A 56,925-nucleotide genomic window follows, 5' to 3' on the forward strand; every position below is an offset into this window, starting at 1 on the left:
TCCGCGGGCGGTCCTCCGCGGGCGGTCCTCCGCGGGCGGTCCTCCGCGGGCGGTCCTCCGCGGGCGGTCCTCCGCGGGCGGTCCTCCGCTGCCCACGCTCCGCCGGCGGCTCAGCTTCGCCGGGCCTGGCGCCTTTCCGGTCGCGGGCCCGACTTCGCCTCGGATCGGCCTCGGCTCCGCCTGGCCCCACGCAGGCGATGAACTGGCCTTGGGTCTCGCTCGGGCCGGCCCGACGTCTCGGATCATGCGATCTCCGTTGGGCTTCGCGCCACGGCCCCATCCCGACCCGGCCGCTCCATCGCCGTCACCCCGCGGTGCCAGAGCCACCAACGGCTTCGTCGCGAAGCTGCCGGGCAGCACTTCCGGCACTCCCCCGCAGCCTGAGCTTCGTCGCCCACACCCGCAGCGCCTCGGCCACCCCGCCGACATCGACCCCCAACCGGCGCTGTCAGGTGGTGGGCCACGCCACCTCCGCCAAGGCGTCCTAGGAGGCTGGTGTGGATGGTGGGTGGCCGTCACCCCAGCACCGGGTGAAGATCCGGCGCATGGCAGGCTGCGCGCATGGTTCTCGAGGTTGCTCTCATCGACGTCGTCCCTGGCCAGGAGGACGAGTTCGCCGCGGCGTACGCCAAGGGTCACGACATTCTGGCCGGCACGCCCGGCTGCCGCTCGGTGCTGATGACGCGCGGGATCGAGACGCCGAACCGCTTCGTGCTGCTGGTCGAGTGGGATTCCGTCGAGGCGCACGAGCAGAACTTCCGCCAGTCGGACCGCTTCACCACCTGGCGCGGCCTGATCGGCCCGTTCTTCGCGGGCCCGCCGCGCGTCGAGCACTTCGTCGACGTCCCCGTCTGAGCCGCCGGCCTCACGCCACCCGGTAGGTGCCGCGCCGCCCGAGCGGGTCGAAGCCGAGCCGCCGGTACAGGCGCACCGCCGGGTTGCCGACCGCCACGTCGAGCAGCACCGCATCGGCGTCGTGGCGGCGCAGGGCCGCGCACACCAGCGCCGCCCCCAGCCCGCGTCCCCGCCACCCGGGCCGCACGCCGACCTGGACGATCCACCCGGCGGCGCTGGTGACGAACCCGGCGTCGGTGCCGTCGGCGCCGGTGGCCAGCAGTGACGCCTGCGGGCGGAAGTCGTCGTCGACGAGCCAGCGGGTCCATTGGGTGACGTCCCAGCCGGGGAAGCCGGGCCGGTCGCGGAACGCCGCCGCGTAGACGGCGTGGAACCGCGGCGCCAGCCCGGTGGACCACTCCCGCAGGGTGATGCCGGCGGGCAGCGCGGCGGCGGAGATCCCGTGGCGGCGGTCGAAGCGCAGGACGTCCTCGGCGCGGTCCGGCACCAGCGCCCGCCGGGCGAACAGCCGCTCGGCGGCGACGGTGAGGAACTCGGTCTCCACCCGCACCGCGCCGGCGGCCAGCGCGGCGTCCAGCACGGCAGCGCCCGCGTGGTCGACCGCCTCGGGCAGGGCGAGCCACGCCGCCACCGGGCCGCCGCCGCCGTCGTCGTCGCGGAGGCCGGCTGCGGCGATCAGCCGGCCGGCGGGATCCCGCGCGGTCACCGCCCGCGCCGCGAACCGCCGTTGCAGGAACGAGGGCTCGGCGGCGAGCGGCAGTCCCCCGTGGACGGCCAGGCACCGCGCCGCCAAGGCGGCCACCTCGCTCAACCCGGCGCCCGTCAGCACACGCCACTCGTGGTCGATCACGGGGTAAGGGTCAGCCGCGCATGCCCGCCGCGTCCATGCCGCGCAGTTCCTTCTTCAGCTCCTGCATCTCGTCGCGGATGCGGGCGGCCAGCTCGAACTGCAGTTCGCGGGCGGCCGCCAGCATCTGGTCGTTCAGGTTCTGGATGAGCTCGGCCAGCTCGGCCCGGGCCATGCCCTCGGTGGTCTTGCGGCCGTCGGCGGTGCGCTTCGAGCGGGTCTCGGGCACCGGCGCCTTGCCGCGCGACATCTGCCGGCCGGAGCCGCCGACCACCGCGCCGGCCAGGGCGTCGGTGTCCTCCGCCTCGCGGTAGATGTCGTCGAGGATGTCGTGGATCTTCTTGCGCAGCGGCTCGGGCGTGATGCCGTGCGCCTCGTTGTACGCGACCTGCTTGGCGCGCCGCCGGTCGGTCTCCTCGATGGCGTTGGCCATGGACGGGGTCATCTTGTCGGCGTACATGTGGACCTCGCCCGAGACGTTGCGGGCCGCGCGGCCGATCGTCTGGATGAGCGAGCGGCCGCTGCGCAGGAAGCCCTCCTTGTCGGCGTCGAGGATGGCGACCAGCGACACCTCCGGCAGGTCGAGGCCCTCGCGCAGCAGGTTGATGCCGACCAGCACGTCGTAGTCGCCCTTGCGCAGCTCGCGCAGCAGCTCGACGCGGCGCAGCGTGTCCACCTCGGAGTGCAGGTAGCGCACGCGGATGCCGTTCTCCAGCAGATAGTCGGTGAGGTCCTCGGCCATCTTCTTGGTCAGCGTGGTGACCAGGACGCGCTCGTCGCGGTCGGTGCGCTCCCGGATCTCGTGCATCAGGTCGTCGATCTGGCCCTTGGTGGGCTTCACGACGACCTTCGGGTCGACCAGGCCGGTCGGGCGGATGACCTGCTCCACGTACTCGCCCTGCGCCTGCTGCATCTCCCAGTCGCCCGGGGTGGCGGACAGGTAGACCATCTGGCCCACGCGCTCGAGGAACTCGTCGAAGCGCAGCGGGCGGTTGTCGGCGGCGCTGGGCAGCCGGAAGCCGTGCTCGATGAGGATGCGCTTGCGGGACGCGTCACCCTCGTACATGCCGCCGATCTGCGGGATGGTCACGTGGGACTCGTCGATGACCGTGAGGTAGTCGTCGGGGAAGAAGTCGAGCAGGGTGTGCGCCGGGGTGCCGTAGGTGCGGCCGTCCATGTGCATCGAGTAGTTCTCGATGCCGTTGCAGAAGCCGACCTGGCGCATCATCTCGATGTCGTAGGTGGTGCGCATGCGCAGCCGCTGCGCCTCCAGCAGCTTGCCCTGCCGGTCGAGCTCGGCGAGGCGCTCCTCCAGCTCGGCCTCGATGTCGCGGATGGCGCGTTCCATGCGCTCGGCGCCGGCCGCGTAGTGGGTGGCCGGGAAGATCACGAGCTTGTCGACCTCGCGCACGACCTCGCCGGTCAGCGGGTGCAGGTAGTAGAGCCGCTCGACCTCGTCGCCGAAGAACTCGATGCGCAGCGCCAGTTCCTCGTACGCCGGGATGATCTCCAGGGTGTCGCCGCGGACCCGGAACGTGCCGCGGGCGAACGCCATGTCGTTGCGGGTGTAGCGCACGTCGACGAGGCGGCGCAGCAGCTGGTCGCGGTCGAACTCCTGGCCGATGGTGAGCCGGATGGCCTGGTTGAGGTATTCCTCCGGGGTGCCCAGGCCGTAGATGGCGCTGACCGTGGCGACGACGATGACGTCGCGGCGCGACAGCAGCGAGCGGGTGGCGGAGTGGCGCAGCCGCTCGACCTCCTCGTTGACCGACGAGTCCTTCTCGATGTAGGTGTCGGTCTGCGCGATGTACGCCTCGGGCTGGTAGTAGTCGTAGTAGCTGACGAAGTACTCGACGGCGTTGTTGGGCAGCAGCTCGCGGAACTCCTTGGCGAGCTGCGCGCACAGGGTCTTGTTCGGCGCCATCACCAGGGTGGGGCGCTGCAGCCGCTCGACGAGCCAGGCGGTGGTGGCGCTCTTGCCCGTGCCGGTGGCGCCGAGCAGCACGACGTTACGGTCGCCGCGGCGCACGCGACGCTCCAGCTCGTCGATGGCCGCGGGCTGGTCGCCGGCCGGCCGGTAGTCGCTGATGACCTCAAAACGGCCGTCGAGTCGGGGGATGTCGAGCGCCATGGCAACCACCGTACGTCGGGGGTCCGACAACTTCCCCGCCGTTGTCCAGACCCCCGGCGGGTGGGTGCTGACGGAAGGTGCGAATTCCGCCCTGAGCTGGTCCGTTGTCCCCGTGGCGGCGTGGGCTTACCGTCGTGGGGTAGGCCGCTCGCGGCGGCCGCCCCGGCGACTGCACCACCACACCGTCAGTCGCCGGTCCCGGGTCAGCAGCCCCGGCCTTTTGCCGGCGTGCGCACCCACGGGAGGTCGCGCACAGCGCGGACCCGGCCGCCGCGGGCGCCCTTCTTCCTGTACCGGCGTACCCGGACCGCGCTGGGCCACGGCGCGGCGCGCGACAATTCCTCCATGGCCGACCTGCGCGTGCGTCCGATGACCGGTGACGAGTTCGACGCCTGGCGCGAGGAGACGCTGCGCGCCTACGCCGACGAGCAGGTCGCCGCCGGTGTCTGGGACGCCGCCGACGCCCTGGAGACCGCCCGCCGGCAGCAGGCCGCGCTGCTGCCCGACGGCCGCGGCACCGCCGGCATGCGGTTCCTGACGGCCACCCTCGGCGACGGCACCCCGGTCGGAGTGCTGTGGCTGGGCCTGACGCACCCGCGCGGCACCCGCGACTGCGCGTTCCTCTACGACATCGAGGTGCGCCCCGAGCACCGCGGCACAGGCCTGGGCCGCGCCCTGCTGGCGGCGGCCGAGGAGGTGGCGCGGGCCGGGGGCGCGGGCGCGCTGGAGCTGAACGTGTTCGGCGGCAACGCCCGCGCCGTGCGCCTCTACAGCAGCGCCGGGTACACGGTGGTCACCCAGCAGATGCGCAAGCCGCTGCGCTAGGCCGCCAGCCGGTGCGCGCGGCCCACTGCTCGGCGGCCGCCGCCTCGGTGTCGAACCAGGGTTCCTTGGTGTCCGCGTACGCGTCGATGTCGGCCGCGCCGGCCGCGATGCGGCGCTTCAGCGCGCCGTAGGCGTCGCGGACCGCGCCGTCGGCCCGCAGGTGGTCGCGGACCAGCAGCGCGAGCCGCCAGCCGGGCGACCCGGTGACGCGCACGTGCAGGTTGACCGCCCGGTCCGGGTCGGCGCTGCCGTGCAGCCGCTTCGGCCAGCGGTCCTCGCCGGTGCCCACCGAGCCGCGCGGGATGTCGGCCCACTCCCCCGGCCGCCGCGGCAGCCCGGCCGCGCCGAGGGCGGCGGCCACGTCGTCGGCCACGGCGAGCGAGGGTACGCCGACCTGCAGGTCGATGACGTCCTTGGCGGGCAGCCCGGGCACCGCGGTGGAGCCGATGTGCGCCAGGTCCACGCCGGGGACGTCGCGCAGCGCGTGGCCGACGCGGCCCAGCAGGCGGGCGGCCTGGGCGGGCCACGCCGGGTCGGGGTCGGCGATCACGGCGGCGCCGTCACTCGCGCTGACGATGCCGGAGCGCACCCCCGCCTCGTACGGCACGAGCCGGTCCCGGTACAGCCGGTCGACGGCGGCGAGCAGGGCGCCGAGGGTGCCGTCGTTGCGCAGCAGCACGTCGGCGGCGGCGGCGCGCTGGGCGTCGGACGCCTGGGCGGCGATGCGGGCGCGCGCCGCGTCGGGGGTCATGCCGCGGTCGCGCACGAGCCGGTCGAGCCGGGTCGGCTCGTCGGCCTCCACGACGACGACCAGCTGGAACGTGGGCGCCAGCCCCACCTCGACGAGCAGCGGGACGTCGTTGACGACGACCGCGTCGGCCGGGGCGGCGGCGGCCAGCTCGTGGGTGCGGGCGCGCACCAGCGGGTGCACGATGCCCTCGAGGGTGCGCCGGCCGGCCTCGTCGCCGAACACCCGCGCGCCCAGCGCCGGCCGGTCGAGCGAACCGTCGGCGGCCAGCACCTGCGGCCCGAAGGCGGCGGCGACGCGGGCGAGCCCCTCGGTGCCGGGGGCCACCACCTCGCGGGCGAGCCGGTCGGCGTCGATGAGCACGGCGCCCAGCTCGGCGAGCCGCGTCGCCACGACGCTCTTGCCGGCGCCGATCCCACCGGTCAGTCCCACGAGCAGCATGGGCCACATTATGGCGACAGGCCCGCCCCCGAAGGGACGGGCCTGCCGATCAGGCGGTGACTTACTTGCCGCCGGCGAGCTTCTCGCGCAGAGCCGCGAGGGCCTCGTCGGTGGCCAGCGTGCCGGCCGGCTCCTCAGCCTGGCGCGCCGGGGTCGACGAGCTGGAGCTGGAGGAGGTGGCGGGGCTGCTGGTGCTGCTGGTGCTGCTGGTCGCCGGGGCGGCGGCGGCCTCGGCGTCGGCCTCGCGGGAGGTCTGCACCTGCTTGGTGTGGGCCTCCCAGCGCTCGCGGGCGTCGGCGTACTGCTTCTCCCACGTCTCGCGCTGCTTGTCGAAGCCTTCCATCCACTCGCCGGTCTCCGGGTCGAAGCCCTCCGGGTAGATGTAGTTGCCCTCGTTGTCGTACGTGGCGGCCATGCCGTAGAGGGTCGGGTCGAAGTGCTCCTCGCCCTCGACGAAGCCCTCGTTCGCCTGCTTGAGCGACAGCGAGATGCGGCGACGCTCGAGGTCGATGTCGATGACCTTGACCATGACGTCCGAGCCGACCTGCACGACCTGCTCCGGCAGCTCCACGTGGCGCTCGGCCAGCTCGGAGATGTGCACCAGGCCCTCGATGCCGTCGTCGACGCGGACGAACGCGCCGAACGGCACCAGCTTGGTGACCTTGCCGGGGACGATCTGCGAGATCGCGTGCGTGCGGGCGAACTGGCGCCACGGGTCTTCCTGGGTCGCCTTCAGCGACAGCGAGACGCGCTCGCGGTCCAGGTCGACGTCCAGAACCTCGACCTCGACCTCCTGGCCGACCTCGACGACCTCGGACGGGTGGTCGATGTGCTTCCAGGACAGCTCCGAGACGTGCACGAGGCCGTCGACGCCACCCAGGTCCACGAAGGCACCGAAGTTGACGATCGAGGACACGACGCCCTTGCGGACCTGGCCCTTCTGCAGCTTGTTGAGGAACTCGGTGCGGACCTCGGACTGGGTCTGCTCGAGCCAGGCGCGGCGGGACAGGACCACGTTGTTGCGGTTCTTGTCCAGCTCGATGATCTTCGCCTCGAGCTCGCGGCCGACGTACGGCTGCAGGTCGCGCACACGGCGCATCTCGACCAGCGACGCCGGGAGGAAGCCCCGGAGCCCGATGTCGAGGATGAGGCCACCCTTGACCACCTCGATGACGGAGCCGCGCACGACGCCGTCCTCGTCCTTGATCTTCTCGATCGTGCCCCAGGCGCGCTCGTACTGGGCGCGCTTCTTGGAGAGGATCAGACGACCCTCCTTGTCCTCCTTGGTGAGGACGAGGGCTTCGATGTGGTCACCGACCGACACCACTTCCGCGGGGTCCACGTCATGCTTGATCGACAACTCGCGCGAGGGGATGACGCCCTCGGTCTTGTAGCCGATGTCGAGCAGGACCTCGTCCCGATCGACCTTGACGACTGTGCCTTCGACAATGTCGCCGTCATTGAAGTACTTGATGGTCTCGTCGATGGCGGCGAGGAAGGCTTCCTCAGACCCGAGGTCGTCGACGGTGACCTTGTTGGCGCTCGAGGTGGCCTCGATGCTGCTCGTCATGTGGACAGTTGCTCCGAACGGAATGGTGTCGTGTGACCTGCTCGCGCCTGCGGATCCGCCGGCGGGCACGGCACGAAATTCCGGTGGGAGATCATGGCGTGTCCGACGAACGCGGAGCCTGCTCCCTGCCGAGGCACACGATCCGCGAGCGCATCGAACAGCTTACCGTGCGCATTACCACAGGTTGCAACCCCTCCGGACGAGCCGGGCACGATGTTCCGTGATCCGGCCCTGACGGCCCGAACGGGGACACACCGTACCCTCGGGCCCGTGACATCGCTCGAACCGCACCCGGACCGGCCGGCCGTCCTGCGCCGCCCCGTCTCCGACGCCGAGAGCCGGGTCGCCAGCCGCGGCTGGTGGGACGCCGACGCCGACGACTACCAGGCAGAACACGGCCGCTTCCTCGGCGACGTGGACTTCGTCTGGTGCCCGGAGGGCCTGCGCGAGGCCGACGCCCGGCTGCTCGGCGACGTGGCCGGCGCGCGGGTGCTGGAGCTGGGCTGCGGGGCCGCGTCGGCCGCCCGCTGGCTCGCGGGCGAGGGCGCCCGGGTGGTCGCCATGGACCTGTCCGCCGGCATGTTGCGCCACGCGGCCCGCGCGGCCACCACCACGGGGGTACGCGTCCCGCTCGTCCAGGCCGACGCCCTCGCCCTGCCGTTCGCCGCGGGCGCGTTCGACGTGGTGTGCACGGCGTTCGGCGCGGTGCCGTTCGTGGCCGACTCGGGCGCGGTCATGCGCGAAGTGTTCCGGGTGCTGCGCCCCGGCGGCCGCTGGGTCTTCTCGATCACCCACCCGATGCGCTGGATCTTCCTCGACGACCCGGCCGAGGCCGGCCTCATGGCGGTGAACTCGTACTTCGACCGCCGCCCGTACGTCGAGGAGGACGCCGACGGCGTGCCCCGCTACGTCGAGCAGCACCGCACGCTCGGCGACCGCGTCCGCGAGCTGGTGGCCGCCGGCTTCGTCCTCGACGACCTCGTCGAGCCCGAGTGGCCGGAGTGGCTGGAGGCCGAATGGGGCCAGTGGAGCCCCCTGCGCGGCCGCCTGTTCCCCGGCACCGCCATCTTCGTCGCGCACCGCCCCTGACCGCTGCGTCGATTCGTTTTCGCTGGTCGAGGACGGGTAGGACGCAGGCATGGCGAAGGATGAGAAGTCCCTGAGCAAGGGCGACAAGGTGACCTGGAGCAGCCACGGCCAGCAGGTGCACGGCACGGTCGAGGGCAAGATCACGAAGGAGACGGAGGCCGCCGGGCGCACGGTGAAGGCCTCGAAGGAGGAGCCGCAGTACAAGGTCAAGAGCGACAAGACCGGCAAGGAGGCCGTGCACAAGCCGGGGGCGCTGAAGAAATGACCGACACGGACACGTACCAGGAGTTCAAGGACGCCGTGAACATGTCCGCGTCCGAGCTCGAGAAATGGCTGAAGACCGACGAGTCACGCGGCGTCGGGCAGAAGTCGGACGGCGGCGAGTCCGTCGGCCACGACTCCGGCCGCAAGATCGTCAAGCTGCTGCACACCAGGAAGGCGGACCTGACGGACGCCGACGAGGCGCACATGCGCAAGGTCGTCGGCTACGTCCACCGCCACCTGGCGCAGCGCCCGAACGGCGACGTGACGGACACGAAGTGGCGCTACTCGCTGATGAACTGGGGCCACGACCCGCTGAAGTGACCCACCGGCGCCCCGGCCGGCCGCCGCGCCCCGGCGGACCGGCCACGCGCGGCTGCTGGGTCAGCGCCCGACGCCGGCCAGGGCGTGCGCGCCGTCGAGCAGCCGGGCGAGGGACGCGAACAGCTCCGGCCGCGGCCGGTAGTACACCCACGTGCCGCGCCGGTCGGCGTCGACGAGGCCGGCCTCGCGCAGCACCTTCAGGTGGTGCGAGATGGTGGGGCCGGTCAGGTCGAACGCCCCGGTCAGGTCGCACACGCAGATCTCGCCGTCGGGCGCGGCCGCGATCATCGACAGCAGCCGCAGCCGCACCGGGTCGCCGAGCGCCTTGAACTGCGGCGCCAGCACACCCGCGTGCCCAGCGTCGAGCGGCGCGACGCCCAGCGGCGCCCAACCCGGCGCGGTGTCGTTCGTCATCGCACCAGCCTCGCAGACGGCGGCAACCGCCCCCGGCACGCCTCGCCACCCCGACCAGGTGACGCGGGAGCACGTGCGCGGCACCGCCCAGCAGCCCTGCGACGGGTCCCTTCCGGCGCGGTGGGGCCGTTCCGGCGGCGCCTCGGCCGGGGCCGGGCGCGGGCGGGGCGAGCCCATTCCCGCCGGTGTTCCTGCCGGTTCGGCCTGCCGCGCTCGCCGGCGACCCGGGGCCGGAACCCGTCCGCGAACCACTCGATCAGGTGACTCCGGCGGGGCCGGCGATCAGTGGTCGGCGCCGTTCCAGTCCGTGCCCGCGCCCACCGAGACCTCCAGCGGCACCGACAGCGGGTAGGCCCCGCCCATCTCGCGCCGCACCAGCTCCTCCAGCGCCGCCCGCTCCCCCGGCGCCACGTCGAACACCAGCTCGTCGTGGACCTGGAGCAGCATGGTGGAGCGCAGCCCGGACGACCGCAGCGCCGCGTCGACGCGCAGCATCGCCACCTTGATGATGTCGGCGGCGGAACCCTGGATCGGGGCGTTCAGCGCCATCCGCTCGGCCATCTCGCGGCGCTGGCGGTTGTCGCTGAGCAGGTCGGGCAGGTAGCGGCGGCGGCCCAGGATGGTGGCGGTGTAGCCGTCCTGGACGGCGCGCTTGACGACCGACTGGAGGTAGTCGCGCACGCCGCCGAAGCGGGTGAAGTACTCCTCCATGAGGCCGCGCGCCTCCTCGGTGGTGATGCCGAGCTGGTTGGACAGGCCGTAGGCGCTGAGCCCGTACGCCAGGCCGTAGTTCATGGCCTTGATCTTGCGGCGCTGGTCGGCGTGGACCTCGTCGAGCGGCACGTGGAAGACCGACGACGCGGTGGCGGCGTGGAAGTCGGCGCCGGAGTTGAAGGCGGCGATGAGCGCCTCGTCGCCGGACAGGTGCGCCATGATGCGCATCTCGATCTGGCTGTAGTCGGCGGTCATCAGCTGCTCGAAGCCCTCGCCCACGATGAACGCCCGGCGGATGCGCCGGCCCTCCTCGGTGCGGATGGGGATGTTCTGCAGGTTCGGGTCGGTCGACGACAGGCGGCCGGTGGCGGCGACGGTCTGGAAGAACGTGGTGTGGATGCGGCCGTCGTCGCTGATGCTCTTGAGCAGGCCGTCGACGGTGGTCTTGAGCTTGGCGACGTCGCGGTGGCGCAGCAGGTGCTCGAGCAGCGGGTCGCCGGTCTGGGCGAACAGGCCCTGCAGCGCGTCGGCGTCGGTGGTGTAGCCGGTCTTGATGCGCTTGGTCTTGGGCAGGTTGCGCTCGACGAACAGGATCTCCTGCAGCTGCTTGGGCGAGCCGAGGTTGAACTCGCGGCCAACCTCGGCGTACGCGGCCTGCGCCGCCGCCTTGACCTCCGCGGCGAAGTGGGCCTCCAGCTCGGTCAGGTACGCGGTGTCGGCGGTGATGCCGAGGCGCTCCATGGCGGCGAGCACGAACAGCAGCGGCTGCTCGACGTCGGCGAGCAGCTCGATGGAGGTGTCGCCGTCGCGGGACAGCTCGTCGCGCAGCACCTGGGCCAGGTCGAGGGTGGCGCGGGCGCGCAGCATCAGGTTCTGCTCGGCGACGCCCTCGTCGCCGCCGCCGAGGCCGTCGAGGGTGAGCTGGCCGTCGTCGGGGGTGTCGTTGCGCAGCTCGCGCTTGAGGTAGCGCAGGGCCAGGTCGACCAGGTCGTAGGAGCGCTGGTCGGGCTTCGCCAGGTACGCCGCGAGCGCGGTGTCGGTCTCGACGCCGGCGAGGGTCCAGCCGTGCGCGGCGAACGCCAGCAGCGCCGGCTTGGCGTCGTGGACGACCTTGGGGCGGGTGGGCTCGGCGAGCCAGGCGGCGACGGCGCGCTCGTCGTTCTCGTCGAGGGCCGCCGGGTCGAACCAGGCGGCGGCGCCGTCGGCGACGGCCACGGCGATGCCGGTGAGGGAGCCGGTGCCGCGGCCGAACGTGCCGGCCACGGCGACGCCGACGGCCGCTGTGCCGGCGTGCTCGCGCAGCCAGCCGGCCACCTGGCCGGTGCCGAGCCGTACCCCGGCCAGGTCGAAGCCGGCCTCGGCCTCGGGCTCGACCGCGTCGAGGTACTGGTAGAGCCGCTCGCGCAGGACCCGGAACTCCAGCGAGTCGAAGACCTGGTGGACGGCCTCGCGGTCCCAGCCCTGCCAGCGGGCGTCCTCGGGGCGCAGCGGCAGGTCGAGGTCGCAGACGAGCTTGTTGATCTCGTAGTTGCGCAGCACGTCGGCGAGGTGGGCGCGCAGGTTCTCGCCGGCCTTGCCCTTGATCTTGTCGGCGTTGGCGACGATGCCGTCGAGGCCGCCGTACTCGTTGATCCACTTGGCGGCGGTCTTGTCGCCGACGCCCGGCACGCCGGGCAGGTTGTCGCTGGTCTCGCCGACGAGGGCGGCCTTGTCGCGGTAGCGCTCCGGCGGCACGAAGTACTTCGCCTCGATCGCGGCCGGGGTCATGCGCCACACCTCGGACACCCCGCGCACCGGGTAGAGGATCGTGACGTGCTCGCCCGCGAGTTGGAACGCGTCGCGGTCGCCGGTGGAGATGACCACCTCGAAGCCGGCGTCGCGGGCCTGGCAGGCGAGGGTGCCGATGACGTCGTCGGCCTCGTAGCCGGGCTTCTCGACGACCGGGATGCGCAGCGCCTCCAGGACCTCCTTGACCAGGCTGACCTGGCCCTGGAACGGCTGCGGGGTCTCCGACCGGCCGGCCTTGTACTCCGCGTACTTCTCCGTGCGGAACGACACCCGGGACACGTCGAACGCCACGATGATGTGCGTGGGGCGCTCGTCGCGCAGCATGTTGATCAGCATCGACGTGAAGCCGAACACCGCGTTGGTGGGCTGCCCGGTCTGCGTGGAGAAGTTCTCCACCGGCAGGGCGAAGAACGCCCGGTACGCCAGGGAGTGACCGTCGAGCAGCAGCAGGCGGGGGGCATCATCGCTCACGTCAGACGACTCTAGACCCGGGGTCCGACATCCCCGCGCAGGCCCGCGAGGCGTGCCCCGGCACCGGATCACCCTCCGTGAACATCACGACTGCGCAACTACTCCGCATCAGCCGGGACAAACGCTGGTATCACGTCACACCTGGTCATTAGGTTTCCTGCATCAGCGTCATTCCAAGCGCGCCTGCGCTCGACAAGCGCTGGACCCGAAGGAGACATGGATGATCCGCCCGAACATCGCATGGCGCACCACCGCCGTGCTGGGCGCCGCGTGCCTCGCGCTCAGCGCGTGTGCAGACGACAGCAGCGACACGCCGGGAACCGGCGCGACCTCGCAGGCTCCCGCGGCAGTTCCGGCTGACGGCGTACTGAAGATCGGCACCCTTCTGCCGCAGACCGGTTCGCTGGCCTTCCTCGGCCCGCCGGAGTTCGCGGGCGTCGACCTCGCCGTCAAGGAGATCAACGACGCGGGCGGCGCGCTCGGCAAGCCGGTCGTCGTCAGCGACACCGACTCCGGCGACACGTCCACCGACATCGCCTCCCAGTCGGTCAACAAGCTCCTGACGGAGAAGGTCGACGTCATCGTCGGCGCCGCCTCGTCCTCGGTCTCGCTGTCGGTCATCGACAAGATCACCGGTGCGGGCGTCGTGCAGATCTCGCCGGCGAACACGTCCGACGCGTTCACCACGTACAACGACAAGGGCCTCTACTTCCGGACCGCCCCGCCGGACGTCCTCCAGGGCCGCGTCCTCGGCGACCTCGTCGTCCAGGACGGCAACGCCAAGGTCGGCATGCTGGTCCTGCAGGACTCGTACGGCACGGGTCTGGCCAAGAACGCCCGCGCCGCGATCGAGGCCCAGGGTGGCCAGGTCGTCGCCGAGGAGGTCTACGACCCGAAGGCGGCCGACTACTCGGCCGAGGTCGGCAAGATCAAGTCGGCGAACCCGGACGCGATCCTGCTCATCGGCTTCGACGAGACCAAGAAGATCGTCCCGAAGCTGGTCGAGGCCGGTCTCACCGCCCAGGCCAAGAAGTGGTACCTGGTCGACGGCAACCTGTCGAACTACGGCAAGGAGTTCCCGGCCAACACGTTCGGCGGCGCCAAGGGCACCCAGCCGGGCGCGCAGGTCAGCGAGGACTTCCGCAAGAAGATGCTCGCCATCGACCCGGCGCTGAAGGACTTCAACTACGGCCCCGAGTCGTACGACGCCACCATCCTGGCGGCCCTCGCCGCCGAGCAGGCCAAGTCGGACGCCCCGGCCGACATCGCGAAGAACCTCGCGACCGTCAGCGCCGGCGGCACCAAGTGCAAGGCCTTCAAGGAGTGCGTCGACCTGGTGAAGGCCGGCACCGACATCGACTACGACGGTGTCAGCGGCCCGATCGAGTTCAACGAGGCCGGTGACCCGCAGCAGGCCACCATCGGCATCTACCAGTACGGCGCGGACAACACCTACAAGAACGTCACGTTCCTGTCGGGCAACATCGCCGGCTGACGCACCACCGCAGCACGCACCACTGAGCACAGTTCGAGGGCCCGGCCGGTCGGCCGGGCCCTCGTTCGCGTTCCGGCCGGCGGCCTGACCATCCGGCGGCATCGCGCGGGTTGTCTTCGCCCGCCGGCGCGGGCGGCTGCTGGACCGCTCGGAGGTCCGAGCCCGGCGGGAGAGCGTTGACCGCTCCGACAGGGCCGCCACTGCCTTGCGCGCGGGGCCATCCCTGCCCGGGCCGCCACTTCCTTGAAGGGCAGCACCCTCCCGCGAGGGCCGTCGTCAATCTGTCCGGCGGCGGGTTCCGCCGCCGCCGCGGGGCCAACTGCTCCCGGCGCTGGGAACCGCGGGCCGTCAGCCGCCGACGCAGTCGCCGCTGCCGCTGAGGCACGGCCGGTGGTAGCCCCCGCCGTCGTCCGCAGGGCTCGGCGACGGGTCCACACCGTCGTGGTACCGCAGCGCCAGCGACACCACCGCCACGAGCCGGTACCGGCCGTACGCGGCCGCGACGGGTGGTGGGCACGTCGACCGGTTCGGCCGCCCGGTACACCGTCGTGTCGCTGTCCGCCGGCCGCTGTCCGGTGTGGACCAGCCCGTGTGCCGGGGGCACGTGCGGCCGTTCGAACCACTCGATCCGCAACCCGGCGCCGAGGTCGTCGGCATAGCCGGCCAGGACCGGCGGGGACGGCAGCAGCGGCTCCCCCGACCAGCCGCCCGCACGCAACGCCCGGTCTCAGCGCCGGGCGTGCCCGACCCCGTGGTCGGCACCGTCCGCGGCGAGGTACCGGGTCAGGGTGCGGGTGCAGGCGACCGGGCCGTATTGCTGCCGAAGAAGCCGCTGGCCTCGGCGGTGCACGGCGGTGGCCGGGGTGTGCAGACCGGGCGCCGCCGCCGTCACGGCGGCCAGGCGGGTGTCCAGGGCGGTCGTGGCCGCGGCGGCCCTCGCCGACACTGTCGGCGAGCGGGACTCCGGTGGCTCGGTCGACCGGTGCCACTGGTACAGCAGCGCGCCGATGCCGCACAGGACCAACGCCACGACCAGCAGGATCACGCCCAACAGCAGGCGCAGGCAGCCGGAGCCGCGGTCGTGCGAGGCCCCTATGCACGGCACCGTACCGGCGGCGGCCACCGTGGACGGACACGCCGAGGGCCGCGGCGTGGCGCCGCGGCCCTCGGGTGGATGACCGGTGTTACGCGGTGGCCAGCGTGCCCAGGTACAGCTCGATGACCTTCGGGTCGTGCATGAGGTCGCGGCCCGACGCCGTGTACGCGTTGCGGCCCTGGTCGAGAACGTAGCCGCGGTCGCAGATCTGCAGGCAGCGGCGGGCGTTCTGCTCGACCATGATGACGGTGACGCCGGTGCCGTTGATCTTCTTCGTCTGGAAGAAGACCTCGTCCTGCATCGCCGGCGACAGGCCCGCGGAGGGCTCGTCGAGCAGCAGCACGCTGGGCTCCATCATCAGCGCCCGGCCCATCGCCACCATCTGCCGTTCGCCGCCCGACAGGCTGCCGGCGCGCTGCTTGCGGCGCTGGCCCAGGGCGGGGAACAGCCCGGCGACGAAGTCGAAGCGCTCCTTGAACAGCTTCGGCTTGAGGAAGATCCCCATCTCGAGGTTCTCCTCGATCGTCAGCGTGCCGAAGACGTTGTTCGTCTGCGGCACGAAGCCGATGCCCTTGGCGACCAGCTGGTGCGCCTTGAGGTTGGTGATGTCCGCGCCGCGCAGGGTGACCGTGCCGGAGCGGACGTTCACCAGGCCGAACAGGGCCTTGAGCAGCGTCGACTTGCCGGCGCCGTTGGGGCCGATGATGCCGACCAGCTCGCCCTCGTGGGCGTACAGGTCGGTGCCGTTGAGGATGTTGACGCCCGGCAGGTAGCCCGCGAGCAGGTTGTCGGCGCGCACCAGGGCGCCCTCGGCGGCCCGCAGGTGCTCGGAGCGGTCGACGACCTCGACGCCCGCGGTGTCGTCGGCCAGCTCGACCGGGGTCTCGGCCGGGGTCTCCGCCGCGGTGTCGTCGGCGTTGCGGTTCGGCTCGGTCACTGTCCGTCCTCCTTCGCGGGCTTCGGCGCGGTCGCCCCCGCCGTCGGGCCGGCGGGCTCCCCCGCCGCCGGAGCCGCCGGAGCCGCGGGCCCGGCGGTGTCCGCCGCCGGGTCGGCGTCCGGGTCGGCGGCGCCGTCGTGGTGGGCGCCCAGGTAGGCGTCGATCACCCGCTGGTCCGCCATCACCTCGTCCGGGGTGCCCTCGGCGATCACCTCGCCCTGGCCCATCACGATGACCCAGTCGCTGATGTCGCGCACCATGTCCATGTCGTGCTCGACGAACAGCACGGTCATGCCCAGCTCGCGCAGGCCCTTCACGTGGCCCAGCAGCGACTGCGTCAGGGCCGGGTTCACGCCCGCCATCGGCTCGTCGAGCATGACCATCTCGGGGTTCACCATCAGCGCGCGGGCCATCTCGAGCAGCTTGCGCTGGCCGCCCGACAGGCTGCCGGCGAAGTCCTCGCGCTTGGCGTCCAGCTTGAAGCGGGCCAGCAGCTCGTCGGCGCGTTCGGTGACGTCCTGCTCCTGCTTCTTCCACAGGCCCGGGATGAGCGCGCGCCAGAAGTTCTCGCCGCGCTGGCCCGTCGCGCCCAGCCGCATGTTGTCGATGACCGACAGGCGGTTCAGCGACTTGGTGAGCTGGAACGTGCGGACCATGCCGCGGCGGGCCACCTTGTGCGCGGCCACGCCCTGCAGGGGCTGGCCGTTGAACGCCCAGTTGCCCTCGTCCGGCTTGTCGAAGCCGGTCAGCAGGTTGAAGAAGGTGGTCTTGCCGGCGCCGTTCGGGCCGATCAGGGCCGTGATGGCGCCGCGCTGGATCTCCACGTGGCCGACGTTGACGGCGGTGAGGCCGCCGAAGCGCCGCACCACCTTGTCGACGACGAGGATCGGGTCGGGCTTCTTGGCGCCCGGCTCGCGGGGCACGTCGGCCAGTGCGGCGACCGCGCGGGCCTTGGCGGGGGCGTCGGTCTGCTGGTCAGCGGGCATCGAGCATGACCTCCTTCTTGTCGCCGAAGATCCCCTGCGGCCGGAAGATCAGCAGCAGCATCAGGCCGATGCCCACCAGGATGTAGCCGACCGCGCCGGCCTGGTTGGTGGTCATGATCGACGACGGGATCGCGCCGACCGAGATCAGCGACGGCAGCAGCGCGTTGATGAACGTCAGCAGGAACCAGAAGATCATCGAGCCGACGACCGGGCCGAACACGCGGGCCGCGCCGCCCAGGATGACGATCGTGTACATGTAGAACGTGAACTCGGTGCCGTAGGTGTCTGGCTGGATCGCCGCCAGGCCGAGGGCGAACACGAAGCCGCCCAGCGAGCCCAGCACACCGCCGAGGATCAGCGCCTGGATCTTGTACGAGAACACGTTCTTGCCGAGGCTGCGCACCGCGTCCTCGTCCTCGCGGATGGCCTTGATGACCCGGCCCCACGGGCTGCGCATCAGCAGCCAGACGATGAGCAGCGCGATCGCCACGAGCACCCAGCCGACCGTCAGCACCCACAGCTCGCGGGTGCTGAAGCTGATCAGCGTCGTCTCGATCGGCGACGAGTACGGGTTCATGTCGTAGAACGACTGCGAGAACTGCTGCAGGCCGTCCGAGCCGCCCGTCCACTCGCTGAGGGTCACCGAGCGGAACAGCAGGCGGACGATCTCCGCCGCGGCGATCGTCACGATCGCCAGGTAGTCGGCGCGCAGCCGCAGCGTCGGGATGCCCAGCAGCAGCGCCAGCACCACCACGCCGCCCAGGCCGACGAGGATGCCCAGCCAGAACGGCTGGCCGAAGGTCGTGACGGTGATCGCCATGCCGTACGCGGCGACACCCAGGAAGGCCGACTGGCCGAAGTTGAGCAGGCCCGTGTAGCCGAAGTGCACGTTCAGGCCGATCGCGGCCAGCGCGTACACGATGGTCGACAGACCGATCAGCGACTCGAGGGAAACGCTGAAGATGACGTCCCAGTTCACGGCAGCTCTCCCCTCAGCCGATCCGCTCGCGCCGGCCCAGGATGCCCTGGGGCCGGACGAGGATGACGATGATCAGCACGGCGAGCGCGCCGACGTTCTTCAGCTCCGTGGGGATCCACAGCGTCGACAGCTGCGTCGCCAGGCCGATCACGAGGCTGCCGAGCAGGGCGCCGAACGCCGTGCCCAGGCCGCCCAGGGTGACCGCCGCGAACACCAGCAGCAGAATCTGGAAGCCCATCTGGTAGTTGATGCCCTGGAAGACACCCAGCATGACACCGGCCAGCGCCGCGAGCCCACCGCCGATGGTCCAGACGAGCCGGATGATGGCGTCCACGTTGATGCCGGACGCGGCCGCGAGCGCGGGGTTCGTCGACACCGCCCGGGTCGCCTTGCCGAGGCGCGTCTTGACCAGCGCCACCGACACCGCGACCAGCACGACGATCGCGATCAGGTCCATGATGAGGTTCTTCGGGGCGATGGCGATCGGGCCGATGTCGATGCCCGGCTGCGCCACGTAGTCGCTGTACTGGCGCGTCTCGCCGCGGAACCAGTAGAGGCTGATGTAGCGCATCGTCAGCGCCAGGCCGATCGAGATGATCATCATGCCGATCAGGCCCGTGCGCCGCTTGCGCAGCCAGCCCCAGAAGAAGCGGTCCTGGAACCAGCCGAACCCGGCTCCCAGCGCCACCGCGATCACGCCCGCCACGATCACCGGCAGGCCCACGAACACGTTGAAGATGAACGCCATCAGCGCGCCGAACGTCACCAGCTCGCCGTGCGCGAAGTTCGTCAGGCCCATCGTGCCGAAGATCAGCGACAGGCCGAGGGCGGCCAGCGCGATCATCAGGCCGAGGTGCAGGCCCGTGTACACCAGGTCGAGGATCTGGCCGAGCCGGTTCGGGCCCGGGTCGACCGGCGCGCCGGCGCCCGCCTCCGACCCGATCGGGAACAGCGCCGTGCGGGCGCTGCCCTCGAACACCGGCAGCGTGAGCACCGGACGGTTGTTCGTCAGCGTGAGACCCTCCGGCAGGGTCGTGACGTCCAGTTCCACCCGGTACGTGCCCGCGGCCGGCACGGGGACCGTCCACTTCCCGTCCGGACCCGACTGAACCTGCCCGACCTGTGCGCCGTCCTGCGACGAGACCGTGATCTGCACGCCAGCCACCGGCTGACCGTTGTTGATCAGGGTGCCCTGCAATGCCTCGCCCTCGGCCCAGGCGCTTGTGGCGCCGAACCCGAACGCGATGAACAGACTCGCCAGGAAGGCCGTGAGCATGACCACGGCTCTACGCAACGGTGCTCCTCGATGTGTGGGGAAGTGATCGTCCGCCGGATATTTCACCCCAGGACTGGCGGATCATAGCCCGCGTCACACGTCCCCAACGCTCCGTTACCAAGCCGTTATTGGCCTTTTACCAGGCCGAACCGCGGGTCCGGCCGGGTCGGGCCACCACGCTCTGCCCGTTCGCCCGGCCCCACCTGCCCGACCGGCCCGGACGTCACCCCTCGGCCGGTCCGGACTCCCCCGGCGCCTCCGCCAGGATCCGGTCGGCGACCTCGCGCATCGTCATCCGGTGATCCATCGCCGTGCGCTGGATCCACTTGAACGCCTGCGGCTCCGTCATCGCGTACTGCGTCATCAGGGCGCCCTTGGCGCGCTCCACCGACTTGCGCGTCTCCAGCCGGTCCGTCAGCCCCGCGACCTCGGACTCCAGCGCGCTGATCTCCGCGAACCGCGACAGCGCGATCTCCACCGCCGGCACCAGGTCCGACTTCTGGAACGGCTTCACCAGGTACGCCATCGCGCCCGCCGCCCGCGCCCGCTCCACCAGGTCACGCTGGCTGAACGCGGTCAGGATGACCACCGGCGCGATCCGCGAGTCGGCGATCTTCTCCGCCGCCTGCAGCCCGTCCATGATCGGCATCTTGATGTCCATGATCACGAGGTCGGGCTTCAGCTCCTCGGCCAGCCGCACCGCCGTCTCGCCGTCCCCGGCCTCGCCGACGACGTCGTAGCCCTCCTCCACGAGCATCTCGGCCAGGTCCAGCCGGATGAGCGCCTCGTCCTCGGCGATCAGCACCCGCCGCCGGTCGGCACCCGCCTGCGTGTCGGCCACGACCCTCTACCCCCAACGCACTGTTCGTCCCGGCGCCCGGGTAATCCGGGTGCCACCGCCCTCAGCGTAGTGGGTACCCTGGGGATCGCTCAGCTTGGCGCGGGTTCCGTCCCACCCCCAGGCGGGCCGGTCCCCGTATCCCAACGGCAGAGGAAATGCTCTCAAACAGCATCGAGTGTGGGTTCGAATCCCACCGGGGACACATCCAGGAATGTCATACCGCCGGGCCGGCTGCGCCGCCGGGCCGAGGACATGAGCGCGAACGGCATTCCCTTCGGCGACATCTGCCGGGCTCTCGGACTGCCCCGCCGGACCGTCGGCCATTGGCTGCATGACGAACCGTCGCGGCGCCCCACCCGGCCGCCCGACACGCGCTGCCCGTTCTGCTCGGCACGTACCTGGGCGACGGCCATCAACTCATGACGCAGCGGATCCCGCTGCTCGCCGTCGCCTGCGACGAGCGGTACCCGGACCTGATGCGCGAGGTCGGAGCGGCCATGATCACCTGCGGCACCCGGTCGGCCCACCACCGGCGGAAACCGGGTTGCGCGGCCGTCTCCTCACTCTGGAAACGCCATGCCTGCTCCCGCAGCTCGGGGCGGGCCGCAGATTCCTCCGCGGCCTTCTGCATTCCGACGGCTCCCGCGCGACCAACACCATTCACACAAACGGCAGGACCTACGCCTGTCCCCGGTACCACTTCACGAACCATTCGGGCGACCTCATGCGCCTCTGCGAGGAATCGCTCGACCGGCTCGGAATTACGTGGCGGATGTGCATGTGGAAGCAGGTGCCCGTCGCGCGGCGGGAGGCCGTCGCCGCGCTCGACGTCCGTGTCGGCCCGGAGGCGTGATCGGTTGTAACGTCGGCCACGTGGCCGCGCACATGACACCGGACGAGTTCCGCGCCTACGGGCACCAGGTGGTCGACTGGGTCGCCGACTACTGGGCGACGCTGGAGCAGCGCCCGGTGCTGCCGTCCGATCCGCCCGGCACGGTGGCGGGGAAGCTGCCCGCCCGCGCGCCGGTCGCCGGTGAGGGCGTCGACGCGATCCTCAAGGATCTCGACGAGGTCGTGCTGCCGGGGGTGACGCACTGGCAGCATCCCGGGTTCTTCGCGTACTTCCCGGCGAACACGTCCGGGCCCAGCGTGCTCGGTGACCTGGTCAGCTCGGGGCTGGGCGTGCAGGGCATGCTGTGGGCGACCAGCCCGGCGGCGACCGAGGTGGAGACCGTCGTCCTGGACTGGCTGGTGGGGCTGCTCGGGCTGCCCGAGCGGTTCCTGTCGACCGGGGCGGGCGGCGGGGTGATCCAGGACTCGGCGTCGTCGGCCACGCTGGTGGCGACGCTCGCCGCGCTGCACCGGGCCAGTGGGGGCGAGTGGCGGTCGGCGGGGGTGCGGCGGCGGTTCACCGCGTACACGTCCACGCAGGGGCATTCGTCCATCGAGAAGGCGGCGCGGATCGCGGGCATCGGGGACGGTCAGGTCCGGGCCGTCGAGACCGATGAGGCGTGCGCGATGCGGCCGGAGGCGCTGCGGGCGGCGCTCGCCGCGGACGTGGCGGCCGGGTGTGTGCCGGCGATCGTGGTGGCGACGATCGGCACCACGTCGACGACGGCGGTCGACCCGCTGCCGGCCATCGCGGAGATCTGCCGGGAGTACGGGGTGTGGCTGCACGTCGACGCCGCGTACGCCGGTTCGGCGGCGGTGTGCCCGGAGCTGCGCTGGTCGCACGCCGGGGTGGAGTTCGCGGACTCGTACTGCTTCGACCCGCACAAGTGGCTGCTGACCGGGTTCGACTGCGACGCGTTCTGGGTGGCGGACCGCGCCGAGCTGGTGCAGGCGCTGACCGTGCTGCCGGAGTACCTGCGCAACGCGGCCAGCGACTCGGGCGCGGTGCTGGACTACCGGGACTGGCAGGTGCCGCTCGGGCGGCGGTTCCGGGCGCTGAAGCTGTGGTTCGTGCTGCGCTGGTACGGCGAGGAGGGGCTGCGCGCGCACATCCGGTCGGGGGTGGCGGCGGCGCAGTGGTTCGCGGAGCGGGTGCGGGCGGACGAGCGGTTCGAGGTGGTGGCGCCGCACCCGTTCTCGCTGGTGTGTTTCCGCCTCCGCAGCGACGACGGCGACGGCGCCGACGAGCAAAATGCGGCGCTGCTGGCGCGGGCGAACGCGTCGGGGGCGGCGTACCTGACCCATACGCGGGTGCACGGCCGGTACGCGCTGCGGCTGGCGGTGGGGTCGCCGCGCACCGAGGAGCGGCACGTGGCGGCCGCGTGGGAGCTGATCGCCGGCCTAGCAGGCGAACCGGGATGATCTGAAGGTTTTTCCCAAAGCGGGGCGACACGGACCTGCCGAGTGCTGTCATGACGATACGGACAGCGATGTCGGGAGGTCCGAATGTCTCGGTCGAACGCCAGGGCCATGGCCGATCAGCACCGCCGCCGATGGGCGTTGCTGCTGCTCCTGGGGGCCGCGTGGATGATCGCCGCGTGGAGCGTACCCCGGTTCGAGCCGGACGCGGCGGACCAGGCCGCGTGGCTCACCGGCGCGTTGCTGATCTTCGCGGCGGGCGCCGAACTGGCCCGCGCGTCGCTCGCCCCCACGTGGCGGCAGCTGCACGGCGGGCTGGCGATCCTGTCCGCGCTCGTCGGCATGATCGCCGTCGGCAACCCCGCGGGCACGGTGGTCGGCCTGGCCGCCCTCGTGGGCTTCTTCCTGCTGGTACGCGGCGGCGTCGACATCGCCGTGGCCGCGGCGACCCGGCAGAGCGAGCCGGCCTGGGGCGCCCAGCTCGCCATCGGCGCCGGCGAGGCGGTCGTCGGGTTCTGGGCGGCGGCGCGCTTCGTCGAGACCACGTCCATGCTGGTGGTGACGCTGGGCGCGTTCGCGCTGCTGCGCGGCATCGCGGAGATCGTGGCCGCCCTGCGGATGCGCGAGGCGAAGCCGCAGCCGCGCGCCGCCGGCTACGCGGCCGGCCAGGCGGACTTCGTCGCCGCCGGCCGCCCGGTGGCCCGGCACCGCGCGGACGAGTCCGTCCGCGAACCCGCCGCCCAGCCCGCGGCCGAACCCGTCGGCGTCGGCGCCTCCGCCCCCGGCTACACCGGCGGCGGCCCGGCCGTCGGCTCGGCCCCGCCGCCCACCCCTGCGGGCCCGGGCGGCGGCTCGACGGGTACGACGTACCGGGCGGGCGGGTACGGCGCTCCCCCGCCCCCGCCGCCGCCATCGTCGGAGGAGCCCGGCGACGCCGGCCTCGACCTGGTCGACGAGACCGGCGAGGATCGGCCGTTCGACCCGCGCGCCGCGGCGCCCTACGACACCACCCCGCCGGACGACGACTACATCGGCCGCCGCCGGTCCGCCGGCACCCTGGCCTCGGACCTCGGGGGCGTGCTCGACCCCGCCGCCGAGGGTCCGGGCTGGCCCGCCAATCCGGGGTACGCCGGCCGCACCACCACCGGCGGCACGGACACCAATCCGGGCTGGCCCGCCGCCACCGCCGGCGAAGCGGTTTCGGACCGGGCGGAGCCCCGGGACGGCGACCCGCTCGCCGTCTTCCGCCCGGCCGCACCGGCGGGGCCGGCGGTGGGATGGGCGAGCCTGCAGGCGGACCCGGCGGATCGGCTCACGGGCCCGGCCACGGACGTGCCGACCGGCCCGGATGCGGACCTGGCAACCCACCTCGGCGCCGACGTGCCGACTGATTCGGCCCCGGACCTGCCGACCGGCCCGCCTTCGGGCCTGCTAACTGAACCGGGCCTCGCGACTAAGCCGGACCTCTCGACCGGGCCGGGCCTGCCGGCCGGCTCGGCTTCGGGCCTGTCGACCGGCCGGGATGCGGATCTGCCGACCGGTTCGGGCTTCATCCCCCGGACCGGCTCGGCGGCCGAGGCGACCATCGTCCCGGACGAACCGACCGGCTTGGCCGCGGACCTGCCCGCCGGCTCGGCGACGGGGCTCCCGGCGTGGTCCTCCCCGGTCTGGGAGCCCTCCGCGGCCCCCACCGCGGACCGCAACCTCGACCCCGCCGCGGACCATATGGCGAACTCCGCGGCGGGCAACACGACGGGCCACGTCGCGGGCCCCGCGGGGAGCCACGCGGCGGGCCCTGCAGTGGGCCTCGGCGCAGACCGCCTCACCGGCTCCGCCTTCGGCCCCGCCGCGGACCGCGGCCCGGCGCCGGCCGCCGAACCGGCCTTCGAGCCCGCGACCGGACTCCTCCGCCCGGCCGCACAGGACGAACCCGCACAGGAGCCCGCCGGCGGGCCCGCCGGCATCCCGTCGGGCCCGACCGCCAGCTGGGAGACGCCCGAGGGCGCCGCGGACCGGCCCGGCGACGAACCCGGCCCCGCGCGGCCGTGGTTCGGCATCGGCACGGCCACCGGGGAGGCCACCGGGACGGCGCTGCCCGGCCCGTGGTCCAGCCCCGGCCATGTCGAGGACCGCGCTGCCGGGGAGGCCGGGCCGTCGTCGTTCAGCGTGGCCGACCGGCTCGACCGGCCGTGGGCCGCCGCCGCGGGCGAGGAGCCCGCCAGCCGGGACGATGACCCGCTGGCCGACGTGTTCGGCGGGCCGGAGCCCACCGGCACGATGATCAAGCTGCCGAGCCTCACGGGCGTGGACGACGACGAGGAGCCCGCGTGGGGTCGGCCGGTGTGGCAGGCCGCGCCGGGCGGCCCGGAGGAGCCGGTGGGGCCGCAGGGGTTCAGCGCGGCGTGGCAGGAGCAGCAGGGCGGTGTGAGCTGGCAGGCGGCCGACCTGACGCCCGAGCGGCCCGGGGCCGCGCCCGGGTACGAGGGGGCCGCGGTGTGGTCCGGCTCGCCGCACGGGCCCGCGCTCGGTGTGCCGGAGGAAGGGCCGGCCGGGCTCGGCGAGCCCAGTGGGCTGCCGCCGGTCCCGGGCGGGACGTTCCGGGCGCCGGGAGCAGCGGCGGGAGCCGAGCCGGCCGCCAAGCCGGCGCCGATGGTGGCGCGGCCGGTCGGTGAGGCGGCGGGGGCGTCGCAGCCGAGCGGTTTGCCGCCGCTGGGCGGTGGGCCGCGGGTCGGGGTGCCGCAGGTCGGGGTGCCGCAGGTCGGGGTGCCGCAGGTCGGGGTGCCGCAGGTCGGGGTGCCGCAGATTGGGGAGCCGCAGGACGCCGGTCCGGGGGCGCGGCCCGGTGGGCTGCCGCCGCTGTACCCGCCGGTGGGCGGGGCGCCGATCCGGGCCGGGATGCGGATTCCGGCGGGTCAGGCGCCGAGCCCGACGCCGGTGGGGCCGGCGGATCCGCGGGCGGCCGCGCCGGTGGCGCCGAGCGGGCAGCCGGTGGGGCGGCGGGTGCCGGGCGACCCGGTGGTGCACGGGACGCCGGACGGCGGCGAGGACGACGAGCCGCGGGAGGGCCGGGGCGGCTGGTTCCGCAACGGCCGGCGCCGCCGGTCGGAGTGACCCGGCGGGTCAGACCGTCTCGAGCACCGGCTCCGGGGCCGGGGCGGTCCGCTCGGCGCGGCGGGCGCGGCGCAGGGCGCGGATCGCGAAGGTGAGGGCGACGGCCCAGCCGGCCAGGACCAGCCCGTACACCAGCAGGCGGGGGCTGCCGTCGAACGAGGCGGCCGACATCAGCGTGCGGGCGTTGGTGAGGACGATGATGCCGCCGACGGCGGCGCCGAGGACCTGGGCGGGGACGAGCCGGACCAGGTAGGCGGCGATGGGGGCGGCGATGACGCCGCCGGCGAGCAGCGCCGCGACGATCGGCCAGACGAAGCCGGACGAGCTGAGCCCGATGAGGAAGCCGACGCTGGCGGCGGCGGCCACGACGAACTCGGACGCGTCGACGGAGCCGATGACCTTGCGGGGCTCCATGCGGCCGGACACCAGCAGCGACGGGGTGGCGACCGGGCCCCAGCCGCCGCCGCCGGTGGCGTCGACGAAGCCGGCGACGAGGCCGAGCGGCGCCAGGAACCTGTTGCCCAGCGGGCGGCGGCCGGTGCGGCGGGTGATCGGGCGGGCGAAGCGCAGCAGCAGGTAGATGCCGAGGCCGAGCAGGATGGCGGACATCCACGGGGCGGCGACGTCGCCGGGGATGAAGCTGAGCAGGGTGGCGCCGGCGAAGGCGCCGACCGCGCCCGGCAGGGCGATGCGGCGCACGACGCGCCAGTCGACGTTGCCGAAACGCCAGTGGGCGGCGCCGGCCGCGAGCGTGGTGCCGATCTCGGACAGGTGCACGGAGGCGCTGGCGGAGGCCGGGGCGATGCCGGCGACGAGCAGCAGGGTGGACGAGGTGACCCCGTACCCCATGCCGAGCGCGCCGTCGACCAGCTGGGCAGCGAGCCCGACCAGTGCCAGGACGATCAGCTTGCGCACGACCCCACCTCCTCGGTAATTCCCATCGACTTAGTCGAGAAGGTAGCCGAGATGGGTGCGGTAGGCCAAGTGGTGATCCGGAGAATGGGACGCGAGAAGCTGTCAGCCGCCGATTCGGCGGAGCAGACCCTCCTGGACGGCGCTGGCGATGTGCCGGCCGTCGCGGGTGAACATGCGGCCCTCGGCGAGCCCGCGCCCGCCCCCGGCGGACGGGCTGCCGCAGTCGAACAGGAACCACTCGTCGGCGCGGAACGGCCGGTGGAACCACAGCGCGTGGTCGAGGCTGGCGCCGATGACGCCGCCGGGCCCCCACACCTCGCCGTGCACGTTGAGCACGGCGTCGAGCAGCGTCAGGTCGGACGCGTACGTCAGCGCGCAGGCCTGGATGAGCGGGTCGTCGGGCAGCTTGCCGGCGATGCGCATCCAGACGAGCTGGCGCTCCTCGGCGGGGCGGTCGCCCGGCGCGACCCAGCCGGGGGCGCCGAGGTAGCGGACGTCGACGGCGCGCGGGCCGGCCGCCAGGGCGCGCAGGCGCTCCGGGTACGGGGCCATCCGGTCGATCATCGTCGGCGTGTCCTCGGGCGCGGGCAGGCCGAGGGGCGTGGGCGAGTGGTGGTCGAGGCCGCTCTCGGCGACGTGGAACGACGCCGACATGAAGAAGATGGTCTTGCCGTGCTGGCGGGCCACGGAGCGGCGGACGGAGAACGACCGCCCGTCGCGGATGTTCTCCACCTCGAAGTCGATCGGGGTGGACGGGTCGCCGGGCCGGACGAAGTAGCCGTGCAGCGAGTGCACGGTGCGGTCCGGCCCGACGGTGCGCCCGGCGGCGACCAGGGCCTGGCCGGCGACCTGACCGCCGAAGACCCGCTGCGGCCCGACCTTGGGGCTGATGCCCCGGAAGGTCGAGTCGCCGATGGCGTCGAGGTCGAGGACCTCGAGCAGCTGGTCGACGGCGGCCTGACCGACGACCAGCGGTTCCCCGGTCGCCGGCTCGGTCATCCGACGTCGACCAGGGAGCCGAGCTGGTGCACGCGCAGGGTGTTGGTCGAGCCGGGCGCGTTCGGCGGGGAGCCGGCGACGACGACCACGTACTCGCCGGGCTTGGCGATGCCGAGGCCGAGCATGGCCTGGTCGACCTGGCGGAACATGTCGTCGGTGTGCTCGACGAAGTCCGTCAGGAACGTCTCCACGCCCCACGACAGGGCCAGCTGGTCGCGCACCTCGGCGACCGGCGTGAACGCCAGCAGCGGCAGCTCGCAGTGCAGGCGCGACAGCCGGCGCACGGTGTCGCCGGTCTGCGAGAACGCGACCAGCGCCTTGGCGCCGATGTTGCGGGCGATCTGCGACGCGGCGACGGTGAGCGCACCGCCGTGGGTGCGCGGGTCGTGCTGCAGGCGCGGGACGCCCAGCGAGCCACCCTCGGTGGTGGTGACGATCTTCGCCATGGTGCTGACGGTGAGGACCGGGTACTTGCCGACGCTCGTCTCGCCGGACAGCATCACCGCGTCGGCGCCGTCGAGCACGGCGTTGGCGACGTCGGACGCCTCGGCGCGGGTCGGGCGGCTGTTCTCGATCATCGAGTCGAGCATCTGGGTGGCGACGATGACGGGCTTGGCGTTCTCCCGGCACAGCTGCACGGCGCGCTTCTGCACCAGCGGCACCTGGTCGAGCGGCAGCTCGACGCCGAGGTCGCCGCGGGCCACCATCACGCCGTCGAAGGCGAGCACGATGGCCTCGAGGTGGGTGACGGCCTCGGGCTTCTCGACCTTGGCCAGCACGGGGCGGTGCACGCCCTCCTCGGCCATGATCTGGTGCACGAGCTTGATGTCGTCGGGCGAGCGCACGAACGACAGCGCGATGAGGTCGACGCCGAGGCCGAGCGCGAAGCGCAGGTCGGCCTCGTCCTTGTCGCTCATCGCGGGGACGCTGACGGCCACGTTCGGCAGCGAGACGCCCTTGTTGTTGGAGACCGGGCCGCCCTCGACGACGAGGCAGCGGATGTCGTTGCCCTCGACGGCGCTGACCTCGACGGCGACCTTGCCGTCGTCGATGAGCAGCCGGTCGCCGACCTTGACCTCCTGCGGGAGCTTGGAGTAGGTGCAGGAGACGCGGTCGGGGGTGCCGATGATGTCGTCACTGGTGATGGTGACGACGTCGCCGGTGCGCCACTCGTGGGGGCCCGCGGCGAACTTGCCGAGGCGGATCTTCGGGCCCTGCAGGTCGGCGAGGATCGCGACGGCGCGGCCGGCGGCCTGGGCGGCCTCGCGGACCAGGCGGTAGACCTGCTCGTGGTCGGCGTGGCTGCCGTGGCTGAAGTTGAGACGGGCCACGTCCATGCCGGCGTCGACGAGGCCGCGCAGGCGCTCGGCGGACGACGTGGCGGGGCCCAGGGTGCAGACGATCTTGGCTCGGCGTGTCACGCCCATCAGGCTAGTCTCTCCTCCGGGTCGGCGCGGACCGACCCCGATGCGGTCGAACGGAGTGTCGCGGGCACCGGCGACCGCGCGGAAAAGCCTAGACCCTCACGGACGGCGACGGCCCGCCGCACACCGCGCGGCGGGCCGTCGTGGCCGGTTCCGGAACCTCAGTGCACCGCGAGCGGCTGCTGCGACGACGTGACGGGCGCCGGCAGCTCGCCGTTGCCGCCGAGGTAGTTGTGGATGGCGGCGGCCGCCGCCCGCCCCTCGGCGATGGCCCACACGATGAGCGAGGCGCCGCGGTGCATGTCGCCCGCCACGAACACCCCGTCGGTGCTGGTCTGCCAGTCCTTGCGGGCGTCCAGCGCGCCGCGCCGGTTGCGCTCGACGCCGAACTGCTCCAGCAGCGGCTGCTGCTCGGTGCCCTCGAAGCCGATGGCCAGCAGCACCAGGTCGGCGCGGATCTCCCGCTCGGTGCCCGGCTTCGGCGTGACGACCCGGCGGCCGTCGACGCGCGACACGGTGACCTCGGCGATCCGGGCGGCGCGCACGTTGCCGTCCTCGTCGCCGACGAACTCCAGCACCGCGACGGCGAAGACGCGCTCGCCGCCCTCCTCGTGGGCCGGGTAGTTGCGCAGCACCCACGGCCACGTGGGCCACGGGTCGCGGTCGCCGGCCCGGTCCTCGGGGGGACGCGGGTAGTTGTCGAGCTGCACGACGGCGGCGGCGCCCTGGCGGTGCGCCACGCCGAGGCAGTCGGCGCCGGTGTCGCCGCCGCCGATGATCAGCACGTGCTTGCCGGCGGCGTCGATCGGCGTGCTGTCCTGCAGGCCCGCGACGACCCGGTTGGCCGGGACGAGGTGGTCCATGGCCAGGTGGATGCCCTTGAGCTCGCGCCCCGGGGTGTCCGTGGTGTCGCGGCCGGCGAGCGCGCCGCAGGCCAGCAGCACCGCGTCGTGGGCCTCGCGCAGCTGCTCGGCGGTGATGTCGACGCCCACGTTCACCGACGTGCGGAACTGGACGCCCTCCGCCCGCATCTGCTCGAGCCGGGCGTCGATGCGCTCCTTCTCCAGCTTGAAGTCGGGGATGCCGTAGCGCAGCAGGCCGCCGATGGCGTCGTCGCGCTCGTACACGGTGACGTCGTGTCCCGCCCGGGCCAGCTGCTGGGCGGCGGCGAGCCCGGCCGGCCCGGAACCCACCACGGCCACCGACCTGCCGGACTTCACCGGGGCGGGCTGCGGCACCACGTACCCGAGGTCGAAGGCGTGGTTGGCGATCTCCACCTCGACCTGCTTGATGGCGACGGGGTCGTCGCCGAGGCCGAGGACGCAGGCCGCCTCGCACGGCGCCGGGCACAGCCGGCCCGTGAACTCGGGGAAGTTGTTCGTGGCGTGCAGCGACTCCGCCGCCGACGCCCAGGCGCCGGTGCGGACCAGGTCGTTCCAGTCCGGGATGCGGTTGCCCAGCGGGCAGCCGTCGTGGCAGAACGGGATGCCGCAGTCCATGCACCGGGTGGCCTGGTCGCGGATGAGCTCCTCACCCGCGGGCGGGTAGACCTCCCGGTAGTCCCGGATGCGCACCGGGACCGGGCGGCGCTTCGGCAGCTGCCGCTCGTAGCGAAGGAAACCGTTCGGATCAGGCACGGGTGACCCCCATAACCGCCTCGTCGACGTTCCGACCGGCAGCCTCGGCGGTACGGATGACTTCCATGACGCGCTTGTAGTCGCGCGGGACCACCGCGGTGAACTCCCCCACCGCCTCGGGCCAGCGCTTGAGCAGCCGCTCGGCCACCGCCGAGTCGGTCTCCGCGAAGTGCTTCTGCACCAGGGCGTGCAGGGTCTCCTGCTCGGCGTCCGTCAGCGGGGTCAGGTCGACCAGCTCCGGGTTGACCCGCTCGGCGTCGAGCCGCCAGATGAACGCGGTGCCGCCGCTCATGCCCGCGGCGAAGTTGCGCCCCGTCGGGCCGAGCACCACCACGGTGCCGCCGGTCATGTACTCGCAGCCGTGGTCGCCCACGCCCTCGACGACCGCGACGCCGCCGGAGTTGCGCACCGCGAACCGCTCGCCGGCCCGGCCGCGCAGGAAGACCTCGCCCGCGGTGGCGCCGTACAGGATCGTGTTGCCCGCGATGATGTTGTCCTCCGCCGCGAACGGCGCCGACTCGTCGGGCCGCACGATCAGCCGGCCGCCCGACAGGCCCTTGCCGACGTAATCGTTCACGTCGCCGATGAGCCGCAGCGTGACGCCGCGCGGCAGGAACGCGCCGAACGACTGCCCGCCGGTGCCGCGCAGGGTGAACGCGATCGTGTCGTCGGGCAGGCCGTTGCCGCCGTAGCGGCGGGCCACCTCGCCGCCGAGCATCGCGCCGACGCTGCGGTGCTCGTTGCGCACCGCCACGTCCGCCGCCACCGGCGTGCCGTCGAGCAGTGCGGGCCGGGCGAGCGCGATCAGCTCGTTGTCGAGCGCCTTGTCCAGGCCGTGGTCCTGGGCGACGATGCCGCGCCGGGACGCGCCCTCGGGCAGGTCCGGCACGTGCAGCACCGGGGCCAGGTCGAGGTGGTGGGCCTTCCAGTGGTCGACCGCCGGCTCGACGTCGAGCACCTCGGCGTGGCCGATCGCCTCGTCGATGGAGCGGAAGCCCAGCTGCGCCAGGTACGCCCGCACCTCCTCGGCGATGAACAGGAAGAAGTTCTCCACGAACTCCGGCTTGCCGGTGTACCGCTCGCGCAGCACCGGGTTCTGGGTGGCGATGCCAACCGGGCAGGTGTCGAGGTGACAGACGCGCATCATGATGCACCCGCTGACGATCAGCGGCGCGGTGGCGAAGCCGTACTCCTCGGCGCCCAGCAGCGCCGCCACGACGACGTCGCGGCCGGTCTTGAGCTGGCCGTCGACCTGCACGACGACGCGGTCGCGCAGCTTGTTCAGCAGCAGCGTCTGCTGCGCCTCGGCCAGGCCCAGCTCCCACGGCGTGCCCGCGTGCTTGAGCGAGTTCAGCGGCGACGCGCCCGTGCCGCCGTCGTGGCCGGAGATGAGGATGACGTCGGCCTTCAGCTTCGCCACGCCCGCGGCGACGGTGCCGACGCCGACCTCGCTGACCAGCTTCACGTGCACCCGCGACGACGGGTTGACGTTCTTCAGGTCGTGGACGAGCTGCGCCAGGTCCTCGATGGAGTAGATGTCGTGGTGCGGCGGCGGCGAGATCAGGCCGACGCCCGGCGTGGCGTGCCGGGTCTTGGCGATCCACGGCCACACCTTGTTGCCGGGCAGCTGGCCGCCCTCGCCGGGCTTCGCGCCCTGCGCCATCTTGATCTGGATGTCGTCGGCGTTCACCAGGTACTCGGTGGTGACGCCGAACCGGCCGGACGCGACCTGCTTGATCGCGGAGCGGCGCGCCGGGTCGTACAGGCGCTCGACGTCCTCGCCGCCCTCGCCGGTGTTCGACTTGCCGCCGAGGCGGTTCATCGCGACGGCCAGGGTCTCGTGCGACTCGGCGGAGATCGAGCCGTACGACATGGCGCCGGTGGAGAACCGCTTGACGATCTCGCTGACCGGCTCGACCTCGTCGATCGGCACCGGCGGGCGCACGCCCTCGCGGAACGTGAACAGCCCGCGCAGGTGGCCGGCCTTCGCGGCCAGCTCGTCGACCTTCTGCGTGTACTTCTGGAAGACGTCGTACTGCTTGCTGCGGGTGGCGTGCTGCAGCAGGAAGACGGTCTCCGGGTTGAACAGGTGGACCTCGCCCTCGCGGCGCCACTGGTACTCGCCGCCGACCTCGAGGCGCCGGTGGGTGCGCTCGGCCGCGTTCGACGGGTACGCCTTGGCGTGCCGCGCCGCGACCTCGGCGTGGATCTCGGCCAGCCCGGCGCCGCCGATCTTGCCGGAGGTGCCGGCGAAGTAGCGCTCCAGCAGCCGGTGGTCGAGGCCGACCGCCTCGAACACCTGCGCGCCGCAGTACGAGGACACCGTCGAGATGCCCATCTTCGACATGATCTTCAGGACGCCCTTGCCGAGCGCCTTGACGTAGTTGCGCACCGCGGTGCGCGGCTCGACGCCCGCCAGCGCGCCCGTGGTGATGAGGTCCTCGACGCTCTCGAACGCCAGGTACGGGTTGACCGCGGCGGCGCCGTAGCCGATCAGCACGGCGGCGTGGTGCACCTCGCGGGCGTCGCCGGACTCGACGACCAGCGCGACCTGGGTGCGGGTCTGCTCGCGCACCAGGTGCTGGTGCACGGCCGCGGTGAGCAGCAGCGACGGGATCGGCGCCAGCTCGGCGTTGGAGTCGCGGTCGCTGAGCACCAGGATCCGCACGCCGTCCTCGATGGCCTCGGACACGTGCCGGCAGATCTGGGTCAGGCGGGCCTTGATGCCGGCGGCGCCGTCGCGCAGCGGGTACAGGCCGGACACCCGGGTGGCCTTGAAGCCGGGCAGGTCGCCGTCGTCGTCGATCGACAGCAGCTTCGCCAGCTCGTCGTTGTCGATGATCGGGAACGGCAGCACGATCTGCCGGCAGCTCGCCGGGCCCGGGTCGAGCAGGTTGCCCTCCGGGCCGATCGTCGAGGACAGGCTGGTGACCAGCTCCTCGCGGATCGCGTCCAGCGGCGGGTTCGTCACCTGGGCGAACAGCTGGTGGAAGTAGTCGAACAGCAGCCGCGGCCGGGTCGACAGCGGCGAGATGGGCGTGTCGGTGCCCATCGAGCCGAGCGGCTCGGCGCCCGAGCGCGCCATCGGCGCGACCAGGATCTTCAGCTCCTCCTCGGAGTAGCCGAACGTCTGCTGGCGGCGCAGCACCGAGTCGTGGGTGTAGACGGTGTGCTCGCGCGGCGGCAGGTCGGCCAGCTTGATGAGGCCCGCGTGCAGCCAGTCGTCGTACGGCTCGGCGGCGGCCAGCTCGGCCTTGATCTCCTCGTCGTGCGCGATGGTGCCGCGCGCGGTGTCGACGAGGAACATCTTGCCGGGCTGCAGGCGGCCCTTGGCGACGACGGTGGCCGGGTCGAGGTCGAGCACGCCCGCCTCGCTGCCCAGCACGACCAGGCCGTCGGAGGTGTGCCACCAGCGGCCCGGGCGCAGGCCGTTGCGGTCCAGGACCGCGCCGATGATCGTGCCGTCGGTGAACGCCACCGACGCCGGGCCGTCCCACGGCTCCATCAGGCTGGCGTGGAAGCGGTAGAACGAGCGCTTCGCCGGGTCCATGCCCGGGTCGTTCTCCCACGCCTCCGGGATCATCATGAGCACCGCGTGCGGCAGGCTGCGCCCGGCCATGTGCAGCAGCTCGAGGACCTCGTCGAAGTTCGCCGAGTCGGAGGCGTCCGGCGTGCAGATCGGGAACAGCCGCTTGATGTTGCCCGGCACCTGCTTGCTGGCCAGCAGCGCCTCGCGGGCCTGCATCCAGTTCTTGTTGCCCCGGATCGTGTTGATCTCGCCGTTGTGGGCGATGAACCGGTACGGGTGCGCCAGCGGCCACGACGGGAACGTGTTCGTCGAGAAGCGCGAGTGCACCAGCGCGATGGCGCTGTCGACCCGCTCGTCGACCAGGTCGGGGAAGAACTCCGGCAGCTGGTCGGGCGTCAGCATGCCCTTGAAGGTCATGGTGCGCGACGACAGCGACGGGAAGTAGGCGGCGATGCCGCGCTCGGCGGTCTCGCGCTCGGTCTGCTTGCGGATGCAGAACGCCACCCGGTCGAGGTCGACGCCGGACAGCGGCGTGCCGGCCCGCTCGACGCCGTCGGCCGTGCGCGTGTCGGTGAGCCGGTGCGCGCCGAGGAACACCTGGCGGATGCGCGGGCGCGCCGCCTCGGCGGACTCCCCCAGCCCGGACGGGTCGACCGGCACGTCGCGCCAGCCGAGGATGTCGCCGCCCTCGACGAGGGCGTACTTCTCCAGGATGGTGACCGCGCGGGCCGCCTCCGCCTCGCCGGCGGGCAGGAACACGTGGCCGGTGGCGTAACGCCCCGCGGGCGGCAGGTCGAAGTCGACGACCGCGCGGAAGTAGGCGTCCGGGACCTGGATCATGATGCCGGCGCCGTCGCCGGTGTTGTGCTCGGCGCCGCGGGCGCCCCGGTGGTCCAGGCGGATCAGGGCCGACAGGCCTTTCGCGACCACGTCGTGGGAGCGACGGCCGTGCAGGTCCGCCACGAACGCGACACCGCAGGCGTCACGCTCGTGCTGCGGGTCGTAAAGCCCCTGGGGGTGCGGAAGAGCCACCGGGCCTCCTGTCGTCACTGGTGCATGTCAAGGTCGGGACGACGTCGGCCCTGCAAAGTCGCTCAAGTCTACGTTAAGGCTCACCGATCTCCGCCAGGTGCGGAGATCACAGTTTCCGGTCCGGCACCGCCAGGGTGCGACCCGATAGTCTCGCGCGATGGCGCATCCCACACCCGACGACGACGTCTTCGACCGCCTGGAACGCTTCTACGACGCGGTGCCTCGCGACAGCGCCGTCGCGGAGGACTTCGGTGGCCTCGTGCTGTTCGTCCGCAACGGTGCGGGGTGGCCGTATTATGCCCGGCCCCGGCTGGACCCGACAGGGCCACCCACCGCCGCCGACATCACCGCCGTCCGGGAGCGGCAGCGGGAGCTGGGCGCGCCGGAGGCGTTCGAGTGGGTCCATGAAACCACACCGGACCTGCTGGCCGTCGCACGCTCGGCCGGGCTGTCGGTGCTGATGGCCCCGCTGATGGTGCTGGACACCTCCGCGCTGCCCCAGCCGGCGGCGCTCAGCGGGGTGCCGGTGACCGTCCTCGACCCGGCCGCGCCCTCGTTCGACCGGCAGCTGGCCGAGCGGCGCGCGGTGGCGCAGGTGGCGTTCACCGCCGACGCCGTCGCCGCCGGCGGGCCGGTGCTGCTCGGCTCGGGGCCGCAGCTCGCCGCGGCCGGGCCCGCCGAGCGCGACGCCGTGCCGCCGCCCGGCGCGGACGAGGTGGCCGAGGAGCGCCGCCGGCACGCCAGCGGCCGCATCACCTCCGCCGTGGCGGGCACGCCGGCCGAGGGCGCGCTGTCCAGCGGCGTGCTCCAGCGGGTCGGCGACGTCGCCGAGATCGCCGGGGTGGCCACCCTGCCGTCGGCGCGCCGGCGCGGCCTGGGCTCGGCGGTCACCGCCGCGCTGGCGGCGCACGCCCTCACCGCCGGGGCCGACCTGGTGTTCCTCAGCGCGGCCAGCGACGACGTGGCCCGGCTGTACGCCGCGATCGGCTTCCGCCGGATCGGCACGGCGTGCGTGGCCGAGCCGCAGGCCGAGGTGGGCTGACCGGGGCTGAGTCCGGCCGTCAGGCCGGGGGCTGCCACGGGGTCTCGTTGCGGCCCAGCAGGCGCGGGGCCAGGTTCGCCAGCGCCGCGTCGCGGGCGCGCAGGGCCAGCCGGCCGCGCGCCTGCACCGCCGCCGACATGCGCCGGGTCTGCCGCACGATGCCCGCCGTGCGGGGCCGGCGGGTGCGGCTGTAGCCCTCGACCGCGCAGCGCAGGGCGTCGCCCGGCGCGGCGTCCGCGACGGCGGCGGCGAGCGTCACCGCGTCCTCGAACGCCAGGCACGCGCCCTGGCCCAGGTGGTGCGGCATCGCGTGGGCCGCGTCGCCGACCAGCACCACGCCGCCGGGTCCGGCCGGGAAGCCGTACGCGCGCGGCAGCGGGCGCAGCTCGCGCACCTCGCGGTGCACCACGTCCTGCGGCCGGGTGGCGTCCAGCAGGCGCGCCACCGGCTCGTGCCACTCGGCGAACCAGCGGCACAGCAGCGCCAGCTGCTGGGCGGGCGGCTCCGGGCGGGGCGCGCCCGCGGCCGTCGCCGACCAGCACACGCCGCCGCGGCCCGCCGAGTGCTCGGCCAGCGGCGCCGCCACGAACCGGTAGCCCGCGCCGAGGGTCTCGAAGCCGTCGACCGGGCCGGGCAGCCGGAAGCCGGGCACCACGGCCTGCCACGCGGCGAAGCCCGACGCCGCCACCGCCGCCTCCGGCGCGATGTGCCGGCGCACGGCCGAGTCGATGCCGTCGGCCGCCACCAGCAGGTCGCCCTCCCAGCGGGTGTGGCCGTCGCCCACCGCCGGACGCGCCGACGGACCCGCCGACACCGACCGCACCACCACGCCGGTGCGCACCTCCACGTCGCCGCCGAGGCCCGCGACCAGCGCCTCCAGCAGGTCCTGCCGGTGCACGGCGGCGGGCGCCTCCGCGTCGTCGGGGCGCGGGCGCGGCGTGACCAGCCACTGCCCGTCGGGCCGGCGCACGCCCAGGTCCGGCAGGGGCGCCGCGATGGACGTCCACGCGCCGCCCGGGTCGAGGGCGCGCAGCGCGCGCAGCCCGTTCGGCCACAGCACCAGCCCGGTCGGGTCGGCGGCGACCCGCTCCGCGCGTTCGAGCAGGGTCACCCGCCAGCCGGCCCGGGCGAGCGCGCCGGCGGTGGCGAGACCGGCGAGACCGGCCCCGACCACCACGGCGGTGCGCGTCAAGGTCAGCTCCGGTCGTCGCCGTCGCGCGCCGCGACCGGGCCGGCCTCGGCGTCCTGCTCCGTCCGGCCGGCGTCCGGCGCCGGCTCCGGGTCCGCGGCGGGGGCCAGGTAGCCGCTGCGCTGGTACGCCAGGAACCGGTCCTCGTCGACCACCTGGTAGCCGGGCGGCGGGGCCTTCGGCGCGCGGGCCTCGCCCGCCACGTCGACCTGCGACACGTCGCCCGTGGCGCCCGGCGCGGCCGGCGCCTCGGTCGGCGCGTCCGTCGGCACCAGGAACTCGCGCGGCCCGCGGGCCCGCAGGAAGTACAGCAGCGCCGCCACGAACACGATGACCGACACGTACACGTTGATGCGCACGCCGAAGAACTCGGTCGCCTCGTCGGTGCGCATCGCCTCGATCCACACCCGGCCGAGCGTGTAGCCCATCACGTAGACGGCGAAGGCGCGGCCGCGGCCGAACTTCCACCGCCGGTCGGCGAGCAGCACGACCGCCACGACGCCGAGGTTCCACAGCGCCTCGTACAGGAACGTCGGGTGGTACAGCTCCGGCAGCACCACCGGCTCGCCGTCGATGACGTTGGCGCGGCCCGGGTTGGCGCGGTCCATGTCGTGCACGCGCAGGCCCCACGGCAGGGTCGTGACGCCGCCGTACAGCTCGTTGTTGAACCAGTTGCCGAACCGGCCGATCGCCTGGGCCAGCGGCAGGCCGGGCGCCAGCGCGTCGGCCGCCACCGTCAGCGGGATGCCGAGCTGGCGGCACGCCAGCCAGGCGCCCACCGCGCCGCCCGCCACCGCGCCCCAGATGCCGAGGCCGCCCTCCCAGACGTAGAGGGCCCGGATCGGGTCGCCGCCGGAGCCGAAGTACTCCTGCGGCGAGGTGATCAGGTGGTAGATGCGCGCGCCGACGATGCCGAACGGCACCGCCCACACGGCGATGTCGAGGCCGGCCCACGGCGCCACGCCGCGGCGGCGCAGCCGGTACTCCATCACCAGCAGCGCCGCGACGATGCCGAGGATGATGCACAGCGCGTAGGCGCGGATCGGGATGCCCAGCACGTCCCAGACGGCGGTGCTCGGGCTCGGAATCGCGGCGAGGGTCACGGATGCACACGCTACCGCCGTGAGCGCCGTGCGCAATCATCCGCCCCGGTCGGCGAAATCGGGCGCACCCGCGAGCGCTGACAGCGCGCTGCGGCGGTCGTACGCTCGGTGGTCATGAGCCACCTGACCTCGGCGGTCGTCGCGGTGATCGGCGACGACGCGGGCCGTGTCCTGTTGTGTCAGCAGAGTTCCGGGCACCGGCTGTGGCAGCTGCCCGGCGGCCGGATCCGCCGCGACGAGTCCCCGGCGCACGCGGTGTGCCGCGACGTGCTCGCCGAGACCGGCCTGCGGATCGAGGTGACCGACCTGGTCGGCCTCTACGAACTGACCGGCAACACCTGCGGCGAGGACGTGCCGGACGTGGTCATGCACGCGTTCCGCGCCGCCGTCGCGCACGGCGAGGCCCTGGTCAACGAGCCGGGCCGGATCTCCCGCGCCACCTGGTACGACCCGGGTGAGCTGCCCGAGCCGATGACGGCCACCGCCCGGGCGGCACTGGCCGACGCGGCGGCCGGGCGCTCCGGGGTGGTCCGCGCCGTGCGGCGCGACCCGGCCCGCAGCGTGGCGGTCTAGCGGCTGCGGACGCCCTCGGCCAGCTCGGCGCTCAGCTCGCGCAGCCGGCGCTCGCCGGTGGCCGCGTCCGGCGCCTCCAGGACGCACCGGACCAGCGCGCTGCCGACGATGACGCCGTCGGCGAAGGCGGCCACCTCGGCGGCCTGCGCGCCCGTGCCCACGCCCAGGCCCACGCCGACCGGCAGGTCGGGGGCGGCGGCGCGGACCCGCGCGACCAGCTCGGGCGCCTGCTGCGACACCGACGTGCGGGCGCCGGTGACGCCCATCAGCGCGGTGGCGTAGACGAAGCCGCGGCAGTGCCCCGTCGTCATCGCGATCCGATCGTCCGTCGACGACGGCGAGACCAGGAACGTGCGGTCGATGCCGTGCCGGTCGGACGCGGCGATCCACTCGCCCGCCTCGTCCGGGATCAGGTCGGGCGTGATGAGGCCGGTGGCCCCGGCGGCGGCCAGGTCGCGGGCGAACGCGTCCACGCCGTACTTCTCGATCGGGTTCCAGTAGGTCATCAGCACGACGGCCGTGCCGGTGGCGGCGACCGCCTCGATGGCCCGCAGCGTGTCGCGGGTGCGCACGCCGCCCGCCAGGGCGATGTCGCTGGCCCGCTGGATGACCGGGCCGTCCATCACCGGGTCCGAGTACGGCAACTCGACCTCGATGACGTCGCAGCCCGCCTCGGCCATCGCCTTCATCGACGCGATGCTGTGCTCGACGGTCGGGAAGCCGGCCGGCATGCAGCCCACCAGGACCGCCCGGTCCTCGGCCTTCGCCTTCGCGAACACCTCCGAGATGCTCACGCGTTCTCCCCCGGGACGATCGTCTCGTTGTCGGCGAGGATGCCGAAGTACGCGCCGGCGGTGTGCACGTCCTTGTCGCCGCGGCCCGACAGGTTGACCACGACGGTCGGGGTGCGGCCCAGCTCGGCGGCGAGCGCCGGGATGATCTTCGCGGTGCCGGCCAGCGCGTGCGCGCTCTCGATCGCCGGGATGATGCCCTCGGTGCGGCACAGCAGCTGGAACGCGGCCATCGCCTCGGCGTCGGTCACCGGCTCGTAGACGGCCCGGCCGGTCTCGTGCAGCCACGCGTGCTCCGGGCCGACGCCCGGGTAGTCCAGGCCCGCCGAGATGGAGTGCGACTCGACGGTCTGGCCGTCGTCGTCCTGCAGCACGAACGTGCGCGCGCCGTGCAGCACGCCCAGCGAGCCGCCGGTGATGCTGGCCGCGTGCCGGCCGGTGCCGACGCCGTCGCCGCCGGCCTCGAAGCCGTACAGCCGCACGGCCTCGTCGCCGACGAACGCGTGGAAGATGCCGATCGCGTTGGAGCCGCCGCCGACGCACGCGGTGACCGCGTCGGGCAGCCGGCCGAGCTGGGTCAGGCACTGCTCGCGGGCCTCGACGCCGATGCCGCCCACGAAGTCGCGGACGATCTCGGGGAACGGGTGCGGGCCGGCGGCCGTGCCGAGCAGGTAGTGGGTGGTGTCCACGCTCGACACCCAGTCGCGCAGGGCCTCGTTGAGGGCGTCCTTGAGCGTGCGGGAACCCGCCGTGACCGGCACGACGGTGGCGCCGAGCATGCGCATGCGGGCCACGTTCAGCGCCTGCCGCTCGGTGTCGACCTCGCCCATGTAGACCACGCACTCGAGGTCGAGCAGGGCGGCCGCGGTGGCGCTGGCGACGCCGTGCTGGCCGGCGCCCGTCTCGGCGATGACGCGCCGCTTGCCCATCTCGCGGGTCAGCAGCGCCTGGCCGAGCACGTTGCGGACCTTGTGCGCGCCGGTGTGGTTCAGGTCCTCGCGCTTGAGCAGCACCTCGGCGCCCAGCGCGGCGGACAGCCGCTCGGCGCGGTACAGCAGCGACGGGGTGCCGGCGTAGTCGCGCAGCAGCCCGGCGAAGCGCTCCTGGAACACCGGGTCGGTCTTGGCCTTGCGGTAGACCGCGTCCAGCTCGTCGAGGGCGCGCACCAGCGCCTCGGGCACGAACCGGCCGCCGAAGCGCCCGAAGTGCCCGGCGAGGTCCGGCAAATGCTCGGTGCTCATCGGACCGGCCTCGGGGTGGCGGGGTGGTTGCCGGCGTTGACCAGCTCGGCCACCGCGTCGCGGGGCGACTTCTGGGTCACCAGGCCCTCGCCCACCAGCACGGCGTCGGCGCCCGCCGACGCGTACCGGATCAGGTCGTGCGGGCCGCGCACGCCGGACTCGGCGATCTTGACGACGCTGTTCGGCAGGCCCGGCGCGATGCGCTCGAACACCGAGCGGTCGACCTCGAGGGTGCGCAGGTCGCGCGCGTTCACGCCGATCACCTGGGCGCCCGCGTCGAGGGCCCGGTCGGCCTCCTCCTCGTCGTGCACCTCGACCAGCGCGGTCATGCCGAGGCTCTCGATACGCTCCAGCAGGCCGACCAGCACGTTCTGCTCCAGCGCGGCGACGATCAGCAGCACCAGGTCGGCGCCGTGCGCCCGGGCCTCGTGCACCTGGTACGACGACACCACGAAGTCCTTGCGCAGCACCGGCACCTGCACGGCGGCCCGCACGGCGGCCAGGTCCTCCAGCGACCCGCCGAACCAGCGGCCCTCGGTCAGCACGCTGATGCAGCGCGCGCCGCCGGCCGCGTACTCGCCGGCCAGCTCGGCCGGGTCGGGGATGTCGGCGAGGGCGCCCTTCGACGGCGACGACCGCTTCACCTCGGCGATGACAGCCACGCCGGGCTTGCGCAGGGCCGCGTACGCGTCGATCGCCGGCGGGGCCGCCGCGGCGAGCTCCCTGACCTGCTCCAGCGGGACCGCCTCCTGGCGCTGCGCCACGTCCTCGCGCACGCCTGCCAGGATCTCGTCCAGAACGCTGGCCCGCCCCGTTCCCTCCGGCACGCCGCCACCGCCCGCTTCCGCACGATCAGCTGTCACCTACGGACTCCCCTCTCCGGGTGTCTTCGGACCGATGCTAGGTCGCCCCGAACGGCCGTTCGAGGCCGGGGTATGGCGCGCCTCACCAGGTGGGCCCGGGCATAATGCGCCGCCCGGGTCGCCGGACACAACTCCGGTCGATCATCTGAAACTACCGGTGTCCCGTGCGTCACACTGCGCGCAGGGTCCTTTTCCGTGCCGCGCCGCTGACCTGCGGCACCCTCGTCGATCGGCCAGTGCCGGGGGAATCGTTGACCGGGGTGTCATGGTGCGGAAATACGACGCCGCCACCATGGGCGTCGGGCACACTGGGCGACGGTCCCGTGACCCACCTGCCCGCCCGTCCGGACCGATGATCATGTGGAGACCCGCCATGACCAGCACGGACCGCGAGTTCGGCTTCACCACCATCCCGCGCGCGCTGCTGTCGGCCGCCGCCGGCATCGCCTTCAGCGTGGAGCGCGCCGTCGTCGGCGACGCCCGCGTCCGCACCGCCCGCCGCAACGCCTGGGAGGCCGTCTGCGCCGACCGGGCCGCCGCCCGCCGCCGCGCCGAGCTGGACGCCCTGCTGGCGACGCTCGCTCACGTCCCCGCCGGCCCCGTGGGCCCCGTGGGCCCGGCGGGTCCGGTGGTCGGCGTCGTGGGCTCCGCCGAGCCCGTCGTCGGGTCCTCGCCGCGGTCCAGGGCGTCCCAGGCGTCCCTCGCCGGGTCCGCCCGCGCCTGATCCGCCGTGGGCCCGCCGGCCCGCGTCCCGGCCGGCCGCTCGTAGCGGGCGCCCATCGCCGACCAGCGGTGCCCGCGGGCGACGGCGAGCGCCCCGCCCGCGGCCGCGGCCAGCCCGCCGAGCACCGTCAGCGCCGGCCACCACACGTCGTCCGCGCGGCCCAGCCCGGCCACGCCGCCCGCGGCGGTGAGCGCGCCCGCCGCCACGATCAGCACGCCCGCCGCGCGCCGCGCCACCCCCTTCAGCGCCAGCAGGGCGCCCGCACCGGCGAGCCCCGCCAGGGCCACGGCCGGCAGCCAGGCCAGCAGGTCACCGCCGGTGCGCGCGGCCTCCAGGGCGGGCAGGCCGCCGGAGCGGCCGGTGCGCTCGACCGCCCACACTCGGGTCGCGGCGAACAGCGCCAGGCCCGCCCCGGCCAGGCAGGCCAGCACGGCCCGGGCGAGGCCGCGGCGGTCGGCGGGCGCGGCGGGCATCAGCGCGCCGGGCGCAGCGTCTCGGCGGCCGCGATCGCCGCGAGCACCGCCGCCGCCTTGTTGCGGCTCTCCTGCTCCTCGGCGTCCGGGTCGGAGTCGGCCACGATGCCCGCCCCGGCGCCCACGTACGCGACGCCGTCGCGCAGCAGCGCGGTGCGGATGGCGATGGCCATGTCCATGTCGCCGCCGAAGCCGAAGTAGCCGACCGTGCCGCCGTACAGGCCGCGCCGGGTCGGCTCCAGCGCGTCGATGATCTCCATCGCGCGCACCTTCGGCGCCCCGGACAGGGTGCCCGCCGGGAACGTCGCGGCGAGCGCGTCGAACGCCGTGCGGTCGGCGCGCAGCTCACCGACCACCGTGGACACGATGTGCATGACGTGGCTGTAGCGCTCGATGCGCGCGAAGTCCGGCACCTCGACGGTGCCCGCCGCGCACACCCGGCCCAGGTCGTTTCGGCCCAGGTCGACGAGCATCACGTGCTCGCTGCGCTCCTTGGGGTCGGCGAGCAGCTCGGCCGCCAGCGCGTTGTCCTGCTCGGGCGTGGCGCCGCGCCACCGCGTGCCGGCGATCGGGTGCAGCAGCGCCCGGCGTGCGCCGTCGTCGCCGGCGGTGACCTTGAGGTGCACCTCGGGCGACGAGCCGACGATGTCGAAGCCGTCGAAGCGCAGCAGGTACATGTACGGGCTGGGGTTGGTGGCGCGCAGCACCCGGTAGACGTCCAGCGGGTCGGCCGCGGTGGGCCGCTCGAAGCGCTGCGCCACGACGATCTGGAAGCACTCGCCCGCCCGGATCGCCTCCTTCGCCTGCTCGACGGCCTTGCCGAAGTCGCCCGCCGGGGTGCGGCTGACCACCTCGCCGACCGGCGGGCGCTCCACCGTGGACACCATCGGCGGGGTCGGCCGCGACAGTGCCGTCGTCATCGCGTCGAGCCGGCCGACCGCCTGGTGGTAGGCGGCGCGCACGGCGGCGTCGTCCGCGCCGGCGGGCAGCACCGCGTTGGCGACCAGGATCGCGGAGCCGTCGAAGTGGTCGAGCACCACCAGGTCGACGGCCAGCATCATGCCCAGCTCGGGCAGGGCGAGGTCGTCGGCGGCGATGGACGGCAGGCGCTCGAAGCGGCGCACCAGGTCGTAGCTCAGGTAGCCGACCATGCCGCCGGTCAGCGGCGGCAGCCCCTCCTCGGGCGCGCCCGGGGTGGTGAGGGCGGCGACGGTCTCGCGCAGCGCGGTCACCGGGTCGCCGCCGGTCGGCACGCCGTCCGGCGGGGTGCCCAGCCAGGCCGCCTCGCCGTCGCGCTCGACCAGGGTGGCGGCGCTGCGCACGCCGACGAACGAGTACCGCGACCAGGACGTGCCGGGCGCCCCGGCGCCCTGCTCGGCGGACTCCAGCAGGAAGGTGCCCGGGCCGCCGGCCAGCTTGCGGTAGACGCCGACGGGCGTCTCGCCGTCGGCCAGGATGCGCCGGGTCACCGGCACCACCCGGCGGGTGCGGGCCCGCTCGGCGAACGCGTCCTCGGCCGGGCTGACGGCGCCGCTGGTCATGCGTCCTCCTTGACGCCCTGGACGGGCAGCTCGGTGAAGAAGCAGGTGTGCGCGCCGGTGTGGCAGGCCGCGCCGACCTGCTCCACGGTGACGAGCAGGGCGTCGCCGTCGCAGTCGACGGCGACGCCGCGCACGAGCTGGTGGTGGCCGGACGTCTCGCCCTTCACCCAGTACTCCTGGCGGCTGCGCGACCAGTAGGTGGCGCGGCCGGTCGTCAGGGTGCGATGCAGGGCCTCGTCGTCCATCCAGGCCAGCATCAGGACGTCGCCGGTGGACTGCTCGCGCACGACCGCGGCCACCAGGCCGTCGGCGGTGCGCCGCAGCCGGGCGGCGATCGCGGGGTCGAGGTCGCTCTGAGGTACGGGCACGAGGTCCGATTCTTCCGCACGAACCGCCCGCCGCCCACGCCGCATCCCAGAATCCGGCGTGGCCCCGCGCTGGTCAGGGCCGTCACGCCGGGGCGGGCCGGGCACGGGGGATGTGCTCGCCGTCGATCACGGGTACGGTCGGGTCGCGCCGCGCCCGGGGCCGGACGCCGGCGTCCCCCCGTCGGCGCAGCGGCCGGGCGCCCGAGACCCGACCCGACGGGAGACACACCGATGGAGCCCACCCCCACCCCAGCCGAGCGGCAGCAGCCCGCGCCCGCGCCGAGCTCGGGCGCCGCCGTGCCGCAGCCCCGGTCGCCGGAGGAGCGCTCCTCGGCCCCGCTGCCGCTCGACGGCCCCGCCCGCTTCCCGGCGCAGCCGGAGCCGGCCGCGTACCAGTTCACGGCGGCCGCCGCCCCGCAGCCCGCCCGCCCGGCCGAGCAGGGCGCGCCGCGCAACGGCGGCCTGCTGCTGCCGAACGGCGCGGCCGGCGGCGGCACCGCCAACGGCGGCGGCGCCCCGGCCGGCGACCGCACCGGCAACGGCGCGTCGTTCCGCCCGTCGCCGCAGTGGTCCACGGCCCCGGGCCTGACCGTCGACACCCAGATGGTGCCGCTGGGCGGCCGCCGCACCGCCGACGAGCAGGGCGCCCCGGCGCCGGCGCCCGTGTCCGGCTCGGCGTCGGTGTCCGGCCGGGTCGCCGTGCCGCAGCCCGCCGTGCCGCAGCCCGCCGCGCCGGCCGCCGAGGAGCCGGACGCCGGTCCGCGCGGCCGCCGCGCCGCCCCGGAGGAGCCGGCCGCCGCGCCGAAGCGGCCGGGCGACGTCGAGCAGACCCGGATCAAGATCTGGGACGAGGAGTCGGTCACCAGCTACCGCACCGAGTGGCACGAGGTGAAGGCGCAGTTCGTCGACGACCCGGTGGTGGCCCTGACCCGGGCGCACGACCTGCTCACCGAGGCCGTCCACCAGCTGACGGACGGCTTGCTGGCCGAGCGCGACGACCTCGACCCGCTGAAGCGGTCGGACAGTCCCGACACCGAGAGCATGCGCGTCGCGATGCGCGGATACCGCGAGTTCCTGGACCGCATCCTCACACTCTGACCTGCGCTGACGCCTGCGACCGGCGGTCCCCCGACGACGGGGGGCCGCCGGTCGTCTTTCTGTCCATTGCCCGGCGGCCGCAATTCATCTAGCGTTGAACTCAACACTCGATGAGTTAGGAGCCGTCATGGAGACTGCCGTCGCGGTCGAGGGCCTCACGGTCGACCGCGGAAAACGAACCGTCCTGCACGACATCAGCTTCTCGGTCCCCCGCGGCACCGTCGTCGGGCTGCTCGGGCCGAGCGGGTCCGGCAAGACCACGCTGCTGCGCTGCATCGTCGGCGTGCAGCTGGTCCGGGCGGGACGGGTGACGGTGCTCGGCCGGCCCGCCGGGACGGCCGAGCTGCGCCGCACCGTCGGCTACCTGACCCAGGCCCCGAGCGTGTACGCCGACCTCACCGTGCGGGAGAACGCCCGTTACTTCGCCGCCCTCTACGGGCTCGGGGCCGCCGAGGCCGACCGGGCCGTCGCCGACGTCGGGCTCGCCGACGCGGCCGGGCAGCTCGTGTCCACCCTGTCCGGCGGGCAGCACAGCCGGGCGTCGCTGGCCTGCGCGCTGCTCGGCGGCCCGGAGCTGCTGGTGCTCGACGAGCCGACCGTCGGGCAGGACCCGCTGCTGCGCGAGGAGCTGTGGGGACGGTTCCACGACCTGGCCCGCGGTGGCACCACGCTCATCGTGTCCAGCCACGTCATGGACGAGGCCAGGCGCTGCGACCGGCTGCTGTTCATCCGCGACGGCCGGCTGGTCGCCGACGACACCCCGGCCCGGCTGCGCGCCGAGACGGGCACCGACGACCTGGAGCAGGCGTTCCTGCACATCGCCCGGGGCATGGAGGGGGTGGCGGCATGAGCCCGCGGATCCTGCTGGCCACGACCGGGCGCATCCTGCGCCAGCTGCGCCACGACCGGCGCACCGTCGCGCTGCTCGCCGTCGTGCCGACGCTGCTGCTCACCCTGCTGTACTTCATGTACGAGAACGCGGGGCCGACGTTCGACCGGATCGCGCTCATCATGCTGGGCGTCTTCCCGTTCGTGATCATGTTCCTGGTGACCAGCATCGCGATGCTGCGCGAGCGCACCACCGGCACGCTGGAACGGCTGCTCACCACGCCGATGGGCAAGCTCGACCTGCTGTTCGGCTACGGGCTGGCGTTCGGGCTGGCCGCGGCCGCGCAGGCGGCGATCGCGTCGGCCGCCGCGTACTGGCTGCTCGGGGTGCGCACCGCCGGCAGCGTCGGGCTGGTCGTGCTCATCGCCACCGTCAACGCCGTGCTGGGCGTGGCGCTCGGCCTGCTGTGCAGCGCGTTCGCCCGCACCGAGTTCCAGGCCGTCCAGTTCATGCCGGTGGTGGTGGTGCCACAATTGCTGCTCTGCGGGCTGTTCGTGCCGCGCGCCGAGATGGCCGGGTGGCTGCAGGCGGTCAGCGACGCGCTCCCGCTGTCGTACGCGATCGACGGCCTGGTGCAGGTGGGCATGCACCCGTCGGCGACGGCGACGATGTGGTGGGACGTGGCGATCGTCGCGGGGGCGGTGCTGGTGGCGCTCTCGCTGGCGGCGGCGACGCTGCGCCGGCGCAGCGGGTAGGCAGCGGGTAGGGGGAACGAACACGGTGGTGCGGCGCACCGGTCGGCGTCCGGGCAACCCGGACACGCGCGAGTCCATCCTGGCCGCCGCGCGTGAGGCGTTCGCGGAACGGGGTTTCGACAAGACCTCGATCCGCGCCATCGCGACGGCCGCCGGGGTGGACCCGGCGCTGGTGCACCACTACTTCGGCACGAAGGACAAGCTGTTCGTCGCGTCGATGAACGTGCCGTTCGACCCGCGCGAGCTGCTGCCGTCGATCCTCGCCGGCGGCGCCGAGGAGGCCGGCGCCCGGTTCGTGCGGGTGTTCCTCGGCATCTGGGACTCCCCCGCCGGGGCGGCCGGGGTGGCGCTGATGCGCTCGGCGGTCAGCCACGACTGGGCGGCCCGGCTGATCCGCGAGTTCATCGCCACCCAGGTGCTGCGCCGGGTCACGGCGGGGCTGGGCATCGACCCGGACGAGGCGACGATGCGGGCGTCGCTGGTCGCCTCGCAGATGGCGGGCCTGGCCATGGCCCGCTACATCCTCAAGTTCGAGCCGCTGGCGTCCGCGCCGCCGGAGACGCTGGTGGCGGCGGTCGCCCCGACGATCCAGCGGTACCTGACCGGCGACCTCGACGGGGTGCTCGGCCACGCCTGAGCGCGGCGGGGGCGGTCAGGCCGCCTCGTGCGCGTGGTTGTGCGAGCAGCGCGGGCAGAGCACCGGGTGCAGCAGCCGCGACAGGTCGGCGCGGTCGGCGACCGGGCGCGGGAACGCCAGCCGGGCGAGGCGCTCGCCGAGGCGCACGACGAAGCCGTAGCGGTCGAGCCGGACGACGCGCGGCACTTCGCGGCCGACGGCGGGGCCGAGCTGGCGGCGCAGGTAGCCGGTCATCTCCTCGACGTGGTGGTCGGCCAGGTCGGCGACCAGGTCGAACTCGATGGCGTGCAGCGGGTCGGGGGCGGCCGCCGCGTACTCGTCGGGGTCGACGTCGACGGTGAGGCCGGCGCGCTCGAGGCGGATCTCGGCCACGTCGACGCGGTGCAGCACCTGGCCGCGGCCGACGTCGAGCAGGTCGCCGGTGGGGTCGTGGCCGGCCCAGTCCAGGGCGGCGGCGCGGGCCTCGGCGCCGTCGAGGGCGACGGCCCAGCCGGCCACCCAGACCCGGCCCATCGACGGGGCGCCGGCCACCGGCGGGACGTCGGGGATGTCCAGCACGACCGCGGTGTCGTCGGCGCCGTCGACGGGGCGCAGCGCGTCGGTGAGGCCGCCGTCGGCGGGCGCGAGCAGCAGCAGGCGGCCGTCGCCGTCGGTGAGGTGGCGGACCGGGAACAGGCCGGGCCGGCACGCGACCGACGCGGTCGCCGGGAGGCGGCCGGCGGCGAGCGTGCGGGCGAGCTCTGCGTGGCTGGGCTGCATCAGGATCCTCCGGCGCGGGGCGGGCTGGCAGCGTTAGGCTTGCCTTAGTAAGGTGAGGCTAACTTACCCCCGACGTCAACCGCGACCCACCGGAGAAGTGATCCGTGAACCAGTCCCGTCCGAAGGCCCGGCTCTCGCGGGCGCTCGGCATCCCGCTGACCCGCAAGTGCGTGAAGTACTTCGAGCGTCGGCCGTTCCCGCCGGGCGTGCACGGCCGCGCGCGGCGCAAGCCCAGCGACTACCAGGTGCGGCTGCTCGAGAAGCAGCGGCTGCGGCACCAGTACAACATCAGCGAGAAGCAGATGCGCCGGGCCTACGACGAGGCCCACCGGCTGGAGATGAAGACCGGCGAGGCGATGATCCAGCTGCTGGAGCGGCGGCTCGACGCCGTCGTGGCCCGCGCCGGGCTCGCCCGGACCATCTACCAGGCCCGCCAGCTCGTCGCGCACGGACACTTCGAGGTGGACGGCCGCAAGGTCGACCGGCCCGGCTACCTGCTCAAGCCCGGCCAGGTCGTGACGGTGCGCCGGCGCAGCGCCGCCAAGCCACCGTTCGAGATCGCCAAGGCCGGCGCGCACGTCGACGGGCCCACCGCCCCGTACCTGTCGACGTCGCTGGAGGAGCTGCGTATCACGCTGCTGCGCATCCCCGCCCGCACCGAGGTGCCGGTGCTGTGCGACGAGCAGCTGGTCGTCGAGTTCTACGCCCGCTGACCCCGCAGACCACCCGGCCACCGAGCAGCGACGGGCCCGGCACAACGGCGTGCCGGGCCTATCGCGTCTGCTCCAGCCAGCTGGAGTGCAGGCGGCCGTAGACCGACTCCGGGTCGCGGATCAGCTCCGCGTGCGGCCCGCGCTGGACGACCCGGCCCGCGTCGACCACGATCACCTCGTCCGCCGACTGCGCCGTGGACAGCCGGTGCGCGATCGCCACCGTGGTGCGGCCACGGGTCACCGCGTCGAGGGTGCGCTGCAGCCGGACCTCCGTCGCCGGGTCGACCGCGCTGGTGGCCTCGTCGAGCACCAGCAGGTCGGGGTCGGCCACGTAGGCGCGGACCAGCGCGACGAGCTGGCGCTCGCCCACGCTCAGCGCCTCGCCCCGCTCGCCCACCGGCGTGTGCAGGCCCGCGGGCAGGCCCGTCACCCAGTCGGCCAGGCCCAGCTCGCCGAACGCCAGCTCCAGGTCCTCGTCGCCGAGGTCGGGGCGGGCGAACCGCACGTTCTCGGCGACGGTGCCGTCGAACAGGAAGCCGTCCTGCGGCACCATGACGACCTTCGCGCGCAGCGACGCGAACCGCACGTCGGTCAGCGGCACCCCGGACAGCAGCACCCGCCCGCCGGCCGGGTCCATGAGGCGGGTGAGCAGCTTGGCGAACGTCGTCTTGCCGCTGCCCGTCTCGCCCACCACGGCCACCCGGGTGTGCGGCGTGATCGTCAGGTCCACCCCGGACAGCACGGTCGGCCCGCCCGGGTACGCGTACGACACGCGCTCGAAGCGCACCTCGACCGGTCCGGGCGGCAGGTCGCGGCCCGCCGCGCCCGGGTCGGCCACGTCCGGGTCCATGTCGAGCACGTCGAGCACCCGGCGCCAGCCCGCGACCGCGTTCTGCGCCTCGTTCAGCGTCTCGGTGGCGATCTGCACCGGCTGGATGAACAGCGTCACCAGGAACAGGAACGCCGTGAGCTGGCCGACCGTGATGTCGCCGTCGACGCCGAGCAGCACGCCCACCACGACGACCGCGGCGAGGGCCAGCCCGGCCGCCACCTCGCCGGTGGAGAAGCCGGTGACGCTGGTCTTCAGCGCCTGTTTCTGGGCGGTGCGCAGCTCGTCGACCGCCGTGTCGAGCTTGGCGGAGGTGCGGCCCGCGACGCCGTAGGCGCGGATGACGTCGGCGCCCACCACGCTCTCGGCGACCGCGGCGAGCAGCGTGCCCGTGCGCTGCCGGACGGTGCCGTACGCGCCGGCCAGCCGCTTTTGGAACCGCCGGATGACGATCACCGCGGGCACGAACGCCAGCAGCGTCACCAGCGTGAGCTGCCACGAGTAGACCAGCATCACGACGATGGTGACGACGAGCTGCCCGCTGGTGATGAGCAGCATGACGCCGCCCATCTGCAGGAACTGGGTGATCTGGTCGATGTCGCCGGTGACCCGGGAGACCAGGGCGCCGCGCCGCTCGGCCGCCTGGTGCAGCACCGACAGGTCGTGCACGTGCCGGAACGTGCGGGTGCGCACCCCGGCCAGGGCGGTCTCGCTGACGGTGAACAGCCGGCGCACCATCAGGTAGCCGCACGCGGTGGTGAGGATCAGGACGGCGACGGTGACGGCGACGACCAGGCCGACCCGGCCCACGTCGAGCCCGCCCGGGCCGCGGATGCCCCAGTCGATGCCCTGCTGGATGGCGATCGGCACGGCGACCCGGCCGGCCATCGACACCAGGGCGAGCGCGAGGGTGCCGGCCAGGCCGGTGCGCAGCTCGGGCGACAGGGCCAGGCCGCGGCGCACGGTGCGCAGCGCCGGCTCGTAGTCGCGCTCGGCCGTCACGGTCGCCGTCGTCACGCGGGCACCTCCTCGTCGTAGGCGTGCTCGCGCTCGCGTTCGGCCTCGGCCCGCTCGTACGCGGTGACCAGGGCGGTGTAGCCGGGCGTGGAGGCCAGCAGCTCGCGGTGGGTGCCGGTGGCGACGACCCGGCCGTGCTCGACGTAGACCACCTGGTCGGCCAGTGCGATGGTGGCCCGCCGGTACGCCACCACGAGGATCGACGTGCCGGCGCCGCCGCGCAGCCCGGCGAGGATGGCCGACTCGACGCGCGGGTCGACGGCGCTGGTCGCGTCGTCGAGGACGAGCAGCCGCGGCGACCCGGCGAGGGCGCGGGCCAAGGTGAGCCGCTGCCGCTGGCCGCCGGACAGCGAGGTGCCGCGCTCCCCCACCGCCGTGTCGAGCCCGTCGGGCAGCTTGTCGACGAAGGCGTCGGCCTGCGCCAGCTCCAGCGCGGCGCGGGCCTCGTCCTCGCCGACGCCGGGCCGGTCGAGGGTGAGGTTGGCCCGCACGGTGTCGTCGAAGACGAACGGCACCTGCGGCACGAACGCCGCGGTGCGGGCCAGGGCGGCGGCGCTGAGGGTGCGGGCGTCGGCGCCGTCGAGGCGGACGGTGCCGGTGGCCGGGTCGACCAGCCGCACCGCCAGCGCGGCGATGGTGGACTTGCCGGAGCCGGTGGGGCCCACCAGCGCGACCGTGCGCCCGGGCGCCACCGTGAACGACACGTCGTGCAGCACCTCGCGGCCGCCCTCGTAGGCGAAGCTCACCCGGTCGAAGGCGAGCGCGGCCGGGCCGGTGGCGGCGGCCGGCTCGGCGTCGCCGTAGGTCATGTCGCCGGTGGCGGACAGCACGGCCTGCACCCGGTCCCACCCGGCGACGCTGCGCGGCAGCTCGGCCACCACCCAGCCGATCGCCCGCACCGGAAAGGCGAGCACGGTGAACAGGAACGCGACGCTGACCAGCTCGCCGACCGTGATGTGGCCGGTGCCGAGCCGCCAGGCGCCGAGCAGCAGCACCGCCAGGGTGCCCAGGCTCGGCAGCGCGTCCATGACCGGGTCGAACGCGCCGCGCAGCCGGCCGACGGAGATCAGCGCGTCGCGCAGCTCGCGCACCTCGGCGGCGAACCGCTCGCCCTCGGCGGCCTCGCGGCCCATCGTCTTGACGACCAGGGCGCCGTCGAAGCTCTCGTGGGCGATGGCGCTGACCCGGGCGCGCAGCTGCTGGGCGCGGATCTGCCGGGGCGCCATGCGCCGCGAGTAGACCACGTTGAGGGTGAACAGCGACGGGAACAGCGCCACCCCGACGAGGGCGAGCACCCAGTCGGTGGCGAACAGCGAGCCGACCGCGGCGACCAGCATGACCAGAGTGCCGACGGCGAACGGCAGCGGCGCGATCGGGTAGAACGCGGCCTCGACGTCGGAGTTGGCGTTGGACAGCAGGGTGCCGGTGGCGTGCCGGCGGTGCCAGGCCGGCGGCAGCGCCAGGTAGCGGCGGGTGACCGCGCGCCGGTAGCGCGCCTGCAGGTGGAACTGCATGTAGCCCGCGCCGAGGCGGCGGCCGAAGATGCTCAGCACCCGCAGCAGGCTGATACCCAGCAGGATGGCGGCGGCGGCCAGCAGCAGGTCCCACTCGGCGCGGCGCTGCTCGATGGACGGCACGACGACCCGGCCGACCAGGTTGCCGATGACGAACGCGTTGCCGATGATCAGCAGGCCGAACAGCACGCTGCCCACCGCGCCGATCAGGAAGCGGCGCGGCTCGGTGCGGATGGCCTGGCCCAGCACCCACAGCCCGCGGGCCAGCACGTCCCGGCTCGTCCTGCTCGGCACGGCACCCCCGCGGTAAGTAGTCAACGGCCCAGACGAACCTTACTCCGCGACGGCGGCGGAACTGGGACCGTTCCATCCTGGCGCACGGGTACGACATCCGCCGACCACGATTCGCCCGGGAGGCTGTGGGGCGGGCCACACCCTACGATCGACGGATGACCTACGCACGCGACGAACGCCGGGCCCTGGCCGACCTGTTCGCCGAGACGGGACCCGACCGGCCCACGCTGTGCGAGGGGTGGACCACCCGCGACCTCGCCGCCCACCTCGTCGTGCGCGACCGCCGCCCGGACAGCGCCGCCGGGCTGCTCGTGCCCGCGCTGCAGGCGCACGGCGAGCGGGTCCGGCTGGGCGTCGCGGCCAGGCCGTGGGCGGAGGTGATCGAGCTGGTGCGCACCCCGCCGTGGTGGAGCCCGGTCAGCAACCCGCTGGTGGAGCCGCTGACCAACACCACCGAGTTCTTCGTGCACCACGAGGACGTGCGCCGCGGCGAGCCGGGCTGGCAGCCGCGCGCCCTGGAGCCCGCGTTCCGCGAGACGCTGTGGAAGCAGCTGAAGCAGACCGCGCGGCTGGCGCTGCGCAAGGCGCCCGCCCGGATCACGCTCGTCGCGCCGGGCCTCGGCGAGACGGTCGCCGGCCCCGAGGGCAGGCCGCCGGCCACCCTGACCGGCGAGCCGGGCGAGCTGCTGCTGTTCCTCACCGGGCGGCAGCGCGCGGCCCGGGTCGAGGTCGGTGGCGATCCCGCGGTCGCCGAGCGGCTGCGGGGCGCGAAGCTCGGGTTCTAGTCGTCGTCCGACTTGTCCTCGGTGCGGGCCACCGGACGGCCGTCGGCCCCGCAGGTCACCGTCACCTCGACGCGCCGGCGCCCCGAGCGGAAGTCGACCTCGGCCTCGTCGGCGCCGTCCTCCACCTCGTGGGTGCCCCACCCCTGCGCGGGCGAGGTGCCGGCGATCGTGACGACGCCCGCCGCGCAGCGGGCGGTGACCAGCCCGCCGGGGGTGTCGAACGTCTGCGTGCCGGCGGCGACGGTCGTCGGCGCCGCGGACGTCGGCCCTGCGGAGGCCGGCGCGGAGGAAGGCGCGGAGCCCGGCGTGGAGGCGGGCGCGGAGGTCGGCGCCGCCGGGGCGGACGCGAGCGCGTCGGCGACCTCGGCGGCCGACAGCGCCGGCGGGGCCGAGCCCTGCAGGCCCTCCCCGATCAGGCGCACCGCGGCCAGGCCGACGACGACCGCCACCAGGGCGGCGGTCAGCCAGCCGGCGACGCCGAGCAGAGTCCGTGATCCCACGGCGTCGAGTCTGCCCGGTCGCCGGCTAAGCCGGGCACACCCCGACGCTAAGAGACGGTTAAGGGCCGCGGCGGCGGGCCCCGGCATGGGTACGGTCGGCGGGTGCCCCGCCTGCTGCTCATCGAGGACGACCCCGCCATCCGGACCAACCTGCTGCGCGCGCTGCGCGAGCGCGGCCACGCCGTCGCCGCCGAGGGCACCGCGATGGCGGGCCTGCAGACGGCCCTCGCCGAGCGCCCCGACCTGGTCGTGCTCGACCTGGGCCTGCCCGACCTGGACGGCCTGGAGCTGCTGCGGATGCTGCGCGCGGTCAGCGCCGTGCCGGTCATCGTGGCGACCGCCCGCGACGACGAGACGGTCATCGTCCGGGCGCTCGACGCGGGCGGCGACGACTACGTGGTCAAGCCGTTCACCGCCGCCCAGCTCGACGCCCGCATCCGGGCGGTGCTGCGCCGCGGCGGGCCCGGCCGCGACGCCGGGGAGGTGCACGTCGTCGGCGGGCTGCGCATCGACGTCGGCGCCCGCCAGGCCACCCTCGACGGCGCCGGCCTCGACCTGACGCCGCGCGAGTTCGACCTGCTCGTGCACCTGGCCGGGCGGGCCGGGCAGGTGGTCACCAAGCGGGAGCTGCTCACCGAGGTGTGGCAGGTGCCGTACGGCGGGGCCGACAAGACTGTGGACGTGCACCTGTCGTGGCTGCGCCGCAAGCTCGGCGAGTCCGCGCAGGAGCCGCGCTACCTGCACACGGTGCGCGGCGTCGGGGTCCGGCTGAGCGCCCCGTGAAGGCCCGGCTGAGGATCCTCGTCGCCGCCACCACGCTGCTCGTGCTGGTGGCGTTCCTGGTGCCGCTGGCCCTGCTGGTGCGCTCGTTCGCCGAGAACCAGGCGATGAGCGCGGCGAACACCAGCGTGCAGGCGGTGCGGCCGCTGCTGGGCGTCGCCGACCCGGACGACGTGCGCCAGGCGCTGGTCGGGCTGCCGGGCGTCACCGTCTACCTGCCGGACGGGCAGGTGCTGGGCGCGCGCGCCCCGCGTACCCCCGCCGTGGAGCTGGCCGCCCGCGGCGGCCGCAGCTTCACCGCGCTGGTCCCGGAGGGCCGCGAGATCGTCTTCGCGGTGCGCGGCGGCGCCGGCACCGCGGTGATCCGCACCCTGGTCACGAACGAGGAACTGACCCGCGGCGTCACCCAGGCGTGGCTGCTGCTGGCCGGGCTGGGCCTGGCGCTGGTGGTGATCGGCCTGGTGGTCGCCGACCGGATCGCCCGCGGGCTGATCCGGCCGATCACCGAGCTGAGCACGGTCTCGCACCGGCTCGCGGGCGCCGACCTGGGCGCCCGCGCGCTGCCCGCCGGGCCGCCCGAGCTGCGCGAGGTCGCCAAGGCGCTCAACCACCTGGCGCGGCGCATCCAGGAGCTGCTGCGCGCCGAGCGCGAGGAGGTGGCCGACCTGTCGCACCGGCTGCGCACCCCGCTGACCGCGCTGCGGCTGGAGGCCGAGTCGCTCGCCGACCCGGCCGACGCCGCCCGGATCACCGACCACGTCGACGCCCTCCAGCGCGCCGTCACCGACCTGATCGAGCAGGCCCGCCGCCGCAGCGACGACCGCCCCGCCGCCGAGCAGCGCTGCGACGCCACCGCGATCGTCCGCGACCGGGTGGCGTTCTGGCAGGTGCTGGCCGACGACACCGGCCGCGCGGTCACCGCCGCGCTGCCCGACGGGCCGCTGCCGGTGGCGGTGGCCTGGGACGACCTGGCCGCCGCCCTGGACGCGCTGCTCGGCAACGTCTTCGCGCACACCCCCGACGGCACCGACTTCTCGGTGCGGCTGGCGGCGGCCCCGGGCGGCGGGGCGACGCTGGAGGTCGCCGACGCCGGGCCGGGCTTCCCCGGCGGCGCGGCGCCCGCCCGCGGCGACAGCGGCGCCGGCTCCACCGGGCTGGGGCTGGACATCGCCCGGCGCGCGGCCGCCACCTTCCGCGCCGGCAACGCCCCGGGCGGCGGCGCGGCCGTCACGCTGACGCTGCCGCCGGCCTAATCACAGCGGCTCGGGCACGTCCGCGCACAGGTACTCGGCCGACTCCAGCAACTCGGCGGTCAGCCGCACCCCGGTGAGCTTCCCGGCCAGCTCCAGCGCGCCCTCCACCGGGGCGGCCGGGAACTCCGCCGTGGGCGACAGGTCGCGCAGCACCACCCCGTCGGCCACGTGCACGAACTGGTCGCCGCCGACGATGTTGCGGTAGTGCG

General features: G+C 74.0%; 48 protein-coding genes, 1 tRNA gene and 1 pseudogene (1 of these 50 only partly in view). 20 read left to right on the forward strand and 30 right to left on the reverse strand.

Annotated elements, in window-relative coordinates; translation table 11 throughout:
• The first annotated feature begins 561 nt into the window (after positions 1 to 561).
• Positions 562 to 855, forward strand: coding sequence for an antibiotic biosynthesis monooxygenase family protein (locus tag Sya03_RS13300; protein ID WP_203938580.1), 294 nt, complete (start codon positions 562 to 564; stop codon positions 853 to 855).
• A 10-nt stretch (positions 856 to 865) separates the two neighbouring features.
• Here Sya03_RS13300 and Sya03_RS13305 read toward each other — a convergent pair whose 3' ends face one another.
• Both Sya03_RS13305 and uvrB read right to left on the reverse strand, forming a co-directional pair.
• Positions 866 to 1,705, reverse strand: coding sequence for a GNAT family N-acetyltransferase (locus Sya03_RS13305; RefSeq protein WP_239107443.1), 840 nt, complete (start codon positions 1,703 to 1,705; stop codon positions 866 to 868).
• A gap of 10 nt (positions 1,706 to 1,715) precedes the next feature.
• Entirely contained in the window at positions 1,716 to 3,833 is a 2,118-nt protein-coding gene (gene uvrB / locus Sya03_RS13310; protein ID WP_203938581.1) for an excinuclease ABC subunit UvrB, read from the reverse strand.
• A 345-nt stretch (positions 3,834 to 4,178) separates the two neighbouring features.
• Between uvrB and Sya03_RS13315 the strand changes: the two genes are divergently transcribed.
• On the forward strand, positions 4,179 to 4,658 hold the full coding sequence (locus tag Sya03_RS13315) for a GNAT family N-acetyltransferase (RefSeq protein WP_203938582.1): 480 nt from the start codon (positions 4,179 to 4,181) through the stop codon (positions 4,656 to 4,658).
• Here the strand turns inward: Sya03_RS13315 and coaE are convergent.
• Together coaE and rpsA are read right to left on the reverse strand one after the other, a co-directional pair.
• Entirely contained in the window at positions 4,627 to 5,847 is a 1,221-nt protein-coding gene (coaE, locus tag Sya03_RS13320; protein ID WP_203938583.1) for a dephospho-CoA kinase, read from the reverse strand. The two genes, Sya03_RS13315 and coaE, sit on opposite strands and share 32 nt — an antisense overlap.
• A gap of 61 nt (positions 5,848 to 5,908) precedes the next feature.
• Complete coding sequence (gene rpsA, locus Sya03_RS13325; protein WP_203938584.1) at positions 5,909 to 7,417, reverse strand: 30S ribosomal protein S1; 1,509 nt, start codon at positions 7,415 to 7,417, stop codon at positions 5,909 to 5,911.
• Positions 7,418 to 7,630: 213 nt separating this feature from the next.
• Between rpsA and Sya03_RS13330 the strand changes: the two genes are divergently transcribed.
• The 3 genes from Sya03_RS13330 to Sya03_RS13340 are packed head-to-tail and all read left to right on the forward strand — an operon-like array spanning position 7,631 to position 9,091.
• Complete coding sequence (locus Sya03_RS13330) at positions 7,631 to 8,506, forward strand: class I SAM-dependent methyltransferase (protein ID WP_203938585.1); 876 nt, start codon at positions 7,631 to 7,633, stop codon at positions 8,504 to 8,506.
• A gap of 49 nt (positions 8,507 to 8,555) precedes the next feature.
• On the forward strand, positions 8,556 to 8,771 hold the full coding sequence (locus Sya03_RS13335) for a hypervirulence associated TUDOR domain-containing protein (RefSeq protein ID WP_203938586.1): 216 nt from the start codon (positions 8,556 to 8,558) through the stop codon (positions 8,769 to 8,771).
• Positions 8,768 to 9,091, forward strand: coding sequence for a DUF3140 domain-containing protein (locus Sya03_RS13340; RefSeq protein WP_203938587.1), 324 nt, complete (start codon positions 8,768 to 8,770; stop codon positions 9,089 to 9,091). Before Sya03_RS13335 ends, Sya03_RS13340 begins: the two co-directional genes overlap by 4 nt.
• A gap of 60 nt (positions 9,092 to 9,151) precedes the next feature.
• On the opposite strand, the gene Sya03_RS13345 is transcribed toward Sya03_RS13340, so the two are convergent.
• Both Sya03_RS13345 and polA read right to left on the reverse strand, forming a co-directional pair.
• Positions 9,152 to 9,505 (reverse strand): ArsR/SmtB family transcription factor, encoded by a 354-nt coding sequence (locus Sya03_RS13345; RefSeq protein WP_203938588.1) that lies wholly within the window; start codon positions 9,503 to 9,505, stop codon positions 9,152 to 9,154.
• A 282-nt stretch (positions 9,506 to 9,787) separates the two neighbouring features.
• Positions 9,788 to 12,478, reverse strand: coding sequence for a DNA polymerase I (gene polA / locus Sya03_RS13350; protein ID WP_203938589.1), 2,691 nt, complete (start codon positions 12,476 to 12,478; stop codon positions 9,788 to 9,790).
• 220 nt (positions 12,479 to 12,698) lie between these two features.
• Between polA and Sya03_RS13355 the strand changes: the two genes are divergently transcribed.
• Positions 12,699 to 13,973 (forward strand): ABC transporter substrate-binding protein, encoded by a 1,275-nt coding sequence (locus tag Sya03_RS13355; protein ID WP_203938590.1) that lies wholly within the window; start codon positions 12,699 to 12,701, stop codon positions 13,971 to 13,973.
• Positions 13,974 to 14,700: 727 nt separating this feature from the next.
• On the opposite strand, the gene Sya03_RS13360 is transcribed toward Sya03_RS13355, so the two are convergent.
• From Sya03_RS13360 to Sya03_RS13385, 6 genes are all read right to left on the reverse strand, one after another.
• Positions 14,701 to 15,018, reverse strand: a complete 318-nt coding sequence (locus tag Sya03_RS13360) for a hypothetical protein (protein ID WP_203938591.1) — start codon at positions 15,016 to 15,018, stop codon at positions 14,701 to 14,703.
• 139 nt (positions 15,019 to 15,157) lie between these two features.
• The gene (locus Sya03_RS13365) at positions 15,158 to 16,006 is read right to left on the reverse strand and encodes an ABC transporter ATP-binding protein (RefSeq protein WP_239107446.1); all 849 of its coding nucleotides are present in this window, start codon (positions 16,004 to 16,006) and stop codon (positions 15,158 to 15,160) included.
• Complete coding sequence (locus Sya03_RS13370; RefSeq protein WP_203938592.1) at positions 16,003 to 16,992, reverse strand: ABC transporter ATP-binding protein; 990 nt, start codon at positions 16,990 to 16,992, stop codon at positions 16,003 to 16,005. Before Sya03_RS13370 ends, Sya03_RS13365 begins: the two co-directional genes overlap by 4 nt.
• Positions 16,982 to 17,971: a branched-chain amino acid ABC transporter permease gene (locus Sya03_RS13375; protein WP_203938593.1), complete on the reverse strand. Its 990-nt coding sequence runs from the start codon at positions 17,969 to 17,971 to the stop codon at positions 16,982 to 16,984. Before Sya03_RS13375 ends, Sya03_RS13370 begins: the two co-directional genes overlap by 11 nt.
• A 13-nt stretch (positions 17,972 to 17,984) precedes the next feature.
• Positions 17,985 to 19,247: a branched-chain amino acid ABC transporter permease gene (locus Sya03_RS13380; protein ID WP_239107447.1), complete on the reverse strand. Its 1,263-nt coding sequence runs from the start codon at positions 19,245 to 19,247 to the stop codon at positions 17,985 to 17,987.
• Positions 19,248 to 19,470: 223 nt separating this feature from the next.
• The gene (locus Sya03_RS13385) at positions 19,471 to 20,088 is read right to left on the reverse strand and encodes an ANTAR domain-containing response regulator (protein ID WP_203938594.1); all 618 of its coding nucleotides are present in this window, start codon (positions 20,086 to 20,088) and stop codon (positions 19,471 to 19,473) included.
• Between the two features lie 129 nt (positions 20,089 to 20,217).
• Between Sya03_RS13385 and Sya03_RS13390 the strand changes: the two genes are divergently transcribed.
• The 3 genes from Sya03_RS13390 to Sya03_RS31540 all read left to right on the forward strand — a co-directional run bounded on the left by Sya03_RS13390 (position 20,218) and on the right by Sya03_RS31540 (position 25,509).
• A tRNA-Leu gene (locus Sya03_RS13390) sits at positions 20,218 to 20,290 on the forward strand.
• Positions 20,291 to 20,961: 671 nt separating this feature from the next.
• The gene (locus Sya03_RS13395) at positions 20,962 to 22,401 is read left to right on the forward strand and encodes a pyridoxal-dependent decarboxylase (RefSeq protein ID WP_239107449.1); all 1,440 of its coding nucleotides are present in this window, start codon (positions 20,962 to 20,964) and stop codon (positions 22,399 to 22,401) included.
• A gap of 108 nt (positions 22,402 to 22,509) precedes the next feature.
• The gene (locus Sya03_RS31540) at positions 22,510 to 25,509 is read left to right on the forward strand and encodes an HdeD family acid-resistance protein (protein WP_203938595.1); all 3,000 of its coding nucleotides are present in this window, start codon (positions 22,510 to 22,512) and stop codon (positions 25,507 to 25,509) included.
• A 9-nt stretch (positions 25,510 to 25,518) separates the two neighbouring features.
• Here the strand turns inward: Sya03_RS31540 and Sya03_RS13405 are convergent, their stop codons facing one another.
• From Sya03_RS13405 to gltB, 5 genes are all read right to left on the reverse strand, one after another.
• Positions 25,519 to 26,424 (reverse strand): sulfite exporter TauE/SafE family protein, encoded by a 906-nt coding sequence (locus Sya03_RS13405; protein WP_203938596.1) that lies wholly within the window; start codon positions 26,422 to 26,424, stop codon positions 25,519 to 25,521.
• A gap of 102 nt (positions 26,425 to 26,526) precedes the next feature.
• Entirely contained in the window at positions 26,527 to 27,423 is an 897-nt protein-coding gene (locus tag Sya03_RS13410; RefSeq protein ID WP_203938597.1) for an acyl-CoA thioesterase, read from the reverse strand.
• Entirely contained in the window at positions 27,420 to 28,850 is a 1,431-nt protein-coding gene (gene pyk, locus Sya03_RS13415; RefSeq protein WP_203938598.1) for a pyruvate kinase, read from the reverse strand. Before pyk ends, Sya03_RS13410 begins: the two co-directional genes overlap by 4 nt.
• Before the next feature lie 158 nt (positions 28,851 to 29,008).
• Positions 29,009 to 30,484, reverse strand: a complete 1,476-nt coding sequence (locus Sya03_RS13420; protein ID WP_203938599.1) for a glutamate synthase subunit beta — start codon at positions 30,482 to 30,484, stop codon at positions 29,009 to 29,011.
• Positions 30,477 to 35,045 carry a glutamate synthase large subunit gene (gene gltB / locus Sya03_RS13425; protein WP_486387572.1) on the reverse strand — a complete coding sequence of 1,523 codons (4,569 nt, stop codon included), beginning with the start codon at positions 35,043 to 35,045 and terminating at the stop codon, positions 30,477 to 30,479. Before gltB ends, Sya03_RS13420 begins: the two co-directional genes overlap by 8 nt.
• A gap of 157 nt (positions 35,046 to 35,202) precedes the next feature.
• Between gltB and Sya03_RS13430 the strand changes: the two genes are divergently transcribed.
• Entirely contained in the window at positions 35,203 to 36,087 is an 885-nt protein-coding gene (locus Sya03_RS13430) for a GNAT family N-acetyltransferase (protein WP_203938601.1), read from the forward strand.
• Positions 36,088 to 36,106: 19 nt separating this feature from the next.
• On the opposite strand, the gene Sya03_RS13435 is transcribed toward Sya03_RS13430, so the two are convergent.
• Both Sya03_RS13435 and lgt read right to left on the reverse strand, forming a co-directional pair.
• Complete coding sequence (locus tag Sya03_RS13435; RefSeq protein WP_203938602.1) at positions 36,107 to 37,279, reverse strand: FAD-dependent oxidoreductase; 1,173 nt, start codon at positions 37,277 to 37,279, stop codon at positions 36,107 to 36,109.
• Between the two features lie 2 nt (positions 37,280 to 37,281).
• Positions 37,282 to 38,379 carry a prolipoprotein diacylglyceryl transferase gene (gene lgt, locus Sya03_RS13440; protein ID WP_203938603.1) on the reverse strand — a complete coding sequence of 366 codons (1,098 nt, stop codon included), beginning with the start codon at positions 38,377 to 38,379 and terminating at the stop codon, positions 37,282 to 37,284.
• Between the two features lie 114 nt (positions 38,380 to 38,493).
• Between lgt and Sya03_RS13445 the strand changes: the two genes are divergently transcribed.
• Positions 38,494 to 38,952 (forward strand): NUDIX hydrolase, encoded by a 459-nt coding sequence (locus Sya03_RS13445; RefSeq protein WP_203938604.1) that lies wholly within the window; start codon positions 38,494 to 38,496, stop codon positions 38,950 to 38,952.
• Here the strand turns inward: Sya03_RS13445 and trpA are convergent.
• The 3 genes from trpA to trpC are packed head-to-tail and all read right to left on the reverse strand — an operon-like array spanning position 38,949 to position 41,811.
• Entirely contained in the window at positions 38,949 to 39,746 is a 798-nt protein-coding gene (gene trpA / locus Sya03_RS13450) for a tryptophan synthase subunit alpha (RefSeq protein ID WP_203938605.1), read from the reverse strand. The genes Sya03_RS13445 and trpA overlap by 4 nt on opposite strands.
• Complete coding sequence (gene trpB, locus Sya03_RS13455) at positions 39,743 to 40,984, reverse strand: tryptophan synthase subunit beta (RefSeq protein ID WP_203938606.1); 1,242 nt, start codon at positions 40,982 to 40,984, stop codon at positions 39,743 to 39,745. Before trpB ends, trpA begins: the two co-directional genes overlap by 4 nt.
• Entirely contained in the window at positions 40,981 to 41,811 is an 831-nt protein-coding gene (gene trpC / locus Sya03_RS13460; RefSeq protein WP_203938607.1) for an indole-3-glycerol phosphate synthase TrpC, read from the reverse strand. The genes trpB and trpC overlap by 4 nt, the downstream gene beginning before the upstream one ends.
• 409 nt (positions 41,812 to 42,220) lie before the next feature.
• Here trpC and Sya03_RS13465 point away from each other — a divergent pair.
• Positions 42,221 to 42,427, forward strand: a pseudogene (locus tag Sya03_RS13465) (hypothetical protein); the annotation flags it as partial.
• Positions 42,428 to 42,429: 2 nt separating this feature from the next.
• On the opposite strand, the gene Sya03_RS13470 reads toward Sya03_RS13465, so the two are convergent.
• The 3 genes from Sya03_RS13470 to hisI are packed head-to-tail and all read right to left on the reverse strand — an operon-like array spanning position 42,430 to position 44,953.
• Positions 42,430 to 43,044, reverse strand: coding sequence for a Trp biosynthesis-associated membrane protein (locus tag Sya03_RS13470; protein ID WP_203938608.1), 615 nt, complete (start codon positions 43,042 to 43,044; stop codon positions 42,430 to 42,432).
• Positions 43,044 to 44,585, reverse strand: a complete 1,542-nt coding sequence (locus Sya03_RS13475) for an anthranilate synthase component I (protein ID WP_203938609.1) — start codon at positions 44,583 to 44,585, stop codon at positions 43,044 to 43,046. Before Sya03_RS13475 ends, Sya03_RS13470 begins: the two co-directional genes overlap by 1 nt.
• Complete coding sequence (gene hisI, locus Sya03_RS13480) at positions 44,582 to 44,953, reverse strand: phosphoribosyl-AMP cyclohydrolase (protein WP_239107451.1); 372 nt, start codon at positions 44,951 to 44,953, stop codon at positions 44,582 to 44,584. Before hisI ends, Sya03_RS13475 begins: the two co-directional genes overlap by 4 nt.
• A 231-nt stretch (positions 44,954 to 45,184) precedes the next feature.
• Here hisI and Sya03_RS13485 point away from each other — a divergent pair, with 231 nt between their 5' ends.
• The 4 genes from Sya03_RS13485 (at position 45,185) to Sya03_RS13500 (ending at position 48,272) form a co-directional block, all read left to right on the forward strand.
• A complete protein-coding gene (locus tag Sya03_RS13485) occupies positions 45,185 to 46,051 on the forward strand; it encodes a hypothetical protein (protein WP_203938611.1) in 867 nt (288 codons plus the stop codon).
• 127 nt (positions 46,052 to 46,178) lie between these two features.
• Positions 46,179 to 46,901: an ABC transporter ATP-binding protein gene (locus Sya03_RS13490; RefSeq protein WP_203938612.1), complete on the forward strand. Its 723-nt coding sequence runs from the start codon at positions 46,179 to 46,181 to the stop codon at positions 46,899 to 46,901.
• Positions 46,898 to 47,635: an ABC transporter permease gene (locus Sya03_RS13495; RefSeq protein ID WP_203938613.1), complete on the forward strand. Its 738-nt coding sequence runs from the start codon at positions 46,898 to 46,900 to the stop codon at positions 47,633 to 47,635. Before Sya03_RS13490 ends, Sya03_RS13495 begins: the two co-directional genes overlap by 4 nt.
• A 25-nt stretch (positions 47,636 to 47,660) precedes the next feature.
• Positions 47,661 to 48,272 (forward strand): TetR/AcrR family transcriptional regulator, encoded by a 612-nt coding sequence (locus Sya03_RS13500; RefSeq protein WP_203938614.1) that lies wholly within the window; start codon positions 47,661 to 47,663, stop codon positions 48,270 to 48,272.
• A 15-nt stretch (positions 48,273 to 48,287) separates the two neighbouring features.
• Here the strand turns inward: Sya03_RS13500 and Sya03_RS13505 are convergent, their stop codons facing one another.
• The gene (locus tag Sya03_RS13505) at positions 48,288 to 49,031 is read right to left on the reverse strand and encodes a DUF2470 domain-containing protein (RefSeq protein ID WP_203938615.1); all 744 of its coding nucleotides are present in this window, start codon (positions 49,029 to 49,031) and stop codon (positions 48,288 to 48,290) included.
• A gap of 104 nt (positions 49,032 to 49,135) precedes the next feature.
• Between Sya03_RS13505 and rpsD the strand changes: the two genes are divergently transcribed.
• Entirely contained in the window at positions 49,136 to 49,744 is a 609-nt protein-coding gene (gene rpsD / locus Sya03_RS13510; protein WP_203938616.1) for a 30S ribosomal protein S4, read from the forward strand.
• 58 nt (positions 49,745 to 49,802) lie between these two features.
• Here rpsD and Sya03_RS13515 read toward each other — a convergent pair whose 3' ends face one another.
• Complete coding sequence (locus tag Sya03_RS13515) at positions 49,803 to 51,590, reverse strand: ABC transporter ATP-binding protein (RefSeq protein ID WP_239107452.1); 1,788 nt, start codon at positions 51,588 to 51,590, stop codon at positions 49,803 to 49,805.
• Positions 51,587 to 53,398: an ABC transporter ATP-binding protein gene (locus tag Sya03_RS13520; RefSeq protein WP_203938617.1), complete on the reverse strand. Its 1,812-nt coding sequence runs from the start codon at positions 53,396 to 53,398 to the stop codon at positions 51,587 to 51,589. Before Sya03_RS13520 ends, Sya03_RS13515 begins: the two co-directional genes overlap by 4 nt.
• 155 nt (positions 53,399 to 53,553) lie before the next feature.
• Here Sya03_RS13520 and Sya03_RS13525 point away from each other — a divergent pair, with 155 nt between their 5' ends.
• Positions 53,554 to 54,183 (forward strand): TIGR03085 family metal-binding protein, encoded by a 630-nt coding sequence (locus Sya03_RS13525; RefSeq protein ID WP_203938618.1) that lies wholly within the window; start codon positions 53,554 to 53,556, stop codon positions 54,181 to 54,183.
• On the opposite strand, the gene Sya03_RS13530 is transcribed toward Sya03_RS13525, so the two are convergent.
• Positions 54,180 to 54,683, reverse strand: coding sequence for a hypothetical protein (locus tag Sya03_RS13530; RefSeq protein WP_203938619.1), 504 nt, complete (start codon positions 54,681 to 54,683; stop codon positions 54,180 to 54,182). The two genes, Sya03_RS13525 and Sya03_RS13530, sit on opposite strands and share 4 nt — an antisense overlap.
• A gap of 102 nt (positions 54,684 to 54,785) precedes the next feature.
• On the opposite strand from Sya03_RS13530, the gene Sya03_RS13535 reads away from it, so the two are divergent.
• Both Sya03_RS13535 and Sya03_RS13540 read left to right on the forward strand, forming a co-directional pair.
• A complete protein-coding gene (locus tag Sya03_RS13535) occupies positions 54,786 to 55,466 on the forward strand; it encodes a response regulator transcription factor (RefSeq protein WP_203938620.1) in 681 nt (226 codons plus the stop codon).
• Positions 55,463 to 56,716 carry a HAMP domain-containing sensor histidine kinase gene (locus tag Sya03_RS13540; protein WP_203938621.1) on the forward strand — a complete coding sequence of 418 codons (1,254 nt, stop codon included), beginning with the start codon at positions 55,463 to 55,465 and terminating at the stop codon, positions 56,714 to 56,716. Before Sya03_RS13535 ends, Sya03_RS13540 begins: the two co-directional genes overlap by 4 nt.
• Here Sya03_RS13540 and Sya03_RS13545 read toward each other — a convergent pair whose 3' ends face one another.
• Positions 56,717 to 56,925, reverse strand: partial view of a DUF6461 domain-containing protein gene (locus Sya03_RS13545; RefSeq protein WP_203938622.1) — the 3' end only. 283 nt of this gene lie beyond the right edge of the window; the window shows 209 of its 492 coding nt (coding positions 284–492); its start codon lies beyond the right edge, outside the window; it ends in the stop codon at positions 56,717 to 56,719.

Origin of the sequence: Spirilliplanes yamanashiensis (genome assembly GCF_016863475.1) — a bacterium.
Taxonomy (GTDB): domain Bacteria; phylum Actinomycetota; class Actinomycetes; order Mycobacteriales; family Micromonosporaceae; genus Spirilliplanes; species Spirilliplanes yamanashiensis.

What these genes read in the sequence shown, in the direction of transcription:
- Sya03_RS13300 (WP_203938580.1), top strand. Translation starts at nt 562, where the DNA reads ATGGTTCTCGAGGTTGCTCTCATCGACGTCGTCCCTGGCCAGGAGGAC.
- uvrB (WP_203938581.1), bottom strand. Translation starts at nt 3,833, where the DNA reads ATGGCGCTCGACATCCCCCGACTCGACGGCCGTTTTGAGGTCATCAGC.
- Sya03_RS13315 (WP_203938582.1), top strand. Translation starts at nt 4,179, where the DNA reads ATGGCCGACCTGCGCGTGCGTCCGATGACCGGTGACGAGTTCGACGCC.
- coaE (WP_203938583.1), bottom strand. Translation starts at nt 5,847, where the DNA reads ATGCTGCTCGTGGGACTGACCGGTGGGATCGGCGCCGGCAAGAGCGTC.
- rpsA (WP_203938584.1), bottom strand. Translation starts at nt 7,417, where the DNA reads ATGACGAGCAGCATCGAGGCCACCTCGAGCGCCAACAAGGTCACCGTC.
- Sya03_RS13330 (WP_203938585.1), top strand. Translation starts at nt 7,631, where the DNA reads ATGTTCCGTGATCCGGCCCTGACGGCCCGAACGGGGACACACCGTACC.
- Sya03_RS13335 (WP_203938586.1), top strand. Translation starts at nt 8,556, where the DNA reads ATGGCGAAGGATGAGAAGTCCCTGAGCAAGGGCGACAAGGTGACCTGG.
- Sya03_RS13340 (WP_203938587.1), top strand. Translation starts at nt 8,768, where the DNA reads ATGACCGACACGGACACGTACCAGGAGTTCAAGGACGCCGTGAACATG.
- Sya03_RS13345 (WP_203938588.1), bottom strand. Translation starts at nt 9,505, where the DNA reads ATGACGAACGACACCGCGCCGGGTTGGGCGCCGCTGGGCGTCGCGCCG.
- Sya03_RS13355 (WP_203938590.1), top strand. Translation starts at nt 12,699, where the DNA reads ATGATCCGCCCGAACATCGCATGGCGCACCACCGCCGTGCTGGGCGCC.
- Sya03_RS13370 (WP_203938592.1), bottom strand. Translation starts at nt 16,992, where the DNA reads ATGCCCGCTGACCAGCAGACCGACGCCCCCGCCAAGGCCCGCGCGGTC.
- Sya03_RS13380 (WP_239107447.1), bottom strand. Translation starts at nt 19,247, where the DNA reads ATGCTCACGGCCTTCCTGGCGAGTCTGTTCATCGCGTTCGGGTTCGGC.
- Sya03_RS31540 (WP_203938595.1), top strand. Translation starts at nt 22,510, where the DNA reads ATGGCCGATCAGCACCGCCGCCGATGGGCGTTGCTGCTGCTCCTGGGG.
- Sya03_RS13410 (WP_203938597.1), bottom strand. Translation starts at nt 27,423, where the DNA reads ATGACCGAGCCGGCGACCGGGGAACCGCTGGTCGTCGGTCAGGCCGCC.
- pyk (WP_203938598.1), bottom strand. Translation starts at nt 28,850, where the DNA reads ATGGGCGTGACACGCCGAGCCAAGATCGTCTGCACCCTGGGCCCCGCC.
- Sya03_RS13430 (WP_203938601.1), top strand. Translation starts at nt 35,203, where the DNA reads ATGGCGCATCCCACACCCGACGACGACGTCTTCGACCGCCTGGAACGC.
- Sya03_RS13445 (WP_203938604.1), top strand. Translation starts at nt 38,494, where the DNA reads ATGAGCCACCTGACCTCGGCGGTCGTCGCGGTGATCGGCGACGACGCG.
- trpB (WP_203938606.1), bottom strand. Translation starts at nt 40,984, where the DNA reads ATGAGCACCGAGCATTTGCCGGACCTCGCCGGGCACTTCGGGCGCTTC.
- Sya03_RS13470 (WP_203938608.1), bottom strand. Translation starts at nt 43,044, where the DNA reads ATGCCCGCCGCGCCCGCCGACCGCCGCGGCCTCGCCCGGGCCGTGCTG.
- Sya03_RS13475 (WP_203938609.1), bottom strand. Translation starts at nt 44,585, where the DNA reads ATGACCAGCGGCGCCGTCAGCCCGGCCGAGGACGCGTTCGCCGAGCGG.
- Sya03_RS13485 (WP_203938611.1), top strand. Translation starts at nt 45,185, where the DNA reads ATGGAGCCCACCCCCACCCCAGCCGAGCGGCAGCAGCCCGCGCCCGCG.
- Sya03_RS13490 (WP_203938612.1), top strand. Translation starts at nt 46,179, where the DNA reads ATGGAGACTGCCGTCGCGGTCGAGGGCCTCACGGTCGACCGCGGAAAA.
- Sya03_RS13495 (WP_203938613.1), top strand. Translation starts at nt 46,898, where the DNA reads ATGAGCCCGCGGATCCTGCTGGCCACGACCGGGCGCATCCTGCGCCAG.
- Sya03_RS13505 (WP_203938615.1), bottom strand. Translation starts at nt 49,031, where the DNA reads ATGCAGCCCAGCCACGCAGAGCTCGCCCGCACGCTCGCCGCCGGCCGC.
- Sya03_RS13525 (WP_203938618.1), top strand. Translation starts at nt 53,554, where the DNA reads ATGACCTACGCACGCGACGAACGCCGGGCCCTGGCCGACCTGTTCGCC.